General features: G+C 73.0%; 43 protein-coding genes (1 of these 43 only partly in view). 31 read left to right on the top strand and 12 right to left on the bottom strand.

Features of this window, described 5'->3' with window-relative positions:
* Positions 1 to 467: 467 nt before the first annotated feature.
* The 15 genes from ACP4J3_RS17265 (at position 468) to ACP4J3_RS17195 (ending at position 12,018) form a co-directional block, all read left to right on the top strand.
* Complete coding sequence (locus ACP4J3_RS17265; protein WP_426535201.1) at positions 468 to 1,940, top strand: condensation protein; 1,473 nt, start codon at positions 468 to 470, stop codon at positions 1,938 to 1,940.
* Positions 1,937 to 2,677 (top strand): methyltransferase domain-containing protein, encoded by a 741-nt coding sequence (locus ACP4J3_RS17260; RefSeq protein WP_426535199.1) that lies wholly within the window; start codon positions 1,937 to 1,939, stop codon positions 2,675 to 2,677. Before ACP4J3_RS17265 ends, ACP4J3_RS17260 begins: the two co-directional genes overlap by 4 nt.
* A 14-nt stretch (positions 2,678 to 2,691) precedes the next feature.
* A complete protein-coding gene (locus tag ACP4J3_RS17255; RefSeq protein WP_426535221.1) occupies positions 2,692 to 3,618 on the top strand; it encodes a hypothetical protein in 927 nt (308 codons plus the stop codon).
* Positions 3,615 to 3,824 carry a Trm112 family protein gene (locus ACP4J3_RS17250; RefSeq protein ID WP_426535197.1) on the top strand — a complete coding sequence of 70 codons (210 nt, stop codon included), beginning with the start codon at positions 3,615 to 3,617 and terminating at the stop codon, positions 3,822 to 3,824. Before ACP4J3_RS17255 ends, ACP4J3_RS17250 begins: the two co-directional genes overlap by 4 nt.
* Entirely contained in the window at positions 3,821 to 4,624 is an 804-nt protein-coding gene (locus ACP4J3_RS17245) for an FkbM family methyltransferase (RefSeq protein ID WP_426535195.1), read from the top strand. The genes ACP4J3_RS17250 and ACP4J3_RS17245 overlap by 4 nt, the downstream gene beginning before the upstream one ends.
* Entirely contained in the window at positions 4,590 to 5,195 is a 606-nt protein-coding gene (locus ACP4J3_RS17240; RefSeq protein WP_426535193.1) for a hypothetical protein, read from the top strand. The genes ACP4J3_RS17245 and ACP4J3_RS17240 overlap by 35 nt, the downstream gene beginning before the upstream one ends.
* Positions 5,196 to 5,299: 104 nt before the next feature.
* Positions 5,300 to 5,674: a hypothetical protein gene (locus tag ACP4J3_RS17235; RefSeq protein WP_426535191.1), complete on the top strand. Its 375-nt coding sequence runs from the start codon at positions 5,300 to 5,302 to the stop codon at positions 5,672 to 5,674.
* A 155-nt stretch (positions 5,675 to 5,829) separates the two neighbouring features.
* A complete protein-coding gene (locus ACP4J3_RS17230) occupies positions 5,830 to 6,570 on the top strand; it encodes a tRNA-dependent cyclodipeptide synthase (protein ID WP_426535189.1) in 741 nt (246 codons plus the stop codon).
* A gap of 98 nt (positions 6,571 to 6,668) precedes the next feature.
* Positions 6,669 to 7,058 carry a BlaI/MecI/CopY family transcriptional regulator gene (locus tag ACP4J3_RS17225; protein ID WP_426535187.1) on the top strand — a complete coding sequence of 130 codons (390 nt, stop codon included), beginning with the start codon at positions 6,669 to 6,671 and terminating at the stop codon, positions 7,056 to 7,058.
* A complete protein-coding gene (locus ACP4J3_RS17220) occupies positions 7,055 to 8,059 on the top strand; it encodes a M56 family metallopeptidase (protein WP_426535185.1) in 1,005 nt (334 codons plus the stop codon). Before ACP4J3_RS17225 ends, ACP4J3_RS17220 begins: the two co-directional genes overlap by 4 nt.
* A gap of 582 nt (positions 8,060 to 8,641) precedes the next feature.
* Positions 8,642 to 9,313 carry a DUF3105 domain-containing protein gene (locus tag ACP4J3_RS17215; RefSeq protein ID WP_426535183.1) on the top strand — a complete coding sequence of 224 codons (672 nt, stop codon included), beginning with the start codon at positions 8,642 to 8,644 and terminating at the stop codon, positions 9,311 to 9,313.
* 86 nt (positions 9,314 to 9,399) lie between these two features.
* Positions 9,400 to 9,948 (top strand): DUF305 domain-containing protein, encoded by a 549-nt coding sequence (locus tag ACP4J3_RS17210; RefSeq protein ID WP_426535217.1) that lies wholly within the window; start codon positions 9,400 to 9,402, stop codon positions 9,946 to 9,948.
* Between the two features lie 217 nt (positions 9,949 to 10,165).
* Positions 10,166 to 10,840 (top strand): SCO family protein, encoded by a 675-nt coding sequence (locus tag ACP4J3_RS17205; protein ID WP_426535181.1) that lies wholly within the window; start codon positions 10,166 to 10,168, stop codon positions 10,838 to 10,840.
* Entirely contained in the window at positions 10,837 to 11,010 is a 174-nt protein-coding gene (locus tag ACP4J3_RS17200) for a hypothetical protein (RefSeq protein ID WP_426535179.1), read from the top strand. Before ACP4J3_RS17205 ends, ACP4J3_RS17200 begins: the two co-directional genes overlap by 4 nt.
* Before the next feature lie 126 nt (positions 11,011 to 11,136).
* Positions 11,137 to 12,018, top strand: a complete 882-nt coding sequence (locus ACP4J3_RS17195) for a F510_1955 family glycosylhydrolase (protein WP_426535177.1) — start codon at positions 11,137 to 11,139, stop codon at positions 12,016 to 12,018.
* Positions 12,019 to 12,037: 19 nt separating this feature from the next.
* Here ACP4J3_RS17195 and ACP4J3_RS17190 read toward each other — a convergent pair whose 3' ends face one another.
* Complete coding sequence (locus tag ACP4J3_RS17190) at positions 12,038 to 12,913, bottom strand: ATP-grasp domain-containing protein (RefSeq protein WP_426535175.1); 876 nt, start codon at positions 12,911 to 12,913, stop codon at positions 12,038 to 12,040.
* 141 nt (positions 12,914 to 13,054) lie between these two features.
* Here ACP4J3_RS17190 and ACP4J3_RS17185 point away from each other — a divergent pair, with 141 nt between their 5' ends.
* Positions 13,055 to 14,125 (top strand): MerR family transcriptional regulator, encoded by a 1,071-nt coding sequence (locus ACP4J3_RS17185; protein ID WP_426535173.1) that lies wholly within the window; start codon positions 13,055 to 13,057, stop codon positions 14,123 to 14,125.
* A 24-nt stretch (positions 14,126 to 14,149) separates the two neighbouring features.
* Here the strand turns inward: ACP4J3_RS17185 and ACP4J3_RS17180 are convergent, their stop codons facing one another.
* The 6 genes from ACP4J3_RS17180 to ACP4J3_RS17155 all read right to left on the bottom strand — a co-directional run bounded on the left by ACP4J3_RS17180 (position 14,150) and on the right by ACP4J3_RS17155 (position 20,219).
* Positions 14,150 to 15,337, bottom strand: coding sequence for an acyltransferase family protein (locus ACP4J3_RS17180; protein ID WP_426535171.1), 1,188 nt, complete (start codon positions 15,335 to 15,337; stop codon positions 14,150 to 14,152).
* Entirely contained in the window at positions 15,334 to 17,700 is a 2,367-nt protein-coding gene (locus ACP4J3_RS17175) for a glycosyltransferase (protein ID WP_426535169.1), read from the bottom strand. The genes ACP4J3_RS17180 and ACP4J3_RS17175 overlap by 4 nt, the downstream gene beginning before the upstream one ends.
* Positions 17,701 to 17,922: 222 nt before the next feature.
* Positions 17,923 to 18,306, bottom strand: a complete 384-nt coding sequence (locus ACP4J3_RS17170; protein ID WP_426535167.1) for a VOC family protein — start codon at positions 18,304 to 18,306, stop codon at positions 17,923 to 17,925.
* Between the two features lie 56 nt (positions 18,307 to 18,362).
* A complete protein-coding gene (locus tag ACP4J3_RS17165) occupies positions 18,363 to 18,821 on the bottom strand; it encodes a MarR family winged helix-turn-helix transcriptional regulator (RefSeq protein ID WP_426535165.1) in 459 nt (152 codons plus the stop codon).
* Between the two features lie 118 nt (positions 18,822 to 18,939).
* A complete protein-coding gene (locus ACP4J3_RS17160) occupies positions 18,940 to 19,479 on the bottom strand; it encodes a hypothetical protein (RefSeq protein ID WP_426535215.1) in 540 nt (179 codons plus the stop codon).
* Positions 19,480 to 19,511: 32 nt separating this feature from the next.
* Positions 19,512 to 20,219: a FadR/GntR family transcriptional regulator gene (locus ACP4J3_RS17155; RefSeq protein ID WP_426535163.1), complete on the bottom strand. Its 708-nt coding sequence runs from the start codon at positions 20,217 to 20,219 to the stop codon at positions 19,512 to 19,514.
* Positions 20,220 to 20,438: 219 nt separating this feature from the next.
* Here ACP4J3_RS17155 and ACP4J3_RS17150 point away from each other — a divergent pair, with 219 nt between their 5' ends.
* The 7 genes from ACP4J3_RS17150 to ACP4J3_RS17120 all read left to right on the top strand — a co-directional run bounded on the left by ACP4J3_RS17150 (position 20,439) and on the right by ACP4J3_RS17120 (position 34,272).
* Positions 20,439 to 21,800 carry an SLC13 family permease gene (locus ACP4J3_RS17150; RefSeq protein WP_426535161.1) on the top strand — a complete coding sequence of 454 codons (1,362 nt, stop codon included), beginning with the start codon at positions 20,439 to 20,441 and terminating at the stop codon, positions 21,798 to 21,800.
* 79 nt (positions 21,801 to 21,879) lie between these two features.
* On the top strand, positions 21,880 to 23,352 hold the full coding sequence (locus ACP4J3_RS17145; RefSeq protein WP_426535159.1) for an acyl-CoA synthetase: 1,473 nt from the start codon (positions 21,880 to 21,882) through the stop codon (positions 23,350 to 23,352).
* A complete protein-coding gene (locus ACP4J3_RS17140; RefSeq protein ID WP_426535157.1) occupies positions 23,349 to 24,767 on the top strand; it encodes a carboxyl transferase domain-containing protein in 1,419 nt (472 codons plus the stop codon). Before ACP4J3_RS17145 ends, ACP4J3_RS17140 begins: the two co-directional genes overlap by 4 nt.
* Before the next feature lie 93 nt (positions 24,768 to 24,860).
* Positions 24,861 to 26,975: a trypsin-like peptidase domain-containing protein gene (locus ACP4J3_RS17135; RefSeq protein ID WP_426535155.1), complete on the top strand. Its 2,115-nt coding sequence runs from the start codon at positions 24,861 to 24,863 to the stop codon at positions 26,973 to 26,975.
* 28 nt (positions 26,976 to 27,003) lie between these two features.
* Positions 27,004 to 28,020: an AAA family ATPase gene (locus ACP4J3_RS17130; protein WP_426535153.1), complete on the top strand. Its 1,017-nt coding sequence runs from the start codon at positions 27,004 to 27,006 to the stop codon at positions 28,018 to 28,020.
* A 13-nt stretch (positions 28,021 to 28,033) separates the two neighbouring features.
* Positions 28,034 to 33,016: an SAV_2336 N-terminal domain-related protein gene (locus ACP4J3_RS17125; RefSeq protein WP_426535151.1), complete on the top strand. Its 4,983-nt coding sequence runs from the start codon at positions 28,034 to 28,036 to the stop codon at positions 33,014 to 33,016.
* A 221-nt stretch (positions 33,017 to 33,237) separates the two neighbouring features.
* Positions 33,238 to 34,272 (top strand): rod shape-determining protein, encoded by a 1,035-nt coding sequence (locus ACP4J3_RS17120; RefSeq protein ID WP_426535149.1) that lies wholly within the window; start codon positions 33,238 to 33,240, stop codon positions 34,270 to 34,272.
* A 25-nt stretch (positions 34,273 to 34,297) separates the two neighbouring features.
* Here ACP4J3_RS17120 and ACP4J3_RS17115 read toward each other — a convergent pair whose 3' ends face one another.
* The 3 genes from ACP4J3_RS17115 to ACP4J3_RS17105 form a co-directional block, all read right to left on the bottom strand.
* Positions 34,298 to 35,656 (bottom strand): hypothetical protein, encoded by a 1,359-nt coding sequence (locus ACP4J3_RS17115; protein WP_426535147.1) that lies wholly within the window; start codon positions 35,654 to 35,656, stop codon positions 34,298 to 34,300.
* Between the two features lie 130 nt (positions 35,657 to 35,786).
* Positions 35,787 to 37,031: a sensor histidine kinase gene (locus ACP4J3_RS17110; RefSeq protein WP_426535145.1), complete on the bottom strand. Its 1,245-nt coding sequence runs from the start codon at positions 37,029 to 37,031 to the stop codon at positions 35,787 to 35,789.
* A 12-nt stretch (positions 37,032 to 37,043) separates the two neighbouring features.
* The gene (locus ACP4J3_RS17105) at positions 37,044 to 37,721 is read right to left on the bottom strand and encodes a response regulator transcription factor (protein ID WP_426535143.1); all 678 of its coding nucleotides are present in this window, start codon (positions 37,719 to 37,721) and stop codon (positions 37,044 to 37,046) included.
* A gap of 370 nt (positions 37,722 to 38,091) precedes the next feature.
* Here ACP4J3_RS17105 and ACP4J3_RS17100 point away from each other — a divergent pair, with 370 nt between their 5' ends.
* The gene (locus ACP4J3_RS17100) at positions 38,092 to 38,361 is read left to right on the top strand and encodes a DUF1876 domain-containing protein (protein ID WP_426535141.1); all 270 of its coding nucleotides are present in this window, start codon (positions 38,092 to 38,094) and stop codon (positions 38,359 to 38,361) included.
* A gap of 19 nt (positions 38,362 to 38,380) precedes the next feature.
* Here ACP4J3_RS17100 and ACP4J3_RS17095 read toward each other — a convergent pair whose 3' ends face one another.
* Both ACP4J3_RS17095 and ACP4J3_RS17090 read right to left on the bottom strand, forming a co-directional pair.
* Complete coding sequence (locus ACP4J3_RS17095; RefSeq protein ID WP_426535139.1) at positions 38,381 to 39,061, bottom strand: response regulator; 681 nt, start codon at positions 39,059 to 39,061, stop codon at positions 38,381 to 38,383.
* Positions 39,058 to 40,986: an ATP-binding protein gene (locus tag ACP4J3_RS17090; protein ID WP_426535137.1), complete on the bottom strand. Its 1,929-nt coding sequence runs from the start codon at positions 40,984 to 40,986 to the stop codon at positions 39,058 to 39,060. Before ACP4J3_RS17090 ends, ACP4J3_RS17095 begins: the two co-directional genes overlap by 4 nt.
* Before the next feature lie 97 nt (positions 40,987 to 41,083).
* On the opposite strand from ACP4J3_RS17090, the gene ACP4J3_RS17085 reads away from it, so the two are divergent.
* From ACP4J3_RS17085 to ACP4J3_RS17055, 7 genes are all read left to right on the top strand, one after another.
* On the top strand, positions 41,084 to 42,094 hold the full coding sequence (locus ACP4J3_RS17085; protein ID WP_426535135.1) for a Bug family tripartite tricarboxylate transporter substrate binding protein: 1,011 nt from the start codon (positions 41,084 to 41,086) through the stop codon (positions 42,092 to 42,094).
* Positions 42,091 to 42,636 (top strand): tripartite tricarboxylate transporter TctB family protein, encoded by a 546-nt coding sequence (locus ACP4J3_RS17080; protein ID WP_426535134.1) that lies wholly within the window; start codon positions 42,091 to 42,093, stop codon positions 42,634 to 42,636. Before ACP4J3_RS17085 ends, ACP4J3_RS17080 begins: the two co-directional genes overlap by 4 nt.
* A 10-nt stretch (positions 42,637 to 42,646) precedes the next feature.
* Positions 42,647 to 44,152, top strand: a complete 1,506-nt coding sequence (locus ACP4J3_RS17075) for a tripartite tricarboxylate transporter permease (protein ID WP_426535133.1) — start codon at positions 42,647 to 42,649, stop codon at positions 44,150 to 44,152.
* Positions 44,153 to 44,169: 17 nt separating this feature from the next.
* Positions 44,170 to 44,565 (top strand): universal stress protein, encoded by a 396-nt coding sequence (locus tag ACP4J3_RS17070; RefSeq protein WP_426535131.1) that lies wholly within the window; start codon positions 44,170 to 44,172, stop codon positions 44,563 to 44,565.
* A gap of 2 nt (positions 44,566 to 44,567) precedes the next feature.
* Positions 44,568 to 45,716, top strand: coding sequence for a DUF475 domain-containing protein (locus ACP4J3_RS17065; RefSeq protein WP_426535129.1), 1,149 nt, complete (start codon positions 44,568 to 44,570; stop codon positions 45,714 to 45,716).
* A gap of 129 nt (positions 45,717 to 45,845) precedes the next feature.
* Complete coding sequence (locus ACP4J3_RS17060; protein WP_426535127.1) at positions 45,846 to 47,582, top strand: VanW family protein; 1,737 nt, start codon at positions 45,846 to 45,848, stop codon at positions 47,580 to 47,582.
* A gap of 46 nt (positions 47,583 to 47,628) precedes the next feature.
* Positions 47,629 to 48,862: the 5' portion of an aconitate hydratase gene (locus tag ACP4J3_RS17055; RefSeq protein WP_426535125.1), read on the top strand. 746 nt of this gene lie beyond the right edge of the window; 1,234 of the gene's 1,980 nt are visible here — the first part of the coding sequence; the start codon lies at positions 47,629 to 47,631; its stop codon lies off the right edge, out of view.

The raw sequence follows: 48,862 nt of genomic DNA, 5'->3' as shown, positions 1-48,862 counted from the left end.
GGATCCGCAGACGGACCAGGAGGGCCGGGCGGGTCCACGGCTGGACCAGCAGGGCCTGGTGGACAACCGGCCGGCTCACGATCATCTGGCGACTCTCCTGTCGGCTCGGGAGCGCCCGGTCGAACCGCAGACGGACCAGGAGGGCCGGGCGGGTTCGCGGGATCCTCTGAAGCGGCGGGTGGGTTCGCGAGTGGGCCGAGGGCGGCCGGGCTGCCGTCGGGTGCCGGGGGCGGTGTTCCGGGTTCCGGGGCGGCCTCGTCGGAGGCGCCCGCGCCGCCCTTGCCGCAGCGGGAGCGGGGGCGTGGTCCGCTGGCCGGTGCCTCCGGGCCGACCGTCTCCGCGCGCGGGCCCGGCGGGCCTGACCCCGATCCGCCGACGGCGCACGTCTCGCCGCGCAAACCGCGGTTCCGGGCGACCCCTGCCGAGGACGCGCCCGAGTCCGACGACACCGGGAAGGGCGAGGCCACATGACCGCACTCCAGCAGCCCGCACGCGCCGAGGGCCCGCTGCGGCCACCGGCCCGTATCCCCTTCCCCGTCGTGGACGAGGTCGCCCGGCACTGCCTCCAGGAGGAGGAACCGGAGACGGTCCACATCGAGGTCCACCTCCCGGGGCGGCTGGACGAGGAACGGCTGCGTACCGCCTTCTCGGAGGCGTTGCGCCGGCATCCCCGGATCCTGATGCGGGAGGCGACTGGGCGGTGGTACCGGCGCCGGTACGAGTGGGAGCTGACGGCGGAGCCCGACCTGGACGTGGTGAGCTTTCCGGCGCCGGGGCGGGACGCGTTGCGGGATGCGCGGACCCGGGCGCTCACGGAGGCGCCGCCCTTGTCCCTTTCCCCGCCGATCAGATTGGAAGTGGTTCAGGGGGCGGGGCCTGTTGAAGGGAGCGAGGCCTCGGATGCGGTGGATTCGCCGCGTCCGGCCGGTGGGGGTTCGCGTGGGGGTGAGTCGCTTGCCCGCGCTCGCGGGGTGCCGCCTGCGCCCACCCGTGCCGCCCCAAGCGGCACGACTGCCCGCAGGCTGGGTGGGTCACAGGGCACCGTCCTCTTCCTCACCATCAACCACACCGCCCTCGACGGCCCCGCCTGCCTCCGAGTCCTCGCCACCGCCGCCGAACTCTACGGCGGCCAGGACAACTCCCCCGCCCGGGTGACCCCCGTCCGGACGACGCAAGCCCCACCGCAGGCCGACCGGACCCCGTCCAACTGGTCACCCCCCGCCCGGGTCGCCCCCGGCACCCCGGAACCCTCCCCCGGCAACGGAATGCTCGTCACCGAACTCCCCCTCCCGCACCGCCCCAAGGGCTCCCCCTACACCGTCAACGACCAGCTCATGGTCACCACCGCCCTGACCATCGCCCACTGGAACAGGGAACACGGCGCCCGCCCCCGCCCCCTGCGCATCACCATGCCCGTGGACGACCGCCCCCGAGACGCCACCATGCCCATCGGCAACGGCACCCGGCTGGTCGAAGTCCCCTTCAGTCCCGAGGAGTTGGCGGCCCACACCCCCGCCGAGATGCCGGCCCTGCTGCACCGCACCGCCACCCGCACCCGCGCGCTCAAGTCCCTCCCGCGCCCCCAGCTCGGCCACGGCGCCTCCCTCCTCACCACCCCATGGGCCCCCGTCGCCGTCCGCGCCGCCCTCACCCGCGGCCTGCGCAGAGCCGCCGCGCCCTGGACCTCCACGACCCTGCTCAGCAACATCGGCCGTATCCCCTACGCCCTGGACTTCGGCGAGGAGGCCGGCCGCGCGCACGCCGTGTGGTTCTCGGCGCCCGCCCGGGTGCCGCGCGGCCTGACCGTCACCACCGCCTCCACCGCCGGCCGCCTCCACCTCGCCCTGCGCTGGTCGCGGGCCCTGCTCAGCCACGGCGACGGCGCGCATCTGCGGGACCTCTTCGAGCACTATCTGCACTCCACGGAGGTGAGCCCGTGACGACGACCGCCACCCCGCCGCCCCCGAAGGACCTCCGCGCTTTCTACGAGAACCCCGCCGTCCCCGTCGCCTCCGGCACCCCCCGCAGCCGCCGCCAGGCCCGCATGCTCGCCGCGGCCCTGGGGCCGGCCGGCGACCGGCCCCGCACGATCCTCGACATCGGCTGCGGCGACGGCACCGCCGCGGCCACCGCCGCCCCCTTGCTGCCCGGCCACCGCATCATCGGCGTCGACTGGTCCCAGGACGCCCTGCGCAGGGCCCGCACCCGGATCCCGTACGCCGTGCGCGGTGAACTCACCGACGGCGGGCTCCCGCTGCGGGCCGGATCCGCCGACGCCGTGCTGTTCAGCGAGGTCGTCGAGCATCTCGTCGACCCGGACGCCGCCCTGGACGAGATCCGCCGCGTGCTGCGCCCCGGCGGCCACCTCATGCTCTCCACCCCGAACCTGGCCGCCTGGTACAACCGCGCCCTGCTGCTGGCCGGGGTGCAGCCGGTGTTCTCGGAGGTCAGCCTGCGAGGCATACACGGACGGCCGGGGAAGGAGGTCGTAGGGCATCTGCGGCTCTACACCGCCCGTGCGCTGCGGGAGTTCGTGGCGGCGTCCGGCTTTGAGGTCGTACGCCTCGCCGGGGCCCCCTTCCACGGCGTACCGCGTCCCCTGCGGCCGATCGACAAGCTGGCCTGTGCCCGGCCATCCCTCGCGTCGATCCTGCTGCTGCATGCCCGGAGGACGTAGCCATGTGGTGGGGAGTGGCCGCGGCCCTGATGGCGAACACCCTGTACAGCCTCGGTTTCGTCCTGGAGAAACGGGCGCTGACCGCACTTCCGCAGGTGAGCATCCGGCAGCCCGCGCGGCTGCTGCGGCTGGTGCTCGGCAGCCCGCTGTGGATCGGCGGCTCCCTCTCCCTCGCCGCCGGCTTCGGGGCGCAGCTCGTGGTCTACCGCACCCTGCCGATCGCCGCCGCGCAGGGCATCTTCGTCTCCGGGCTCGTCCTGCTGGTGCTGCTCTCCGCGCGGCTGCTGGGCGAGGAGACCAGCGGCCGGGAGCGGTACGCGCTCGGCGCGATCCTCGCCGCCCTGCTGATGGTCGTGCTGTCGCTGCGGGAAGGGCCCAATGGAGGGGAGACGGTCGGCCGGGCCGCGCCGTACCCGCTGATCCTGCTGGTGTGCGTGCCGTCGCTGGCGGCGGGCGTGTGGCTGTACAACTCCGCCGAGCGCAGGGCCCGGCACCGGCACCGGCTGCCGACGACCGGCGTCGAGTACGGGGTGGCGGTGGGGCTGCTGTACGGGGTCAGCTCGCTGGCCATCAAGGGCGTGTCCAGCTATCTGACGACGAGCGGGCTGGGGGGCGCCGTACTGGACCTGCTCCGCTCCCCGTACCCGTATCTCCTCCTCTTCACCGGCGCGTTCGGGCTGGTCATGTCGCAGGCGGCGCTGCAACGCTGCCGGGCCTCGCTGATCGTGCCGGTGTGCACGACGGTGACCTGTCTGTACACGGCCGTGCTCGGCACCCTGTCGTTCGGCGAGGCGCTGCCCGAGGATCCGCTGCGGCTGGCGCTGCGGGTCGCGGGTACGGCGCTCGCCCTGACCGTGCTGATGTCGATGCCGCGGCACGACCACCGCCCCGAGCCATCTCCGCAACCCTCCATCGGTGCCAAGGAGTTGACACCACCATGAAACCCGACGACCCGCTGCTGCAGATCCTGGCGTGTCCCCTCGACAAGGGGCCGCTGCACCTCGTCGTGCCGGACGACGCCCTGTACAACCCGCGCCTGCACCGCCGCTACCCGATCGTCGACGGCATCCCGCAGTTGCTGCCGGCCTCCGGGGAGCAGGTCTCCGACGACGAGCACGAGGAACTCCTCAAGCGGATGACCTCATGACGCTGGCCACGAGGATCGCCCCGCTGCTGCCCACCCGGCTGGTCGCCGCCGTCGCCCGGGCCGTCTACCCGCGCTTCGAGCCAGAGCTGGCGCGGCTGGCCGAGCTGTGCCCGGCCGGGTGCGGGACGGCCGTGGACGTCGGCGGCTGGTACGGCCCCTGGACGCGCCGGCTGGCCGGACGGGCCCGCCGGGTGGTGACCGTGGAGCCGGTCCCCCACCTGGCGCGGCTCCTGGCGGCGACGGCCCCGCCCAACGTCCGGGTCGTGCAGGCCGCCGCGGCCGAGCGCCCCGGTACGGCCCGGCTCTGGCTGCCGCCGCACGACGCGGGCGACCGCGGGGTGTCGTCGCTCGTCCGCCGCGACATCCACGGACAGGCGCTGCGCGTCGGCTGCGTCACCCTCGACGAACTCGGCCTCAAGGACGTCGGGTTCGTCAAGGTCGACGTGGACGGCAGCGAACTCGCGGTGCTGCGCGGCGCGACCGGCATCCTGGCCCGCGACCGGCCCGCCCTGTTCATCGAGCTGGAGTCCCGTATCCAGCCGATCGGCCCGGTGGTGACGTATCTGTCGATGCTCGGCTACGACGGCTGGGTGCTGCCCGGCGGCGACTGGGTGCCCCTGAACCGCTTCCCCCTGGAGGACCACCAGGCGGAGACCTCGTACGTGGCCGCCCAGGGCCTGCTGCGCCGGGTGCTGCCCTTCCCGGGCCCGCGGTACGTCAATTCCGTCCTCTTCCTTCCCGACGGCCGCCGCCCGATCGGCGACGATGGAGCACATGCCCTCAGGAAAGCCCCCCGCTAGCACCGGTGCCTTCACGCCGCTCCACTTCCAGCTGGTGCTGCTGCGCCGCATGGCCGACCACAATCCGGACCTGGTGGAGGACGCCCGCAGGGAGCTGGGCGCCTCCCTGGCCGAGATGCGCGAGGCGAACAAGCGCTGGCAGGCGATGGTCCGCTCACCGCGGGCACGCGGATCGGCGGCCCGGTACCGCTCGGTCCTGGGCCCGCCCGAGTCCTCCGTCCGCCGCAGGATCGGCGACCTGGACTGCGAGGCCCGGCTGTGGCCGGTCCCGCTCTGGCCCGACCTGCGCTTCGAGGTGCTGCTCGCCCCGAACGGCGCGGTCTGGAACGAATGGCTCGTCCGCGCCCCGGGAGCGCGGCCGCCGACCCTGCGCACCCTCACCGACCTCACCCCCTGGTCCTGCACGGTCGACGAGGCGGCCCGCGCCTTCGCCCCGGCCCGCCCACTGGAGGGCACGGCGCCCACCCGGTGGGGTCTGGCCTTCACGGCGCCGGACGGGGAGGGGGTGCGGCGGGAGGTGGTCGCCGAGTTCACGTGGGGGTTGCTGCAGCGGGTGGCGGTCACCGGCTGACAGGCTCCCGCCGACCCTCGCTCTTCGGCAGGGCTCGGCCGTCCAGGTGACAGTGACTGCGTTGCGGGGGCGTGCCCTGAGAACGCTGTTTACGGTCGGGAGCCATGGATCTGCCCAGCGGCACGGCCGCGCGCCACCGGGTTCTCGGTGTGCTGCTGCTGGCTCTGACGCTGCTGGGCTGCGCTTCCGGGGTGCCGGCGTCCCCCGGACCCTCGGATCGTGCGGTGGTGGCCTTCGTCGCGGTGTCCGGGTCCGGCGACGCGTCCGGCGACGGTTCCCACGGTGCGGGGCACGCCTGTGCGTCGCAGGACGAGCGGTGTCCGGCCGGCCGGTCCGAGCCGACCGCGCGTGCCGGTGACGTCGCCGGGGCGACCGGTGCGGCGCTGACCCCCGTCTGCTCAGGCGCTCGTCGGCCGTTCGTCCCGCAGCGCCGGGCGGCAGGTCCGGGCCGGTTCGCCCTGGGCGTCATCCGGACGTAGGACTCCCCCGGCGCCCGGCCACGCCCGGTCCCTGTCGGCCTGATCACTCGGGCTCGGCGGGCTCAGGGCGGGCCGAGGCTGCCGTTCCGCCGTTTCCCGCCCCCCGCCTCATGCCCTGTTCGCGAGGGGGTCCACCGTTCTTGAGGGAGTCCGCCATGCCTCAGCCGCCCCTGCCCGCACCGTCGACCGGTCCTGCCGGATCCGGTGGCCCGGGCCCGCTGCACGCCGTTCCGTTGACGCTTCGCTGCCGGGAGGCGTTCGCGGCACGCGCCCATGCCTGCGTGGGCATCAGCCCGTTCAACAGCCACTTCTCCGCCCCGCGCATCAGCCGTCTGGCGCGCTGGGCGCTCGGCGCCTTCAGCCGGGTGCACTTCTTCGTGCCGGACACCGCCGCCGCGTACACGCTCCAGGCGCTCGGATACGCCCCGGAGCGGGCGGCGTGGAAAGCGCGCCGCCAGGGCCAGTACGTACGCAACAAGATCGTGCGGGCGCTGACCGACGCCGGGGTGGCCGAGCCGCAGGCACATGTCCTGGACGGGCAGGCGCTGTCGGCGAACAGCGCCTACCTGGAGCTGCTGGGCGCCGTCGAGGACCGATACGGGCGGGACGCGGCCTTCGGCGAGGCGTGTCTGGCCGCGTCGGCGTGGACGTTGCAGCGGCGGCTGCCCGCCGGTCAGGCGGCCACCGCGGAGCAGTCGCGTACGGCGGTGCGGTACTTCCTGGCCGAGCTGCCGCTGTTCCTCGACACACCGCGCATCGTCGGCGCGCCCGCCTCGGTGTTCTGCTACCACCAGGTCCCGGCCTTCCTCGACGACCTGTTCCGGCACCGGCTGCCGCTCACGCCCGCCGCCGGGCAGGGCTATGTGCACCTGCGGGAGGAAGAGGAAGCGAAGTGACCGTGCCGGCACCGGATGGGATGCCGGAGCCGTGGGACCGCACCGGTACGCACTACGTACTATGTGGCTTGGGTTTTGGCGGAGGGAGGCAGCCCGGGATGCGGGGCTTCGGCGAGCTCGAGCAGGCGATCATGGATGTGGTGTGGGCCGAGAGCACGCCGCTGACCGTGCGCGAGGTGCTCGGGCGGCTCAACGGCGACCGGCCGCGGCCACTGGCGTACAACACCGTGCAGACGGTGATGGACATCCTGCGCCGCAAGGGCTGGCTCGACCGGACCAAGGACGGCCGCGCCTTCCGCTACCGGGCCACCAAGTCCCGTGAGGAGTACGCCGCCTCGCTGATCGACCAGGTGTGGGCCACCGGCGCCGACCGCACCGCGACCCTGGTACGGCTCTTCGACGCCATGGACGAGGCCGAGGTCGCCGAGCTGCGCGCCGCCCTCGCCGCCCGCCGGGCGGGAGACGGGGCGCCGGGGGCCGGCGTATGAGAACCGCGCTGCTGCTCCTCGGGTACGCCGCTGTGCTGGGGGCACTCGTCCCGGCCCGGCTGGCCCGGGCCGACTGGACCCGCCGGGCGCCCCGGCTGGCCATCTTGGCTTGGCAGGCGCTGACCGCCACGGTCCTCGTCTCGGTGGTGCTCGGCGGGCTGGCCCTGGCGGTGCCCACGCTGCCGGTCAGCGGCAACCTCGCCGACATGCTGCACGCGTGTGTGCTCGCGCTGCGCGCCCAGTACGCCGCTCCGGGCGGCGCCGCGGTCGCCGCGGCGGGTACGACGGTGGCCCTGCTCCTGGTGGGCCGGACCGGCTGCTGCCTGGCCGGGGCGCTGTGGCGGGCGCGGCGGGAGCGGACCCGGCACGCGCGGGCCCTGGCGCTGGTCGGCAGTGCGCGCCCGGATCTGGGGGTGACGGTGCTGGAGGACGAGCGCCCGGCGGCGTACTGCCTGCCGGGGCACGGCCACCGGATCGTGCTCACCTCGGCGGCGCTGGCCGCGCTCGCCCCGCACGAGCTGCGGGCGGTGATCGCGCACGAACGGGCGCACATCCGCCAGCGGCACCACCTGGTCCTCGCCTGGGCCGAGGCCCTGGAGCGGGCCTTCGGGCGCCTGGCGCCGTTCCGTACGGCGGCGGAGCAGACGCGGCACCTGGTGGAGCTGGCCGCCGACGACGCGGCGACCACGCGCTGCGATCCGCTGACGCTGGCCGGCGCGCTGGTCGGGCTGGCCGGCGCCAGGGCGGCGGGTGCGCCCACGGCGTCGCTGGCCGCGTCGGGCGGGCACGCGGCCGCCCGGGTACGGCGGCTGCTCGGTCCGCACCGGCCGCTGCGGAGGGGCGTGGCCTGGGCCGGTGCGCTGGCGGCGGGAGCCGTCCTCGCGCTGCCGTTCGCGCTGGCCGTCCAGCCCGCGGTGGCGACGGCGGGGATGGCCACCTGCCCGCTGCACGAGGCTCCGGTCTCCGCACCCGCCCCGTCACCCGTGGAACTCAGGGACTGAAGGGGTGGTGGTGGACATGGCCGACGCGGCTTCCGCTGCCGCCCGCCCTTGCCGTCCGCGCGCATCCCGTGCGCGGACGTTGCCGGTCCTGCTGGCAGGGGTCCTGTCGGTGCTGGTCGCGCTGACCCTGATGTGTTCCACGGCCCTTGCCACCGAACGGACCTCTGCCCATTCCTTGGGCTCGATGTCCGGCCACGGGCCCGTCTCCGTCTCCGTCCCGGCCAAGGACAGCCCGAGGCACACCGTCACGGCGACGGACCGGGAGGGAACCGCCTGCGACCGGTGCGCGAAGGAGGGCGGTCACCGGTGTGCCCCTCCGATCGACGGCTCGATCCTGCCCGGCTCGCATCAGTCCTGGCCGTGCGGCCAGGCGGAGCCGGGGACCGTCACGGGGCCGGACGCCCTACCGCAGTCCCGGACCGCCACGGCGCGCGGCCTTCCGTCACCCCGGGCACCTGATCTTCATCTTCTGCAACTGCTGCGGGTGTAGGCCCGCCGCCGGAGCCGGGGTCCGTCCACCGGCTCCGTTTCCGGCATGCCCATATGCACCCACCACAGCAGCAGAAGAAGAAGGACAACTCCATGAGCTCCAGGACGAAGGCCCAAAAGGGCTCCCAGAAGGCTTCCAGGACGAAGGCGGGCCAGAAGGCGGACCGCCGCGCGCGGATCGAGGAGATGCGCCGCGCCGAGCAGGCCCGCGAGAAGCGCAACCGGATCATCGCGATCACCGCCTCCGCCGTGATCCTCGCCGGCGTCGTCGGCGGCGGCTGGTACCTCCTCGACGCGGCTGACGAGAAGGAGAAGGCCAAGGCCGCCCCGGTGAAGGGCGAGAAGACCTGGTCCGACCTGGGCCGGGACCACGTGGACAAGGACGTGGACTACCCGATGAGCCCGGCCGCGGGCGGCGACCACAACCAGGTCTGGCTCAACTGCGACGCCCAGGTCTACACCGAAGAGGTCACCGAGGAGAACGCCGTGCACTCCCTGGAGCACGGCGCGGTCTGGATCACCTACAACGACAAGGCCACCGAGGCCGACGTCAAGGCGCTCACCGAGACCGTGAAGAAGACGTCGTACACCTTCCTCAGCCCCTACAAGGCCCAGTCCTCCCCGATAACGCTGACCGCCTGGGGCCACCAGCTCGGCGTGGACAAGGAGTCGGACCCGCGGGTCGCCGAGTTCCTGGACAAGTACGTCCAGGGTGCCCAGACGCCCGAGCCGGGCGCCGCCTGCAGCGGCGGGAGCATGCGGTGACCGGCACCTCCCGCACCCCCGCACGGTGGCTGCCCTACGCCGGGGCCGGCCTCGCCCTGCTGCTGGCCGTCCTCGCCCTGGTGGCGATGACGGCCTCCCGCGCGGACGCCACGGCTCCGTCCGCGGACTCGGCGGACGCCGGGTTCGCCCGGGACATGGCCGTCCATCACCAGCAGGCGGTGGAGATGTCGTTCATCGTCCGCGACCGCACCGACGACGAGGAGGTGCGCCGGCTCGCGTACGACATCATCAACACCCAGGCCAACCAGCGCGGCATGCTGCTGGGCCGGCTCGACGCGTGGGGGCTGCCGAAGTCCTCGCAGGACGAGCCCATGGCGTGGATGGGCCACGCCGTGGACTACGAGCCGCACGACGGCTCCCTGATGGAGGGCATGGCCACCGATGCGGAGCTGGACAAGCTGCGCAAGGCCGAGGGCAGGGACGCCGAGACGCTCTACCTGCGGCTGATGACCGACCATCACCGCGGCGGCGTGGACATGGCGCGGGGTGCCGCCGACTTGGCGGAGGATCCGGTCGTGGCCCGACTGGCCGAGGGGATGGTCCGCGGCCAGCAGTCCGAGATGAAGCTGATGGCCGACATGCTCGCCGACCGGGGCGCCGCCCCGCGGGGATGAGACCGGCCGCGCCCGAGAACGGCGGCCCGGCATGCTCCCGGGCCGCCGTCGCGACCCGTTCCCCGAGGGGGCGGACGCGCAGTCGTGAGCTGCCTGCCCTAGACTCCCAGACTCCAGCAAACGCCTAAGCTACTTAGTTTTTCCTGCGAACGTGCTTCACCCGCTCTCCGCTCTCCGCTCTCCGCTCTCCGACCGTCACCCCCAGGGGCTGTTCACCATGCGCACACCCATTGCCCTGGCCGCCGCGCTGACCGCGACCGCGGCGCTCACCCTGACCGCCTGCGGCAGCGGCGACGCCTCCCGCGCCACGGCCGGGGACGAACCGGTCGTCATCACCGACGCCACGGCGAGGAACCGGGCGGCTGCCGTCGTGCTGGACACCCCGTTCGCCAAACCGGACCTGGTCCTCACCGACACCCGGGGCAGACGCTTCGACCTGCGCGAGAACACGAAGGACAAGCTCACGCTCGTGTACTTCGGCTACACCCACTGCCCGGACGCCTGTCCGCTGACCATGAGCAACCTCGCCCTGGCCTACAAGGACCTGTCCCAGTCCGACCGGGACCGGCTCAGGGTCGTGTTCGTCACCACCGACCCCGAGCGCGACACCCCCGCCGAACTCGGCAAGTGGCTGCCCAGCGCGGGCCATGCGGACTTCGTGGGGCTGAGCGGCGACTACCAGGCCGTCGAGGACGCCGCACGCACGGTCGGGGTGGGCATGGAGCCGGCGACGAAGAACAAGGAGGGCAAGGTCACCGCCACGCACGGCAAGACGGTCCTGGCCTTCTTCGCCAAGGACGACAAGGCGCACGTGCTCTACCACGGTGACGAGGCCACCGCCGAGGACTACGCCGAGGACCTGCCCAAGCTGCTGAAGGGGCAGACCCCGTGACCGCTCGCCGCACCCGCCCGGCGGCCGTCACCCTGGCCGCCACCGGGGTGCTGGCCACCGCCCTCGCACTGGCCGTGGCCACCGGGTTCACCGCCCGGCCGAAGGCGGACGCATCCCCGTGGTGCTCCACTTCGCCGTCTCCGACCCGGTCGAGCTGCCCCTCCCCGTGAAGGCGGCCACCTACACCCCCCGTGTCTGATCACGCCATCAGCGGCGAGGGCCCGGCGGCAGGGCGAGCGCCCTCGACGCCACCCGGGCCCCACCCCCGCCCCCACCACCCGCACAAGGATCCCGCGATGACCTTCCGCCACCGCCTGGCCGCCGCCACCGCCGCCGCCCTGCTCACCGCCGCACTGGCCGCCTGCACCAGCGACTCCGACACCCCCGCCGCCGAGGACCCGGCCTCCCCGTCGGCGGTCGCCGTGAGCCACATCCACGGCCTCGGCATCGACCCCGCCGACGGCCGCCTCTACGTCGCCACCCACGAGGGCGTCATCGCCGTCAAGGACGACGGCTCCGCCGCGCGCGTCGGCGACACCGCCGACTACATGGGCTTCACCGTCGCCGGCCCCGCCACCTTCCTGGGCAGCGGCCACCCCGCCGAACACAGCGAGGGCCACGCCAACCGCGGCCTGATCAAGAGCACCGACGCCGGCAGGACCTGGCAGACCGTCTCCCTCGGCGGCGAGGTCGACTTCCACGCCCTCGACTACGCGCACGACACCGTCTACGGCTACGACAGCACCCACGGGATGCTGCGCGTCAGCAAGGACGACGGCAAGACCTGGGACGAGCGCGCCGAACTCGCCGCCCTCGACATCGCCGTCAGCCCCGAGGACCCCGACGTCGTCCTGGCCACCACCGAGAACGGCGTCGCCCGCAGCACCGACGGCGGCAAGACCTTCGCCGCGGGCACCGCACCCGTGCTGGCCTACCTCTCCTGGGCCACGCCCGACGCCCTGTACGGCGTCGACCCGGCAGGCGGACTCCACCGCAGCACCGATTCCGGCACCACCTGGAAGAAGGCCGGCACCGTCCCCGGCGGCCGGCCCCAGGCCCTGACCGCCCTCGACACCGACCGGATCCTCGCCGCCACCCAGGAGGGCGTCTACGAGTCCCGCAACGGCGGCGCCTCCTTCACCGAACGCCTGCCGGTGACTCCGGCCACAGGCCACTGAGCAGTCACAGCCGCCCCGGTCAACCGGAAGCGGCGGCGCCCAGGATCGCCTCCACCACACGCGGCACCGACGCCGTGTGCAGCGACAGGAACAGATTCGGCTCGACCAGCTCCAGCTCCATGACCCGTGGCTGCCCGTCCTCCCCGTCGACGAGGTCCACGCGCGCGTACAGCAGCTCGCCGGCCTCCGGTACGGCGGCCAACGCACGCTCGGCGACGGCGAGTTCGGCCGGGGTCGGGGTCCAGGGCTCCAGGCCGGGGTGGGCGACCTTGCGCTCGTCGTAGGGCGTGCCCGGGGAGAGGACGGCGCCCTTGCGGCTGGCGTGCAGGAGGCGGCCGCCGTAGAACTGCAGGGCCCGTTCCCCGCTGACGTCGATGCTCTTGACGTACGGCTGCAGCATCGCGGTGAACCCCTCGGCGTGCATCCGCGCGAGCTGCCGTACGGCCGTGTCGTGCTCGTCGGGCGCGTAGCGGGCGGCGAACCGCGCGCCGGCGCCGGAGGTGGGCTTGACGACGTACTCGTGGTCCGGCGGCAGGTCGGGGGTCTCGCCAGGCGCGAAGTAGCGAGTGGGCACGACGGGCACCCCGGCCTCGGCGAGGTCGCCGAGGTAGCGCTTGTCGGCGTTCCACCGCACGACGTGGGCCGGGTTCGCGAGCCGCGTGGCCTTGGCGCACCGCTCGGCCCACGCCAGGAACTCGGCCGCGCGCCAGCTGTAGTCCCAGGTGGAACGGATCACGGCGAGGTCGTGGCCGCCCCAGTCGACACTCTCGTCGTCCCAGTACACGGCGTCGGCCTCGGCCCCCGCCTCCCGCAGCGCGCGCACCAGCACGGGGAGGTCGCGGTCGACGCTGACCTCGGGGCCGGGACGGCAGGTGACAAGGGCTATACGGGGCACGCGGGCTCCTCCGGCTCGGACGGTTGTGCGATGCGCAGGCTAACAAGCCCGCCCCTCCGGAACCGGGACAGGCCGCTTGACCTTCCCCTTCGGTGAAGCCACAGCATCGGTGCGAGGAACCGGAGAGGTACGGGGGTGCACATGGCGGGCGGGCACATGCTGACGATCGGGGCCTTCGCCAAGGCCTGCCGGCTGTCGCCGAAGGCACTGCGGCTGTACGACGAGCTGGACCTGCTCAAGCCCAGCCGGGTGGATCCGGACACCGGGTACCGGTACTACGCCGTCGAGCAGTTGGACAAGGCCCGGCTGGTGGCGTGGCTGCGGCGGCTGGGGATGCCGCTGGCCCGGATCCGCCAGGTGTGCGCGATGTGCCCGGCCGACGCCGCACGCGAGATCCGCGCCTACTGGGCGCGGGTGGAGTCGGACACGGCCGCGCGGCGCGACCTCGCCGAGTTCCTCATCCGGCACATGTCGGCGACACCGAGGAAGGACACCACCATGCTGGAACTCCGCTACTCCGCCCACTCCGACCGCGGCCGGGTCCGCCCCGCCAACCAGGACACCGCCTACGCGGGCACGCGACTGCTCGCGGTGGCCGACGGCTGCGGACCGGCAGGCGCGCCCGCGAGCAGCGCGGCGGTGGCGGCGCTGCGCTTCCTGGAGACGGCGGAGCTCGGCGCGGACAACGTGCTGAACCTGCTGGAGGACGCGGTACAGGGCGCGACGCAGGCGGTCCGGGACGCGGCCGACGGCGACGCGGAGGTGGGCACGACCCTGACGGCCCTGCTCTGGACGGGCTCCCGGCTGGCCCTGGTCCACATCGGCGACTCGCGCGCGTATCTGCTGCGCGACGGCGCCCTGTTCCGTATCACCGACGACCACACGGTGGTCCAGTCCCTGATCGACGAGGGCCGTCTCACGCCGGAGGAGGCGACGACCCACCCGCAGCGCGCCCTGCTCCTGAAGTGCCTGCCCCCGGCCGCCCCGGCGACGGTGGACCTCCGCCTGCGCGACGCCGAGCCCGGCGACCGCTACCTCCTGTGCTCGGACGGCCTCTGCGCAGTAGTCCCCGACGCCCGCATCCGCCACCTCCTCACCACCGCCCCGACCCCGGACACGGCCGTCCACACCCTGATCACCGCGGCGAACGAGGCGGGCGGGCCCGACAACGTGAGTTGTGTGGTGGCGGATGTGGTGGAGGGCGCCGTCTGACGTCGGGGCGTCGAAGGGCCGGGGTCACCGCACCGCGGGCTCAGGCTCCGGATAGAAGTCCCGTTGCCGGCCCTTCTTGTCCCGCAGTGCCGACAGCAGGCTTCCGGGGTACTCCACGGCCCAGTAGCTCACCGTCGCGACCAGCACCCCGGCGGCGACCACGCACAGTGCCGCCAGCGGGAAGCCCGCCTGGGAGCGGGGCAGCGCGCCGGAGTCGTACAGGGCCAGCATCAGCGGTTCGTGCCAGATGTAGAGGCTGTAGCTGACCAGGCCGACGCCCGTCAGCCAACGCGAGCGCAGCAGGGCGTGCCAGCGGGGGCGGGCGGTGGTGTGGACGTGGAGGGTGGCGTAGAGCAGGGCGAACCAGAGGAGTGCGGCCAAGGGGTGGTAGTAGGTGTGCCAGGGGTTCTCCGGGGCGGAGTGGTAGGACAGGGCGTACAGGCCGGCCCCGGCGGTCAGCGCCGTCGCCGTCGCCCACCGTGCACCGATCCGGCCCCGTTCGCCCAGCGCCACCAGCAGCACCGCCAGCGCCATGCCGGCCGCGAAGCCGCCGAGACGGGCCTGCGGGCCGAAGTAGACGGGCCAGTTGGTGTGCGGGACGGCGAGGGCGTGGTGGGCTACGGCGATCCAGGCCACCGGTATCAAGTACAGCGCCGCGCAGCCCGACGCGCACAGCAGCACGCGGGCTCGGCGGGTGCGCAGGCGGCGGCAGGTGCGGATCGCCAGGGGGCCGACGGCGATCAGGGTGAGGTAGAACGCGATCTCCAGCGACAGCGACCACGTCGGGCCCAGCGTGTAGAAGATGCGCTTCTGGTCGAAGACGTGCGTGAACGTGAGGTGTTCCAGCAGGTCGCGCCAGTCGCCGGGCAGGGACGGGTTGCGCAGGGACCAGACCAGGAGCACCGCCAGGAAGTAGAGCGGCAGGATCCTCGTCGCGCGGCGGAAGAGGAAGTCCCTGCGCGGGCGGGTGCGGTCGTCGCCGTCGATCGCGGCCCGGGCGTAGGAGAGTGTCAGCAGGTAGGCCGACATGACGAAGAACAGGTCGATGACCTCCAGGGAGATCAGCGCCCCGAGGTAGGGGTTGTCGACCGGCGGGTGGGCGCCCTGGGCGTCGTAGACGTAGTACTGCTGCCAGACGTGGAAGACGACCGTGCTGAGGGCGGCCAGGCCCCGGTAGCCCTGGAGTTCGAGCCGGCGGGTGCTGGTGCTCATTCCTGGCCCACCGCCTTCGCCGCCGCCGTGCGGGGTGTGACCCGCCAACGCCGGTCGCCCAGCAGTTCCTTGAGGTGCGACTGCCTGGCCACGATGTTCTTGAAGTGGGTGTAGAAGACGGTCGAGATCAGTGCGTGCCGCCAGAACCAGCCGCGCCTGCGGCGCAGTTCGGGCACGGCGAGGCGGCCCGCGAACGCCGTCTGCACCAGGCCCGCCGAGAGCGTGAACGCGAAGGCGAGCAGACAGGCGGGGGTGGCCCAGTCGATGCGGTCCGCGCCGCCTGCGCGCACGGCCGAGTGGAGGAGGACCGGGAGGATCTGGAGGGAGAGCCACGGCTGGATCTCGCGCCAGCCCAACAGGACCGCCAGTCCGGCCTTCTGACGGGGCGTGAAGGCGGGGCTGCGCAGGGACTGGCGGAGGTGACGCAGGGACACCTGGAGCCAGCCCTGGGCCCAGCGGGAGCGCTGGTTCCACAGCGGCTTGAGGCGGGTGGGCGCCAGCTCCCGGGAGATCAGGGTCCGGTCGGTGGCGATGCGGGCGCCCTCCGTCAACGCGCGTAGCGTCGAGTCGATGTCCTCCGTCAGCATCGAGCCGTGCATCCGGGTGCGGGCCAGCAGGTCGGTGCGCCAGAAGCCGTTGGAGCCGCCGAAGATGCCGAAGCCGTACAGGCGGGTACGGCCGGGGTGGCTGACGGCGTAGATCGCCTCGAACTCGGCGGCCACCTGCCGGGCCACCCAGGAGCTCTCGCCGTTGCGGATGACGCAGTGGCCCTGGACGACGTCGTAGCCGCCCGACAGCCAGTCCCAGGCGTGCCGGAAGGCGTCCGGCGCCGGGTGGTGGTCGGCGTCGAAGATGCCGACGAACTCGCCGCGCACGCGGCTGACGGCGGCGTTGACGTTCTGCGCCTTGGAGGTGCTGCCGGCCACCGGGAGCAGCGCCAGGCGCGGGTCGCGGCGGGCGATGTCGCGCAGGGTGTCCTCGACCGGCAGGGCGTGCGGTGTGTTGTAGGCGAGGACGATCTCCAGGTCGTTGGGGTAGTCGAGGCGCAGGAAGGACTCGACGGTGTCGACGATCGTCGCCGCCTCGTTCGGCAGGTACGCGGCGATGACCGCGCTCGCGGGCGGGTACGGCTGCGCGGGCGCCGCGGGCCGGGTGGGCGCGTCGAGCGAGAAGAGGCATTCGAGGAGGATCAGGGAGGCGGAGAGGACCAGCCCCGCCACCACCACCCAGTAGACCGCCGAGGCGACGTCCCAGCCCAGCAGCGCGTACGCCTGCTCGTACAGCGCGAACGGCACGCCCACGCCGATGAGCAGCGCGAGCAGGGGTGAGAGGGACAGCAGCAGGGGGCGTACGAACTGCCGGGGGCGGCGGCGTGGTGCGGTGGCCCGCATCCACGGTTCGTAGCGGACGGGGCGCAGGTCGCGGTGGCGCAGGGCCTCGGCGACGGCATCACCCGCCTTGTCCACGGCACGGTCGTCGGCTTCCGCGAGGGGGAGCCAGCCGACGGCCGGGGTCAGCCGTACGTTCTCGTCGGCGACCACGAACCGGGTGCCGGCCACGGCGGTGGCGAACTCCTGGAGCGCGCGCCGGGCGGTCTCCTCGTCCACGCCGGGCAGGAGGACGAGGAGGCGCCCCTCCTCGTCCCGGCCGAGCCGGTTGCTGCCGTTGCCGAGGCGTTCGGCGACACCGGCGAGGCGTTCGGCGACCTCGCGGCGCACCCGCGCGCCGAACCGTTCCTCCAGCGCGTCCGCCTCGGCCGCGGCGACCACCGCGAGGACACCGGCGTGGCGTCCGGAACGGCTTCCCGGACGGTTTCCCGGACGGTTTCCGGGGCGGCGCAGTTCGCGGTCGAGTTCGGCGCGGAAGTGGGGTGCGGAGTACAGGCCGGTGCGTGGGTCGAGGGCCAGCCGGTCGACGGGGACCGGGACGCGGTGCAGCTTGGCGGCGATCCGGGCCGACAGTTCGACGGGGTCGGCGGCCTCGGACAGACAGTCGTCGGCGCCGCCGTGCAACAGGCGGGCGACGCCGGCGGGTTCACGGTCGGCGGTGACCATGACGAGGGGCAGGACCTGGCCATGGGGTGCGGTGCGTATCTCCCGTACGACCGCCAGGGCCTGTTCGACGCCGCCGTGGCCGTCCAGGGCGACGATCGCGTCGGGCGGGGTCCGCTGGACGCTGGGGCCCACTTCGCCCGGGGCCGCGAGCGAGACGTCGTAGCCCGTGGATTCGAGGGTGCGGGTGAGCCTTTCGCGTCGGGGGCCGGGGGTGCCGACCGCGAGGACCCGGCCTTGTGGCGACCCGTCGGCCGGCGGGCAGGCCGGAGCGTTCCGGGGCGCGGGTGCGCGCCTCAGTTCGGTGGTCATGTATGTGGGTCCAATCCTGTTCGGATGTGGGGGGAGGACCTTTTGTCGGTACGTGCCAGTAGCCTCACCGAGCGCCGTGAACACCACACCTGCGTCGGTGTAACACCTTGATTGCCTTTACGTGCCCATGCCAAGGAGGTGGGGGGAATCGCGTGACCGAGTGTGAGAGCACCGGGCATGGCGGAACCGACGGGCGGCGTTTTCCGTCCCAGGGGGCCGTGTCTAGGAAGACATCGCCGCGCGGTCGGACTCGCTGCGCAGGACGCAGAATTCATTGCCTTCGGGGTCGGCGAGGACGGCCCAGCCCGCGCCGTCGGGCTCGCGGCGGTCGGCGACCAGGGTGGCTCCGAGATTCAGCAACCGCTCGACCTCCTCCTCGCGCGAGGTCGTCGGTCGCAGGCACAGGTGGATCCGGTTCTTGATCGTCTTCGGTTCCGGCACCTGGTTGAAGTACAGCGCCGGGCCCTCCGGGAGCGTCACCTGGGTCTCCGGATCCCCCGGTCTGACGGACGGGTGCAGCGGACAACCGATCACCTCACTCCAAAACCCGGCCAGTTCATAGGCATCCGAACAGTCGATCGCCACGTTCTGCACCACCGAAACCATGCGGTTGAGCATGGTTGAGCACGGCTCGGTCCGCTACCGAATTGCGTCCCGGGTCCCTAGTGGTGCCAGGCCTGTCCACCCGTGTTGTGGATGAACCGCTGCAACACCTTGAGGGTGGTCAGGTACTCCTCGTCGGAGACGTCCGCGTGCCGCTCCGCCCAGAGCTCCTCCTGAAGGGCCGCGGCCTTGTCGTAGAACGCCCTTCCCTCCGCCGTGATGCCCAGGCGTCCCTCGGCGTCCTCGGTGATCCAGCCCCGGGCGATGGTCGTGTCGATCTCCGACTCCATGGCTTCCGGACCGGTGTCGAGGTAGTTCCGGAGGAGGCGGGACACCTCGTCGCGGGTCTTGGCGGTGTTGGCACGTGCGACCTGCGCGAGGACCCACCACTGCGGTTGGGTGGTGCCGATCTCGGCGAGCGCGGCCCGGGTGCGGGCGATGACGGCCTTGTAGGCGGCCCAACTCCAGTAGCCGATGGGCTGCTTGATCAGATCGCCGTCACTGTGCGAGTACTCCATGGCCGCCGGCCCCTCCGTCGCTGTCCGAGCTGCTTCGACGAGACCGACCGTAGAAACTCAACCCGACTTGAGGTCAAGGCCCGACGACGGCGTGCGACGGCCGCCGACTGGTCGCGGGTCAGCGCAGGGCGGTCGCCCATGCCGCGAGTGCGGAGAAGTCGTCGTCGGCGAGGCCGCGTCGGGGATCGACCCGGTGCAGCAGGGCGGGGCCGCCGTGACGCTCCTCCACCCAGGCGCGATCCGCTTCGGTGATCTCGTCATCGATCCAGGCGAACGCCCGGCCCTTCGCCCACGCGACGATCTCCGGTGTCTTCCAGAACACACCGTTCCCGGGCTCGGCCCGCGTCGACGGCCAGGCGATGAAGGGCAGTTCGGGCAATCCGAGGACCGGGGCGATGAAAGCGTTGGCCTCTTCCTCCCACGTCGTCGCCCACACCAGGTCGAAGGGGAGCGCGTCCAATGCCGGGCCGTGAGTCGGGTTGAGCCACACCCGCAGTGGTTTCACCGACTTGTCCGGCAGCCCCCACTCAGCCAGCCGGCGCCGCTCGGCGGCCTCCCAGCGGGGCGTCAGGAGGCGGTGGGTCCGATAGCCCTCGGGGCGTCGATGTGGCTTCGCGGCATACGGGTTCAGCGGTCCGTCCACATCCACCAGCAGCAATGGGCGCACCGACCGGCCCCTCCCCTCTCGCCCTAGCGCTCCCCGTCCGGCTCCCAGTCCAGCAACCGCACCTTCGCCACCGTACGGACATGGCGCCGCATCGCTGCCGCCGCCTGGCCGGGGCGTTGGTCGGTGATCGCGTCGAGGATGGCCTGGTGCTGGGCGAGGGAGCGGGCGGGGCGGTGGGGCTGGCGCAGGGATTCGGTGCGGCTCTCGGCGATCTGGTCGGCGATGGAGCGCATGAACTCGGCGAGGATGCTGCTGTGGGCGGCGGCGGTGACGGCGGCGTGGAAGCGGCGGTCGCCCTCCACTCCGTGGCCGTCGTCCTCGATCTCCTTCGCCATGTGTGCGAGGGCGGAGCGCATGGCCGCGAGGTCCTCCTCCGTGCGGCGCTCGGCGGCCAGTTCGGCGAGCTTGGTCTCCAGGGCCTCGCGCGCCTCCAGCACGTCGGGCAGGCGCCGGCGGCGCTCGACCATGCGGTCCACCGGTTCGATGTCGAGGTTGTCCCGGACCAGGTAGGTGCCGCCGCCGTGCCGCACCTCCACCAGTCCCTGTACCTCAAGGACCACGATCGCCTGCTTCACCGAGGCCCTGCTGACGCCGAGCCGCTGGGCCAGGTCGCGCTCGGTCGGGAGCCGGTCCCCGGCGCCGAGGCCGCCCTCGGCGACGTAGCTGCGCAGGCGGTCGAGCACCTGCTCGTAGAGGCGCTGTTTGGTCATGGGGCGCAGGGCGTCGGTCACGGGGTCCCCCTCTCGTCGGGAGCGTAGCACCGGGGGAGGGCAGTGGATGGGTGGTCCGGCGGTCTGGTGGTCCGGTGGCTGAGCCAATTTTGCGTGCACCCTTGACGTGCCCCCGTCGCGCGCTCACGCTATCCAGCCAGCAGGCCGAATTGGCTCAGCCACTTGGCCACTGCCGCCCGTACCCACAACACGCCCCGGGACCCAGAGACGGGAGCCCGTATGTCCCCCGAACTCATCTCGATCCTCGTCCTCGTCGTGGTGTTCGTCATCGCGACCACCCGCTCCATCAACATGGGCGCGCTCGCCTTCGCCGCCGCCTTCGGAGTCGGCACCCTCGTCGCCGGCCTCGACGCGGACGGTATCTTCGCCGGCTTCCCCGGCGATCTGTTCGTCGTCCTCGTCGGCGTCACGTACCTCTTCGCCATCGCCCGCGCCAACGGCACCACCGACTGGCTGGTGCACGCCTCCATCCGGCTCGTCCGGGGCCGGGTGGCGCTCATCCCGTGGGTGATGTTCGCCCTCACCGGCGCGCTCACCGCGATCGGTGCCGTGAGCCCGGCCGCGGTGGCGATCGTCGCGCCGATCGCGCTGAGCTTCGCCGCGCGGTACCACATCAGCCCGCTGCTGATGGGCGCCATGGTCGTGCACGGCGCGCAGGGCGGCGGCTTCTCGCCGATCAGCATCTACGGCTCGATCGTCAACGGCATCGTCGAGCGCGAGAAGCTGCCGGGTGACGAAGTCGCCCTGTTCCTGGCCTCCCTGATCGTCAACCTCGTCATCGCGGGGGTTGTGTTCGTGCTGTTCGGCGGGCTGAAGCTGTGGGCGCAGGGGGCGGTGGAGACGACGGGGAGCGGGTCCCAGGGGGGCGGTGGCAGTTCCGGAGGCGAGGCCGTCCCCGCAACAGGCACCGGCACCGGCCCTCGCGAGCCCGGCACCACCGTCACCCGCCCCGCCCCGACCGCCACCACGCCGGCCACCACCCACCTCACCCCGGCCCGTATCGCCACCCTCGTCTCCCTGGTCGCCCTCGTCGTCGCCGTCCTCGGCTTCGATCTGGACGCCGGTCTGACCGCGATCACCCTCGCCGTCGTCCTGAGCACCGCCTGGCCGGACGACAGCCGCAAGGCGGTCGGCGAGATCGCCTGGCCGACCGTGCTGCTGATCTGCGGTGTGCTGACGTACGTCGGCGTACTGGACGAGATGGGCACCATCACCTGGGCCGGCGAGGGCGTCGGCGGCATCGGCGTACCGCTGCTGGCGGCCGTACTGCTCTGCTACATCGGCGCGATCGTCTCGGCGTTCGCCTCGTCCGTCGGCATCATGGGCGCGCTGATCCCGCTCGCCGTTCCGTTCCTGGCGCAGGGGGAGATCGGCGCGGTCGGCATGGTGGCGGCGCTCGCGGTGTCGGCGACCGTGGTGGACGTGAGCCCCTTCTCGACGAACGGCGCGCTGGTGCTGGCCGCGGCACCGGACGTGGACCGTGAGCGTTTCTTCCGGCAGCTCATGGTGTACGGAGGGATCGTGGTGGCGGCGGTGCCCGCGGTGGTGTGGCTGGTGATGGTCGTGCCGGGCTGGGGGTAGGCAGGCCGAGGGATGACCACAACCGCCAGTACCCGACGAACGGCCAAGAACAGTCGAGAACAGTTAAGGAGTACGACGCGTGTCCTCTCTCTTCCCGGCCCTCACGGGTGCTCCGGCCGACCGGCCCGCGCTGCGGTTCGGCGACCGCTCCCTGACGTACGGCGAGCTCGGCGCCGCCGCCGGTGCCCTAGGGGGTGTTCTGAGAGCCCAGCACCCCCTCGCGGCGCGGATCGGCGGGGCCGGCAGAGTGGCCGTCTGGGCGACCCCGGCGCTGGAGACCGCCGTGGCGGTGGTGGCGGCGCTGGAGGCCGGTGTCGCGGCCGTGCCGCTGAACCCGAGGTCCGGGGAGAAGGAGCTCGGGCACATCCTGTCCGACAGTGCGCCGTCGGCGGTGCTGGCCGCTCCGGGCGACGAACTGCCCGCCGCCCTGGGCGCCTTGGCGCGCATCGACGTCGACGTGCACGGCGCGGGGCCGCTCCCCGACCCGCACGCCTCGGACGAGGACCCCGCGCTGGTCGTCTACACCTCCGGCACCACCGGCCCGCCCAAGGGCGCCGTGATCCCGCGCCGGGCCGTCGCCCACACCCTGGACGCGCTCGCCGACGCCTGGCGGTGGACCGGCGACGACGTACTGGTCCACGGCCTGCCCCTGTTCCATGTACACGGCCTGGTCCTCGGCATCCTCGGCCCGCTGCGCCGCGGCGGAGCGGTGCGTCATCTCGGCAGGTTCGGCACGGACGGCGTCGCGCGCGAGCTGAACGAGGGCGCGACGATGATGTTCGGCGTGCCGACGATGTACCACCGGGTCGCCCAGGCCCTCCCCGAGGACCCGGGCCTGGCGCAGGCCCTCGGCAAGGCCCGCCTGCTCGTCTCGGGTTCGGCGGCGCTCCCGGTGCACGACCACGAGCGGATCACGGCCGCGACCGGGCAGCGCGTCATCGAGCGGTACGGCATGACGGAGACGCTGATGAACACCAGCGTCCGCGCGGACGGCGAGGCGCGGGCGGGGACGGTCGGGGTGCCGCTGCCCGGCGTGGAGCTGCGGCTGGTGGAGGAGGACGGGGCGCCGATCACGTCGTACGACGGTGAGACGGTGGGCGAGATCCAGGTGCGCGGCCCGAACCTGTTCACCGAGTACCTCAACCGCCCCGACGCCACGGCGGCGGCGTTCACGCCGGAGGGCTGGTTCCGCACGGGCGACATGGCGGTGCGGGAGGCCGACGGGTACGTCCGTATCGTCGGGCGCAAGGCCACCGACCTGATCAAGAGCGGGGGTTACAAGATCGGGGCGGGCGAGATCGAGAACGCGCTCCTGGAACATCCCGGGGTGCGCGAGGCGGCGGTCACCGGGGAGCCGGACGCCGACCTGGGCGAGCGGATCGTGGCGTGGGTGGTCCCCGCCGATCCCCAATCGCCGCCCGCGGCCGAGGAGTTGGCCGACCACGTCGCCACTCGTCTGGCCCCGCACAAGCGCCCTCGCACGGTGCACTACCTGGACGCGCTCCCCCGCAACGACATGGGGAAGATCATGAAGCGGGCGCTGAGCTCATGACGGAACGGCTCGCGGCCCGGCAGGTCATCGCCCTGGTGACCGACGGCTCCACCTTCACCGAACTCCCCCACCCGGAAGGGCACTCCGGGCCCGACGGCCCCCTCGCCTGGCAGGGCTACGACGCCTCCCGCGCCCGCGCCGCCGAACGCACCGGCGAGGAGGAGTCGGTGGTCTGCGGCACCGGCGCCGTCGAGGGCACGCGCGCGGTCCTGATCGCCTTCGAGTTCGGCTTCCTCGGCGGCTCGCTGGGCCGGCGCACCGGGGACCGCCTGGAGGCGGCGTACGCCTACGCCCGCACCCACCGCCTGCCCGTCGTGCCGCTGGTGGCGACGGGCGGCAGCCGTATGCAGGAGGGCATGCTCGCACTCACCCAGCTGCAGCGCGTGGCACACCAGTCCGCGCTCACCCGCGAGGCGGGCCTGCCCCAGATCGCCGTGCTCCGGGACCCGACGACGGGCGGCGGCTGGGCCACCCTCGGCGCGGGCGCCGACGTCATCCTCGCCCTCCCCGACGCCCAGGTCGGCTTCGCGGGCTCCCGGGTCCGCCCCCCGGACGCGGACCCGGCGGCCTACCGGGCGGAGGCGCAGATGGCGGCGGGGGCGGTGGACGCGGTGGTGCGGCCGGTGGAACTGCGGAAGGTACTGGGCAGGTGGCTGCGGCTGCTGGCCGGGGCGGGGGCCGGTGTGGGGGCGGGGGCCGGGGCGGGCACCCGGGGGAGGGCCGGTGCGGGGGCGGGCGCGGGGGCGAGGCCCGCGTCGGCCGGCACCGCCTCGGCGCCGGTGCCTCGCGCCCTCGGTCTTCAGGATCTCCCCGCCACCGGCTGGGACGCGGTCAAGCGCGCGCGATCGCCCGGGCGGCCGCGCGCCGAGCGCTACCTGGACGCCTACTTCACGCACCGTGTCGCGATCAGCGGCGACCGCTGCGGCGGCACCGACCCGGACGGCATGCTGAGCGGGTTCGGCGAGCACGAGGGCCGTACGGTCGCCTACGCCGCGCAGACCGGAACCGCCACCCGGCCGGCCGGCTACCGCACCGCCGCCCGGCTGATCCGTCTCGCGGACCGGCTCGGCATCCCGGTGCTGACGCTGGTGGACACACCGGGTGCCGCCAATGACGCGGAGGCGGAGCGGCAGGGCGTCGGCGCGGCCATCGCGGACCTGTTCGGGGCGGTGGCGTCCGCGCACACGCCGATCACGACGCTGCTGATCGGCGAGGGCGGCTCGGGCGGCGCCCTGGCGCTCGCGGCGCCCGGCAGCACCTGGGCCACGCCGGACAGCTACTTCTCGGTGATCGCGCCCGAGTTGGCGGCGGCAATCCTGAAGCGGGGGCCGGGGGAGGTGGAGGCCACGGCGGATCAGCTGCGCATCAGGCCGCAGGACTTGGTGGAGCTGGGGGTGGTCCGGGGGGTGGTTTGAAGGTACGGAAAGGGACCGTGGGGAAACCGGGACAACTCCAACGGCCGTCCTCCACCATGGACATGCACGAAGGACGACGGTTACGGGGGCGTCATGACAGGCCTGAGAGGTGCCGAGTGGCACGCCCGGATCGACTGCGGCGGCGTGGTGTCCGGCGCGGGCTTCCTGGTGGCCCCCGGCAGGGTGCTGACCTGCGCGCATGTCGTCGAGAACGCCCCGCTGGACCCGGTGACGGTGACCTTCCCGCAGCGCCCCGGGGAGGCTCCCGTCGCCGCGCGCGTCGTGGCTCACGGCGGCTGGGACGGCCGTACGTCCGAGCTGGGCGACCTCGCCGTACTGGACCTGGACCGCGAGCCGGCGATCGCCCCCGCGCCGCTCGCTCCGGCCGACGTCGCGCATGCCGACCGCAAGCTCATGGCCTACGGCTTCCCGGCCGGGTACGACGCCGACGGCACGATCGCCGAGTTCCGTACCGTGACCGAGCTGCTGATCGGCGGGGAGTGGATCCAGTTGGAGGCCTGGAGCGGGCACGGCCAGCCGCTGGCGGTCGGCTTCAGCGGCGCCGCGGTCGCCCTGGTCGACACCGGCCAGGTCATCGGCATGGTCACGGCGACGGCCGGCACCCGCGAAGTACGCACCGGCCGCATGATGCCCACGCATGTACTGGCCCGCTACTGGCCCGGCCTCAGTGCTCTGGTGCCGGACGGCGGGTGGGTGCGGGGGACTACGGCGGGTGCGGGTGACCCGTACGCCGACGGGGCACCGGCACGGCACCGCACGCACCGGCGCGGCGGGCCCGTGCCGGGTCCGGCGGCCGATCCCTTCATGGGCGTTCAAGGGCCGACGGCTGACCACTTCACGGGCGTTCAAGGGCCAGCGGCCGACCACTTCACGGCCGTCCCGGACCCGGCAGCCGACCACCGTGACGTCGCCCCGGACCCGGCAGCCGAACACTTCACCACCACCCCGAACCCGGCGGCCGACCACCTCACCACCACCCCAAGCCCAGCGGCCGACCGCTACACCACCACCCCGGACCCGGCAACCGACCACCTCACCACCACCCCAGGCCACCCGGCACACCACCACTGCGCCCCCACGCCCACCCCCACCCTCACGCCCACTCCGGCCCCCTCCCCCTCCCCCTCACCCGGCCATCCCGACGCCCCCCGGCTGCGCGCGCTGGTCGAGAAGGCCGGGCGGGTCCGGCTCGACTGTGATCCCGTCCAGCTCTACGCCGCCGCGGCGGGGCCGTTCGACCCGGAGCCGCCGCTCGAGGGCTTCGGGTCGTTGTGGGCCGCGGCGTGGTTCGTGCTGTGCGACGTGGACGACCCGGCCACCGTGACCCGGTTCGCCGACGAGCTCGACGTCCTGCTCACCGCCCCGCCCACGGCCGAGACCGGCGCCATCCTCGTCGAGCTGGGGCACAGCGGCGCCGGTGACGACCTGGTGCGGGTCGAGGTGTCGGCGTACAGCGGGGGGCGCCGGCGTCCGGTCGCGGCGGAGACGATCCCCAGGGCACGGCTGAAGACGTATGTGCAGGACCGCATCGAGGACGCCTTCTGCCGTCTGACGCCCGGCGCCGACGAGTTGATCGCCTTCGTGCTGCCCCGGGACTGGCTGGACTGGCCGGTCGACCGCTGGGAGAAGGGTCCCGACGACGACACTCCCCTCGGCTGCGTCCACCCGGTGGTGGTCACCGACCACGCCCGCCGCAGAACCAGCACTCAGCACATCCTCACCAGGGCCTGGCAACGCCTGGACTCGCGTACCGGCGCCCGCGTGCACCGCGTCGCCTGCGGCGGCGTCCAGGATCCCAGGAAGCTCCGGCTGGCGCTGGTGCAGTCCGAGGCCGGCCTGGCGGGCTTCGCCGCGACGCCCCGCTCGGCCCGCACCCGCCCGCACTTCGAGACCTCGCTGACCGCGCCGGCCCCGGTGCTGGTGTGGTCCCGTCGGGGCTGCGACCCGGACCGGGCCGACTGCCCGGGCACCGCAGACTGTCCCGGTACGGCGTTCCTGGACGCCCTCGACGGTCTCGTCTCCGGCGTGCCGCCCGCCCGGCTCCCGCGCCAGGTCCTCGGTCTGCGCCAGCTCGCCGAAGCGGAGGACGACCACTGGGCGCGCGACATCCAGCTCCTGTGGGACGACCCCCGCCGCTTCACCGACCCGCACGCCACGGCCGTACACACCCGGTCACCCGTCACCTGACCCGCCCCGCCGCCCCGTTGGGAGCACCATGCCGCACTGGTCCGTCTACACCGGCACCAACGAGCCGCACGACGGCATCGCCGGGCTGCCCGCGCCGCCGCCCTGGCGCGCGTTCGACGGCGGCCCCGCGCTGTCGCCGCCCGGCGAGGGCGACGACGCGGCGGCGGTCTCCCCGGACCGTGTGCACCGGGCGAGGACGTATGTGCCGACCCCGGAGAGCGTCCAGTTGGTCAACGCCGCGCTGTGTCTGCGCCGCCCGCTGCTGGTCACCGGCCCGCCCGGCACGGGGAAATCGTCCCTCGCCTACGCCGTGGCCCGTGAGCTGCGCCTGGGCCCGGTGCTGCGCTGGAACATCACCAGCCGCAGCGCCCTCGCCGACGGCCTGTACCAGTACGACCCGCTGTCCCGTCTGTACGCGGCGCGCAGGGACGACGGCCACGGCTCCGCCCACGACGGCGTCGAGGACCATCTGCGCCTGGGACCGCTGGGCACGGCCCTCCTGCCGTACCGGCATCCGCGTGCCCTCCTGGTCGACGAGATCGACAAGAGCGATCTGGACCTGCCCAACGACCTGCTGAACATCCTGGAGGAGGGCCAGTACGAGATCCCCGAGCTGGTCCGCGCGGCCCGCCACTCCCCCGACGGCACGGCCCAGGTGCTGGCCGACGGGACGGACGTCCCGGTGACGATCTCCCGCGGCCGGGTCCGTTGCCGCGCCTTCCCATTCGTCGTCCTGACCAGCAACGGCGAACGCGAGTTCCCGCCGGCCTTCCTGCGCCGCTGCGTCCGCCTGCGCCTGCGCCGCCCCGACCACACCCAGCTCACCGACATCGTCCGCGCCCACCTGGGCGAACCCGACGCCCGGGCGCAGTCCCTGATCACCGAGTTCCTGTCCCGCGCCGGCACCGGCGAACTGGCCACCGACCAGCTCCTCAACGCCATCTACCTCACCGGCATAGCCGGCCTCGAAGCCGACTCCCGCGAGAAGCTGGCCGAACAGCTCATGCCGTATCTGAGCACGACGGCCGACGGCGATGGATTCTGAGGGACGGGGGCGGATGGAGGGATCCGCCGAGGGCGGGGGATCCGCCAGGGGCGGGGATTCCGCCGAGATCAGGGGTTCTGCCGGACGCGGGGATTCCACCGACGCCGAGGGCACCGCCGAGGCCGGGGGCACCGCCGAGGCCGGGGGCACCGCCGGGCGCGAGGATTCCGCCGAGATCGCCGGGCGCGAGGATTCCGCCGAGATCGAAAGCTCCGCCGGGCGCGAGGGCTCCACCAAGGCCAAGGGCTCCACCAAGGCCAAGGGCTCCACCGAAGCCGGGGGCTCCACCGAGGCCGAGGGCACCGCCGACGCCGAGGGCACCACCGAGGCGGAGGACCCCACCGACGCCAAGGCCCCCGCCAAAGCCGAAGGCTCCGCCGTCGGCCGACTGGCCGCAGTGCTGGCTGCGGTGACGGGTGGCGGTACGGTCGCGGAGGGCGGGCCTACGTCTCGGGAGGTTGCCGAACTCCTGTGGTTTGCGGGGCAGTTGGGTGACGTTGGAGGAGAAGGAGGCCCCGGTCGCGGAGGGTCGCCCGCATGCCAGGTCCGCCACCCCAGCCCCGCCACGGACACACCCACCGCCGCACCCCCGCACCCCACTCCCCCGGCCCCGCACCCGGCCTCCCAGCAGTCCCCCACCCCACTCCCCGACGACCGCGTCCCCCTCCACCTCCCCCAGCCCTCGCACCCCGACGCGCACACCCCGCCCCGCACGCCCCCGCTGCTCGCCCCCGCGCCCCCGATGCTCCCCCACCCGCTCGCCCTCCAGCGCGCCCTGCGCCCCCTCAAGCGCAAGGTCCCCTCGCCCCGCGCCCGGCTCCTCGACGAGCGTGCCACCGCCGACCGGATCGCCCGGCTCGGCGGCGGTCCCGATGTCTGGTTGCCGGTGCTGCGCCCGGCGCCGGACCGGTGGCTGCGGCTGAACCTGGTGTACGACGCGGGCCCGACGATGCCCGTGTGGCGCCCCCTGGTGCGCGAACTGCACACCGTGCTCGCCCAGTCGGGCGTCTTCCGCACGGTCACCGCGCACCGCGCCACCCCCGACGGCCACGCCCACCACGTCCCCGCCCTCGCCGACGGCCGTACCGTCACCCTCGTCGTCAGCGACTGCATGGGCCCGCAGTGGCGCCCCGGCCCGGCGGGCGACCGCTGGTACCGCACCCTGCGCCGCTGGGCGTCCCGGATGCCCGTGGCCGTCGTACAGCCGCTGCCCGAACACCTCTGGCACACCACGGCCCTGCCCGCCGCCCCGGGCCTGCTCACGGCGCCGACGGCGGCGGCACCGTCGGCCGCGCTCACCTTCGTGCCGTACGGGGACACGGAGCGGGAACCGCACGCCGGTGCCGTCCCGCTCCCCGTCCTGGAGCCGGCCCCGGCCTGGCTCGCCAACTGGGCCGCCCTGGTCGCCGCGCCGGGCGGCGGACACGCGCCGGGTGCCCTGGCCTGGCTGCCGCCCACACCGGTCCCGCCCGTCGAACCCGCCCCCGACATCGCCGAGTTGGCGGTGGAGGACCTGGTGCTGCGCTTCCGGGCGACCGCGTCCCCGCAGGCCTTCCGCATCGCCGGCCACCTCGCCCTGGCCACCCCCTCGTTGCCGGTGATGCGCCTCGTCCAACGCGCCCTGGACCGCAGCCCGCGCCCCCAGCACCTGGCCGAGATCATCCTCAGCGGCCTGCTGACCGCGATCCCGGGGCCGCCGGGGTCGTACGAGTTCCGGCCGGGCGTACGGGAGTTGCTGCTGCGGTCGCTGCCGCGCACCGCGCGGACGCGGACCCGGGAGTTCCTGGCCAAGGTGGGCGGGCTGATCGACGAGCGGGCGGGGCTCGCGGCGGGCGAGTTCCGGGCGGAGGCGCGCCGCGACGCGGGACGGGCGTTCGCCACGGTCCGCGCGGAGACGGTGCGGCGGTTGGGCGGTGCGGCGCAGGAGGAGGGGCTGGTCGGGGGGCGGTACCGGCTGCTGGGGCGGCGGGGGCCGAGTCAGCGGATGTGGGCGGCCGTCGACGTGCGGACCGACCGGCCCGTGGTCGTCCACCGCTATCCGCCCCAGGACGCCCCGCAGGAGCGGTTCGCGCGCGAGGCGCTCGCGCTGGCCGGGCTGCGGCATCGCAACGTCGTGCCGGTGCTGGACTACGGGGTGGAGGGCGAACGGCCGTATCTGGTGGCCGAGTTCGTGGACGGCGTCACCCTGGCCGAACTTCAGCTCGGCAGCGGGCCGGGGGTCTCCTTCCGGGTGTTCGCCCGGTTGGTGGCGGATGTCGTGCCCGCGCTGGAGGCGCTGCACGCGCGCGGTCTGGTGCGCGGGCAGGAGGGCTGGGACGGTCTGCTGCTGCGGCCGGACGGCTCGGTGGTGCTCAGCAGGTTCGCGCTCGGGGAGCAGTCGGAAGGGCTCGACGCGAGGTCGGACTTCCTCCTGTTCAGGTCGCTGCTGCGGGAACTGGCCTCGCACAGCCCGGCCAGCCTGCGGTTCCAGCGGATCCTGGCGGAACTGGCGCGCGGCGAGGACCCGGTCGAGGCCGTACGGCGGCTGCCGCACTCGGCCGCCCTCGACTGGTCGCTGGGCGGGGCGGAGGCCGACCGGCTGCACATCACCCTGCTCGGTCCGCCGAGCATCAGGCGCGGCGGCCGCGCCCTCGCCCTGCCGTCCCCGGACGCCCAGGCCCTGCTCTGTGTGCTCCTGCTCAGACAGGGCCGCCGCGTCACCCACACCGAGCTGGCCGAGAGCCTGTGGGAGCAGCCTCCGTCGGACCTCCAGACCATGCGCCGACTGCACCAACTGGCGACGGAGCTACGGCAGTGCCTCGGCCCCGGCACCCTCGCCGAGCTCTCCGACGGCTACGCCCTCCATCTGCCGGGCGACTACCTCGACATCCACCACTGCGAGGAACTGGTCGCCGAGCGCACCGACGACCTGACCCCGAACGCCCGGCGCTCCCTGATCCAGGACACCTTGAGCCTGTATTACGGCGATCCCCTGGACGGCGTCCCGGGCCCCGCCGCGAAGGCGACCCGCACCCGGCTGCGTGCCCTGCGTCTCACCCTGTGCGTGACACACGCCGAACTCGACCTGGAAATGGGCGACTTCGAGCGTGCCGCGACCGACCTCACCGCCCTGGTCCGGGAGCATCCGGACCGCGAGGACCTCCGCAGGCTGCACATCCTGGCGCTGAAGGGGACGGGGCGGATCGCCGAGGCGATGGAGGCGTACGAGTCCTACGCCGAGGCCCGCCAGCGCCGGCACGGCGACCCGATCGACCCCGCCCTGCACGAGCTGTACCTCGAACTGCGCTCGGCACCCGAGCGGGAGCGGCCGACGATCGTCTTCGAGGCGACCGGCCTCGACGAACGGCCCGACGCCCAGGACGCCCTGGGCCTGGCGGTGACCCAACTGCTGTCCCGCGGGGATCTGGCCTCGCACCAGTACGAGGTGCTGGCCCGCGACAACGGCTACGTCGTACTGACCGAGCCGGATGCCTTCGTCCTTCCCGTGCTGGTCTCGCTGCTGCGCGGGCTGCCGGAGGCTCTCGCGGAGATCGAGGACCGGCCACGGCTGCGGGTGACGTTCTGGCACGGGCCGTACGCCGAGCATACCCGGCCGGGTATGCGTGCCCTCCTCGACACCGCCGACGCGGATGTGCTGGTCGTCGTCTCCCCCACGTTGTACGAGCAGTTCGCAGACGGCAGCGCCACCTATCTCGGCACCTCCCGCTTCGAACCGTTGCGCACGGGCGAAGGGCCCGGCGCGCCCCTCGCCTGGTACAGCACCCTCAACCTGCCGGACCGGGAGGCGGACGAGCGGGCCCGAAACATCGTGCGGGGCCCGTTCACCACGCCGGACGTGGGCCGACTCGTCGCCCCGGACCCCGGCCGCACAGCCGTCGTCCTCGCGCCGGGCGACGGCCCGATGACCGTCCTGCACCCGGCCCACCCGCCGGCCGGACGTCCGCCGCAGCGCATGACGTACTACGAAGTCGACCTCACGGTGCACCTGTCCGGCATGCCCCTCTCCCTCCCCGGTTCCGGCGGTACCTTCGCCGCCACGATCGAACTGTCCTGGCATGTGGACGACCCGGTCGCCTTCATCGCCTGCGGGATCACGGGCGTCGACGCCATCCTCCTCAAACACGTCGCCGGGGAGGCGAGCCGCGTCACCCGCCGCTATCCGCTGAGCCGGGCGGGCGCGGCCCAGCAGGCCGTGCGGGCCAGGCTGCAGAGCTGGCCGGTGCCGGGGGTGTCGGTGACGTGCTCGGTCCATCTGGAGGCAGAGGCGCGGTCCAGCCCCGCGCCCCGGGTCCCGCCCGCCACGACCCCGGCCGACCTCCTGCGCGCCGCCGATGTCGTCCTGCTCGGCTTCGAGGGCCCCCTGACCAGGCCGTTCTCCGCGAAGGCCGCCCGCAGTGCCGCCCTCGACCTGCTCTCCCTGGTCGTCGACCACCGCGACCCGGAGGACGCGCTGGCGGGGCGTCCCCTCGCGGGTGACGGCGGTGGCCCGGCCCGGCACCTGGAGGAACTCGTCCACCCTCTGGACGTACTGCGAGTCTTCGCCGGCAGCGACGTCGCCCCGATCCTGCGCGAACGCCTGGACGGGCTGGAACTGCGGGCCGCGGCCCGGTCCGCACACACCCCGCACTCGGGCGAGCTCGCCCGTGCCCTGCACGCCTCCGGCCGCCGCCTCGCCGTCGTCACGGACTTCTGCGAGCAGGCCGTCCACCGTCACCTGGCTTCCCGGGAACTCCCCGTGTCGGCGGTCTTCGGCCGCGGCATTCCGCTGATGCCCGATCCGGAGCGCCTGCGCCTCGCCCTGAACCACTTCGGCCGCACCGCCGAGTTCCTGCTGATCTCCGCCACAGCCGCCGAGGTCACCGCCGCCCGGCACCGGGGCATCCCCGTCATCGGCCACGCCGACTCCCCCGCCGCCGAACGGCGTCTCCGCAAGGCCGGCTGCGACCTGATCGTCGACTCCCTGGAGCCCCTACTCGACGCCGCCCGCTCCCTGTGACCGCGACACACCCCCTGACACCCCATCACTTCCAGAACCCCCCATTCAGCCGCACCCCGCCCGGCCCCCTCCAGAAGGCGACGCCCTCCCGCCCGCCCGCACGATGGCCAAGGAGAGGCCGCCACGACGCGCCGGCCCGCACCCACGACCCCACACACCCAATGCGAGGCCCGCCACCCACCCGGCGGACCCATGGTCTGCGCTTTCGGGAGGACCCCCACATGCCCGCCACTCTGGAGCAGCTTCGCCGCTGCCACTTCGCCGTCGACCTGGGGGCGGCCAGGACCCGTGTCTATGTGAAGGGCTCGGGGCTCGTCGTCGACCAGCCCTCCGTCGCCGCCATGAACACCCGCACCGGCGCCCTGATCGCGGTCGGCGAGTTCGCGGAGAAGATGACCGGTCGCACCCCGGACTACATCCGTGTCGTACGGCCCGTCTCCGGCGGCACCGTCGTGGACATCGAGATGGCGCAGCGCATGCTGCGGCATCTGCTCGGCGACAAGATGCGCCGCGCCCTGCGCCGCAAGCCGTTCCTGAGGGGGGCCGTCTGCACCCCGCACAACGCCGACCCGCTCGCCCAGCGCGCGGCCATCGAGACGCTGGTGGGTCTGGGGTCCCGCCGGGTCGAGCTCGTGGACACCCTCATCGCCGCCGCCGTGGGGTGCGGGCTGCCCGTGGAGCAGCCCGAGGCCAGCATGATCATGGTGTGCGGGGCCGCCGCGACCGAGGTCGCGGTGCTGTCGCTCGGCAACATCGTCGCCGCCGAACGCGTCCGGGTCGGCGGCGAGGCCGTGGACCACGCGATCGTGCAGCATCTGCGGCACGAGCACGAGCTGATGCTGCCCAGCCAGAACGTACGGCCGCTGCAGCTCGCCCTGTCCGGCAACGGGCTCACCGCGCACGGCCCGGCCGCCACCGAGATCCACGGCCGCGACGTCTGCACCGGCCTCGCCCGTTCCGTCCTCGTCGACACCGCCGCCGTACGGGTCGCCATCCAGACCCCGCTGACCGCCGTCCTCGACAGCATCGGCAAGGTGCTCCGCGACTGCCCGCCCGACCTGGTGGCCGACCTCGCCGACCGGGGCATCATGATGGTCGGCGGCAGCGCCCTGCTCCCCGGCTTCGACGACATGCTGCGGCAGGCGACCAGCATGCCGGTGCACATCGCCGAGCGCCCCGACGTCTGCGCCGTCCAGGGGCTCGGCACCATGCTGGAGGGCAGGATCGAGCCGCTGGAGCTGGATCCGGTGACCTGAGCTCCGTCGGCCTACGACCGGGGCGTCAGGGCGTGACCTTCGCGATGTTCTCCCGCAGGCCCGGCGCCAACCGCTCCGCCCGCTCCATGTCCTTCCGGTCGGCCGCCTCCCGTGCCTCGCGCAGGCCGGCCGTGACCTCCGCGGACGCCGCCGAGCCGTCCCGCAGCCGCTCCCAGACGAGTTCGAGGGCGGTGACGTCGCCTGCGACGGCCCCCTCGGCGCCGGCTGCCGCGTCGATCCCCAACTGCCGTGCCCACATGTCGAACCGGTCCAGGTCCACCACGGGCAGCGGCTCGTGACGCAGCCGTAGATCCGAGGTGTTCTGCGCGACCCGCAGCGCGGCGCCGAGCGTCTCCTCCTCGCCCGTCGCGGCCACCGCCTCGTCGAGCGTGTCGAGGTCGCGTGTCATCTGCCGGTCCAGCAGGTCCGGTACGACGTCGGAGTCGCGGTACGCCGTCCACGCATCCCGCACCGCGCCCAGGTCGGCGTCGGTGACCTCGCCGTCCTGCACGGCCTGTGCCGCCCGGTCGAGCGCGGCCAACTTCCCTGGCAGCGGCCCCTGTTCGAGGTCCGTGGGCACCGCGATCGACACCGCCTCCAGATCGCCGTCCTCGGTCCCCGTGGCGAACTCGCCGTAGCCCGGGGCGAAGGTCTTCTCCTCGGTCGAGCCGTCCATGTGCAGCTCGCGCACGGTGATCGCGCCCTGGACCTTGCCGTACGGCCCGTCGACGGTCCGGTCGGTCTCCTTGACCGTGACCTCCTCGAAGACGACGCCGGGGAGGTTCTCCGGCCGGTAGACGTCACCCTTCTCCGGCCGCGCAGGCATGATCATCGCGGCGGGCGCCTTGTCGCGGCCCGCCTGCCAGGTGCCCTCCGTGTCCGCGACCACGCCGTCCTCGTAGTTGAAGACGTCCTCGCCGAGGTACCAGACGGAACCGTCGTCGGCCTGGGCGTACCAGTCGAGGGCGAGTTCCTTGATCCGGCCGTCGGCGTAGGCGACGTACTGCTGGGTCAGGGCCTGGACGGTCCTGCCGTCGAAGGTGATGGTCTTGCTGCCGGGCAGCGTGCTGACCTCGGTGCGGAAGACCTCGTCCTCCTCCTGGCCGCCCATGACGACCTGGTCGATCTCGCCGGTGGGGTGCAGGGAGTTGGTGATCCGGGTCGAGTGGGAGAACGTCGGCTCGGCGAGGTCGACGCGGTCGCTCTCGGGGGCGAGCGGCAGGCAGTCCTTGCCCGTCCGGCCGGTTTCCTCGTCGACGACGCGCACGCAGTCGTCGGAGGGCGCGCCCTGAGACCCGTTCGCGCTCCCGGAGCAGGCGCCGGCCATCAGCACGACCGCGCCCACGACGGCCCCCGGCCACAGGATCCTTCGGTGCGTGCTCATGGCGGCCCTCCTCGATGCCGATCGGCTGGTCCGAGAGTCCCTCACAGTCGCTGAACAGCCCCTGAACGAGCCTGAACGCGGCGTCAGAAAGCGGCGTCAGAAAGCGGCGGGGGGCGGTTCAGTACGGCGCTCACTCCTGCGCCGACGGCACCCGCACCGTGAACCGCGCCCCGCCCAGCCCCTCGCTCACCCCCGCCTCCACTCGCCCCCGATGCGCCCCCGCCACCTCCGCGACGATCGCGAGGCCCAGCCCGGCGCCGCCCTCCCCCCGCGCACGCGACTCGTCCAGCCGTATGAAACGCTCGAAGACCCGGGCCCGTTCGGCGGCCGGAACGCCGGGACCGTCGTCCTCCACCTCCAGCCGCACCCATCCGTCCCCGGCGTCCGTCAGCGCGAACGCCACCCGGGTGCGGGCGTGCCGCGCCGCGTTCTCGCCCAGGTTGCGCACCAGGCGCCGCAGCGCCTCCGCGTCGCCGCTCACCCGGGCCGCGCCCACCGCCGTGCCGTCGACGCGCAGGCCGGGCGCGGTCGAGCGCAGCCGCCGTACCTCCGCCAGGACCAGGTCGTCGAGGTCGACGGGGCGCGGTCCGCCCCGCAGCAGGGCGCTCTCGTCGGCGCGCGCGAGCAGCAGGAGGTCGTCGACCAGACGCTGCATGCGGACGGCCTCGTCGAGCACGGTGCCGGCCAGGGAACCGGTGTCGGTCCGCTCCGGGTGGGCGAGGGCGACCTCGGCGTGCTGGCGGACGGTGGCGACGGGTGAGCGCAGTTCGTGGGAGGCGTCGGAGACGAACCGGCGCTGGGCGGCCTCGGCGCGGGCCACGCGGCGCAGGGCGCGGCCGACGGCCGTCCAGGTCGCGGCGGCCGCGATGACGAGCAGGACGGGCAGGCCGACGAGCAGCAGCCAGGTGACCGTGCCGGTGGCCTCGGCGACCCCGGAGGCGTCCCGGCCGTCGAGGACGACCAGTTCGCGGTCCCCGGCCCGGGCGCCGACCGCGACCACCAGGAAGGGGTCGTCGTCGAACGGGGTGTCGACGGTGGCGCTCTCGCCAGGGCCAAGCCGGGCCAGCGCGGGCTCCCCCTCGACGTTCTCGCTGGCCGTGACGACCGTGCCGTCGGCGGCGACGACCTGGAGGAACTCCTCGTCGGGCGCGACCACGCTCGGCGCGGGCACCCCGCGGCCCGCCTCGATGACCCGGGCCACGTCCGTGGCCCGCGCCCGGGCGGCGTCCCGCACGTCGTTGCTCAGCTCCGTGCGCAGCCCGACGACGAGTGCGACGCCGGCGGCGACCAGGGCGAGAGCGATGGCGAGCACGGCGACGACCGTGGCCCGAACCCGCACGGCCCGCAGCCGGCGCTCGTCCCGCTCACTCGTCATGCGCCCCACGCCTCACCGGTCATCGGGCACCAGCCGATACCCGTGCCCCCGCAAGGTCAGCAGCGACTGCCGTCCGAAGGGCCGGTCTACCTTGTTGCGCAGTCGGCGTACGTACACCTCGACGATGTTGGGATCGCCCTCGAAGTCGTCGCCCCAGACGTGGTCGAGGATGGTCCGCTTGGACACCACCTCCCCGGCCCGCCGCAGCAGGAACTGCAACAGCGCGAACTCCCGCGCGGTGATCTCGATGTCCCGCCCGGCCCGGCTGACCGTCCGCGCCGCCGGATCGAGCCGCAGATCACCCGCGGCGAGCACGACGGGCCGCACCCGCGCCTCGCGCCGCAGCAGCGCCCGGAGCCGGGCGAGGAGTACGGCGTAGGACACGGGTTTGGTCAGGTAGTCGTCGGCGCCGGTGTCGAGGCCCTCGATCTCGTCCCACTCGCCCTCCTTGGCGGTGAGCATGAGGATCGGCGTCCAGTCGCGCTCGGCGCGCAGGGCCCGGCAGACGCGGTAGCCGTTGAGTCCCGGCAGCATGACGTCGAGGACGATCGCGTCGTAGCTGTTCTCGCGGGCCAGCCACAGCCCGTCCACGCCGTCGAGCGCCACGTCGACGGCGAAGCCCTCGGCCTCCAGCCCGTCCCGGAGCCCCGCCGCGAACCGCTCCTCGTCCTCGACGACCAGCACCCGCATGCCCTCACGCTACGTCGGCTAGGGCCCGGTGTCGGCGTGGTCAGTACGGCAGGATCCGCCCTGAGGGAGTGCGCCGGTCGATCTCGCCCCTGGTGTCGCGGGGAGCGGCGGGCCGGCGAGTGACACGCACACGAACGTGGGCCTGGCGGTTCATGGCGCCCTCCTCCTGTGACGGCTCGGTCCGTTGCGACCAGCCTTATCTCCGCAACCTTTCGGCACATCGTGCCCACGGAGGCTCTTGTCATGCCTCCGCGGCAGGAACGGACGGAAGCGGGGCTCGCGCTGGACCCCGCCCGCGAACAGGCGCACGCTCATCAGTAGGGCTCCCTCCCGGCCCCGTACGGAAGTGATCTCGACGGAAGTGATCTCGATGGAAGACAAGCAGTGGACCGTCCGGATCCACATCACCGAGGACGGCGACGACACCCGCGCCGAGGCCGTGCTGACCACCGAGGACCCGCCCGAGGACCTGATGGCCGTCACCGGCCGGGGCGTCGCCCACCGCAACCCGATCGACCGGCCCATCCCCGAGATCGGTGACGAACTCGCCGCCAGCCGCGCCCTGGAGGACCTGGCCATCCGGCTGCACGACATGGCGTCCGACGACATCGTGCAGCTCGCCGGGCCCGTCGAGACCTGACGGAACGGGCCCGGAGCGCTCAGTCGGCGACCCAGCTGTAGCGCCGCTCCGGCCGGCCGGCCTGCCCGTAGCGCAGCGACACCTCCGCCTGGCCCGTGACGCTGAAGTGCTCCAGGTAGCGGCGGGCGCTGACCCGCGAGACCCCGAGCCGGGCCGCGCACTCGGCCGAGGAGAGGCTGCCGTCGGCCGCGCGCAGCTCGCGTTCGATCAGCTCGGCGGTCTCCACGCTCATGCCCTTGGGCAGGGAGGCCGCCGTGGCGGCGGGGGCCGCGCCGCGTGCCAGTGCCCGGTCCACGTCGGACTGGCCGCTGACGACCGCCGCGTAGAGGTTGCTGCGCCGGGCCGCGTACTGCTCCAGGCGTGCCCTGAGGTCCTCCGCGTCGAAGGGCTTGAGCAGGTAGTCGACGACGCCCTGGCGCACGGCGCCCCGGACCGCCTCCGACTCGCGTGCCGCGCTGATCACCATGACGTCGCAGTCGTGCCCGGCGGTGCGCAGCCGGGGGATGATCTCCAGGCCGAACATGTCGGGGAGGTAGAGGTCGAGCAGGACCAGGTCCGGTTGCAGTTCGGCGACCGCGGTGAGCGCCTGCTCGCCGCAGTTCGCCGTGCCGATCACCCGGAACCCGGCGACGTCGTTGACGAATCCGCGGTGGATCCGCGCCACCATGAAGTCGTCCTCCACGATCAGCACATCGATCATCGGACTGTCTCCGTCGCTCGGTCGGCCGGTCGGCCGACGGACATCCGGGCGGTGAACATGGCGCCCTCCTGTGTATTGGTCACCGACACCTCACCGCCCCGGCGTTTGCACACCAGCCGGGTCAGCGCCAGGCCGATCCCCCGGTCGCCGCCCTGCGCCGCCTTGGTGGTGAACCCGTGCAGGAACACCTCCTGTGCCAGCTCGGGGGCCACGCCCGGCCCCGAGTCGCGTACGACGATCTCCACGCTGGAGGCGTCCTGGCGCAGCTCCACCTCCACCCACGCGTCGTGGCCGGCCTCGCCCGCCGCGGCCGCGTCGACCGCGTTGTCCACGAGGTTGCCGAGCACGGTCGCCACGTCCGCGGAGTCGGTCGGATCGAGCTGCTCCAGGGCGGTCCGCTCGGAGATCTTCAGCCGCACCTTGCGTTCCGAGGCGAGCGCCGACTTGGCCATGAGCAGCGCGGCGATCGCCCGGTCGCGGACCCGGCTGGTGAGGGTCAGGTCGAGCGACTCGCGGTGTCTGCGCAGGGCGCGGACGTACTTCACGACCTCGTCGTGCTCGCCGATCTGGATGAGCCCGGAGATGGTGTGGAGCTGGTTGGAGAACTCGTGAGCCTGGGCGCGCAGCAGCTCGGTGGTGCTGCGGAAGGATCCCAACTCCCGTTCCAGTTGGGCGAGTTCGGTGCGGTCGCGCAGGGTGGTCACCGAGCCGAGGCGGCGGCCGTCCTTGGTGACGTCCATCCGGTTCATCACCAGGACGCGGCCCCGCCGTACGACGACCTCGTCGCGCCGTGGCAGAGCCTGTGTCACAGCCCCGGCCGGATCAGCGCGCGGCGTCTGGTGCGTGCGATCGCAAGGCGCCGGAGCCGTCCTCGATGGGGGTGCCCCCGCGCGAGTCGAGCGAAGCTCGGTTCGAGCGTGGGGGAGGAGCCACGTGGGCGGTTCGGCAACGCGGCATGGGGGTCCCCCCGCGTGAGCGCATTCGAGCGTGGGGGAGTGCGTGCCAGACGCCGCGCGCCCGGCCGGGGCTGTGACACAGGATCTGCGGTCGCCGGGCTCGTCCTCGGGCGCCGTGCCGGCCAGGACGTCGTACAGCCGCCCCTCGATCCCCAGATCGGCCAGGCTCATCCCGACGCAATTCTCGGGCAGGTCAAGCAACTGGCGGCCGACCTCGTTGACCAGCGTCAGCCGCTGCTGCGGGTCGAGGGCCACCACGCCCTCGGCGATCCCGAACAGCATCGCCTCCCGGTGTTCGGCGAGTCCGGCGATCTCGCGCGGCTCCATGCCGAAGGTCTGCCGCTTGATCCGCCGGGCCAGCAGCCAGGAGCCGGCCACCCCGAGGACGCTGGCGACGCCGAGGTAGACCAGCAGATAGGAGGAGGCGCCCACCAGCCGCTGCCACACCGACGGCGAGGCCCGCCCGATCATCACCGTGCCGAGGTGTTCCCCGGCGTTGCCGTCCTCCGCGCTGAGCACCGGCGCCTGGGTCACCAACTCGGTGACGCCGTTCACCGGCAGCTCCCCGGACCAGCCGCGGCCCCCGGCGGCGTCCTTGCCGGAGACCGGCAGCCGCGTCCCGAGGACGGTGGGGTTGGTGGAGGCCACGATGGTGCCGTCGGGCCGGGCGACCGTGGCGGAGGTGACCCCGGATCTGTTCAGCGTGGACTGGAGCAGCGGGGCGAGCATCTCGGCGGGGGCGGGCCGCATGAGCTGGGTGCGCACCAGCGGGTTGCTCGCCGTCTCCTCGGCGAGGGCGGTGACCCGGCGCCCCTCGACGCGGTCGAAGGTCGCCTTGGACTGCGCGAGCGAGACCGCGGCGACGGCGGCCAGCACGATCACGACAATGGCGAGCTGCCATCTCAGCAGCTCACCGGCGAGCGTATGGCGTCGCTGTCTTCGGGACGGTGACCGTGACGTTATGACCACTATGAACTCAACCTTCAATGGTCACACAACCGAGACGGGGTGTCTCAGGAACCGCACAATCATGGCGCCGGATCGGCCCAAGCGAAAGAGATGAGCCATGAGAACTCGACGAGCCGCACTTGTCGGAGCTCTTGCAGCCGCGTCCATGCTCGCGGTCAGCGCCTGTGGTGCCACCGCCGACAAGGAGGAGTCCGGGAGCGGAAGCGGGGGCGGCAAGCCCGTGACCGGCCTGCGACTCATGGTCCCCAACACCCCGGGCAGCGGCTACGACCTCACCGCCCGCACCGTCTCCCAGGTCATGCAGGACACCAAGGTCGCCTCCGGCGTCCAGGTCTTCAACCTGCCCGGCGCCAGCGGCACCGTCGGCCTGCAGCGCCTGGTGAACGAAAAGGGCAACGGCAAGATGGCCATGCAGATGGGCCTGGGTGTCGTCGGAGCCTCGTACACGCAGAAGTCCAAGGCGACGCTGACCGACACCACGCCGCTCGCCAAGCTGATCGAGGAGGCCGGCGCGATCGTCGTGCCGAAGGACTCCCCGTACAAGTCGATGGACGACCTGGTCACCGCCTGGAAGAAGAACCCGAAGAAGTTCGCGGTGGGCGGCGGCTCGTCGCCGGGCGGCCCCGACCACCTGCTGCCGATGCAGCTGGCGAAGGCGGTCGGCATCAAGCCGACGGACGTCAACTACGTCTCCTACGACGGCGGCGGCGAGCTGCTCCCGGCCATCCTCGGCAACAAGATCGCCTTCGGCGCCAGCGGCTTCGGTGAGTTCCTCGACCAGGTCGAGGCCGGCCAGGTGCGCGTCCTCGCGGTCAGCAGCGAGAAGCCGATCGAGGCGCTGAAGGAGGTGCCCACCCTCAAGGACGAGGGCATCGACCTGGTCTTCACCAACTGGCGCGGCATCGTCGCCCCGCCCGGCATCACCGACGAGCAGAAGCAGACCTGGGTCGACGCGCTGACCAAGATGCACGACTCCGACGACTGGAAGGCGCAGCTCGAGAAGAACGGCTGGGTCGACGCCTTCCAGACCGGTGACGACTTCGGCACCTACCTGACCGAGCAGGACAAGGCGGTCGCCGACCTGCTGGCCGAGCTCGGGCTGGCATGAGCTCGCAGGTGAACGAGGTGAAGGACCGGACCGTGGAGGACTCCCCTCCGCCCCGTCAGGGCGGGGACCGCGCACAGTACGGCGTGTGCGCGTTCCTCGCCCTGCTGGGCACCGCCGTGATCGTGGACGCATTCGGCATCCCGCACGTCACCAGCGGCACCGACCCGGTCGGACCGCGTGCGGTGCCGCTGATCCTGGGCGCACTGCTGCTGGTGCTCGCGGTGTTCTACGCCGTGGACGTGGCCCGGGGCGGCCGCGGTGAGCCGGAGGCCGGCGAGGACGTCGACCTGTCGGGCGGCACCGACTGGCGCACGGTGACGCTGCTCATCGCGGTGTTCCTGGCGAACGCGCTGCTCATCGAGCGCCTCGGCTGGGTGATCAGCGGCGCCCTGCTCTTCTGGGGCACCGCGTTCGCGCTCGGCAACCGCCACTACATCCGCAACCTCCTGATCGCGGTGACGCTGTCCCTGACGACGTTCTACGCGTTCGCGATCGGCCTCGGCGTGAACCTTCCCGCCGGCGTCCTGCAAGGAATCCTGTGAGGCCTGGGCGATGGACAACCTGAACAACCTCATGCAGGGCTTCGCGGACGTCATGGACCCGATGAACCTGCTGCTCGCCCTGATCGGCGTCGTCGTCGGCACCGCGGTGGGCGTCCTGCCGGGCATCGGCCCGGCGATGACGGTGGCCCTGCTGCTGCCGATCACCTACGGCATGGAGCCGGTGCAGGCGTTCATCATGTTCGCCGGCATCTTCTACGGCGGCATGTACGGCGGCTCGACGACGTCGATCCTGCTGAACACCCCAGGCGAGTCCTCGTCCGTGGTGACCGCCATCGAGGGCAACAAGATGGCGAAGGCGGGCCGCGCGGCCCAGGCCCTGGCCACGGCCGCCATCGGCTCCTTCGTGGCGGGCACGATCGGCACGCTGCTGCTGGTCCTGGTCACGCCGTTCGTGGTGGACTTCGCGGTCAGCCTGGGCGCGCCCGACTACTTCGCGCTGATGCTGCTGGCGTTCATCGCGGTGACGTCGGTGCTGGGCTCGTCCCGCATCCGGGGCTTCGTGTCCCTGCTCCTGGGCCTGACCATCGGCCTGGTCGGCATCGACTCGGTGTCGGGCCAGCAGCGGCTCACCCTGGGCATACCTCAGCTGGCCGACGGCATCGACGTCGTCGTGGTCGCGGTCGGCATCTTCGCCGTCGGCGAGGCGCTGTGGGTGGCCGCGCATCTGCGCCGCAAGCCGGCCGAGGTGATCCCGGTGGGCCGCCCGTGGATGGGCCGCAGCGACTGGAAGCGGTCCTGGATGCCGTGGCTGCGCGGAACGGCGTACGGATTCCCGTTCGGCGCGCTGCCGGCCGGTGGCGCGGAGATCCCGACGTTCCTGTCGTACGCCACGGAGAAGCGGCTTTCCAAGCACTCCGAGGAGTTCGGCAAGGGCGCCATCGAGGGCGTCGCGGGACCGGAGGCCGCGAACAACGCGTCGGCGGCCGGCACCCTGGTGCCGATGCTGGCGATCGGCCTGCCCACCAACGCCACGGCGGCCGTGATGCTGGCGGCCTTCCAGTCGTACGGCATCCAGCCCGGCCCGCTGCTCTTCGAGCGCGAGGCGAGCCTGGTCTGGGTCCTGATCGCCAGCCTGTTCATCGGCAACCTGCTGCTGTTGCTGCTGAACCTGCCGCTGGCCCCGGCGTGGGCGAAGCTGCTGCAGATCCCGCGGCCGTATCTGTACGCGGGGATCCTGTTCTTCGCGTCGATGGGCGCCTACGCCGTCAACGCCCAGCCCCTGGACCTGTTCCTGCTGCTCAGCCTGGGCCTGCTCGGCTTCGCCATGCGCCGCTTCGGGCTGCCGGTCCTGCCGCTGATCGTCGGCGTGATCCTGGGCCCGCGTGCGGAGCTCCAGGGCCGGCGCTCCCTGCAGTTGTCCGGCGGTGAGCTGTCGGGGCTGCTGGGCGGCCCGGTGTCGTACACGGTCTACACGGTGGTCGCGCTGGTCCTGGTGTGGCCGCTGATCCGTCGCTTCGTCGTCAGCCCGCTGCGCGCGCGCAACGCCGCCGCCTGAGACATCTGGAGTCCGAGATGACCATCCTGGTCGGCTACGTCCCCTCACCGGAGGGGGAGGCGGCCCTGCGCGCGGCGATCGGCGAGGCCCGCCGCCGTGACGAGAAGCTGCTGGTGGTGAACACCACCCGGGGCGACGCGTATGTGGACCCGCGCTTCGCCCAGGAACCCGACCTGACCCATGTCCGCGAGGATCTCGCGGCCCTGGGCGTCGACTTCGACATCCGCCAGGTCCTCGGCGCCCGCGACGCCGGCGAGGAGATCATCGACCTGGCGGAGCAACTGGACGCCTCCCTGGTGGTGATCGGCCTCCGCCGGCGCAGCGCGGTCGGCAAGCTGATCATGGGCTCGGCGGCCCAGCAGATCCTGCTGGGCGTGAGCTGCCCGGTGCTCGCCGTGAAGGCGGAGGGCTGACGATGGTGCTGCGTACCTTCGGCTGGTCGTTCGCCGTCACGGCGGCCGGCCTGGCCTTCGCCGCGTGGCAGTGGGGCTGGGAGGCCTTCGGGATCGTCCTGATCCTCTCCATCCTGGAGATCTCCCTGTCCTTCGACAACGCGGTCGTCAACGCCGGGATCCTGAAGAAGATGAACGCCTTCTGGCAGCGCGTCTTCCTCACCCTGGGAATCCTGATCGCCGTGTTCGGCATGCGCCTGGTGTTCCCGGTCGTGATCGTCGCCATCAGCGCCAAGGTCGGGCCGATCGAAGCGGTCCAGCTCGCCCTCGACGAACCCGACCGCTACCAGGACCTGGTCACCGACGCCCACCCGGCGATCGCCGCCTTCGGCGGCATGTTCCTGCTGATGATCTTCCTGGACTTCATCCTGGAGGACCGCGACATCAAGTGGCTGACCTGGCTGGAACGCCCGCTCGCCAAGCTCGGCAAGATCGACATGCTGGCGGTCTGCCTGGCCCTCATCGCCCTGCTGGCCACCGCGCTGACCTTCGCCACGCACGCCCACGTCAGCACCGGCCACGCCGACAAGACCGCCACCGTCCTGCTCTCCGGAGTCGCCGGCCTGATCACCTACCTCGTGGTCGGCGGCCTCTCCGGCTACTTCGAGGACCGGCTGGAGGAAGAGGAGGAGCACGAACACGAGGAGGAGGAGAAGGCCAGGGCACAGGGCAAGCCGGTGTCCGCCCTCGCCCTCGCCGGGAAGGCCGCGTTCTTCCTCTTCCTCTACCTGGAGGTCCTGGACGCGTCCTTCTCCTTCGACGGCGTGATCGGCGCCTTCGCCATCACCAACCACATCTTCTGGATGGCGCTCGGCCTGGGCATCGGCGCGATGTACGTCCGCTCGCTCACCGTCTACCTGGTCCGCCAGGGCACCCTCGATGACTACGTCTACCTGGAACACGGCGCCCACTACGCCATCGGCGCCCTGGCCGCGATCCTGCTGATCACCATCCAGCACCAGATCAGCGAGATCATCACCGGCCTGATCGGCGTCGTCCTGATCGCCGCGTCCTTCCTGGCCTCGGTGCGGCGCAACAGGGCGCTGGAGGCGTCCGGGGCTTCCGGCGTCGAGGAGGTGAAACCCGAGGAGAAGGCTACGGCGCAGGCGTGATGTGAAACATACGTGGTGTGCGACATAGGTGTTTTCGCCCGGTTATGGCTAGCTGGATGTGCTTGCCTCGCGCACAGCGTCGCGTCATCCCACGCGCCGTCCACGTCGATCGCCCGCCCCGGGAGACCCATGCGCCTCCGCGTCCCCACCGCTCCAGCTCGCCGTATCACCGCACTCCCGCCCCTCGCTCTGGCCGGCGGCGCCCTCGCCGTCGGCTTCGGCGGTCTGTATCTCACCGGGCTGCTGGTCGCGGGCGGGGACATAGAGGACGGCACGACGGTGCGGGGCGTGGACATCGGGGGCCTGAGCCGCGCGGAGGCCGTCCGGAAGCTGCAGGACCGACTGGGACCGGTGAGCACCCGGGACCTCACGGTGACGGTCGGGGACCGCGAGGGCAAGGTCGATCCGCGGCAGGTCGGCATCACCTTCGACTACGACAAGACGGTGGACCGGGCCGGCCGCACCGACAGCGCCGACCCCTTCACCGCGATCGGCGGGCTCTTCAGCTCGGGCGGTCCGGTCGAGCCGGCCGTGCGGGTGGACGGGGACAAGGCCCGGGCGGGCCTGAAGAAGCTGGCCGGGTCACTGGACCGGAAGGCCCGCGAGGGAGCCGTCGACTTCGAGGACGGCCAGGTCCGCCCGATCACCCCGGTCAACGGCCACGCACTCGACACGGACGCCGCGCTCGCCCCCCTGAGCGCCGCCTTCCTCGAAGGCGACCGCGACGCCGTCACGGCCCTGCCCACCCGCGAGACCAAGCCGAAGGTCACCGAGCGTGAGCTGCGCCGGGCGGTGCGTGAGTTCGCGGAGCCGGCCATGTCGGCGCCGGTCACCCTCACCGCGGCCGACCGGCGCTTCACCATCGAGCAGCCCGTGCTGGGCGAGTACCTGACGATGCGCCCGGACGCCGCCGGCCGGCTCACCCCGAGGCTGGACGCCGAGGGCCTGCGCGCCGACCCCGAGGTGGCCCGCCCCCTGTCCGCCCTGCCCGCCAGGCCCCGCAACGCCGAGCTGCGCCTGGTCGGCAACCGGGTCGCGGTGGCCGAGGACGGCCGGGCCGGCCATGTGGTGACCGACAAGGCGCTGGGCAAGGCCGTACTGCCGCTGCTCACCCAGCGGGGCGCCGCACGCAGCGGCGAGATCGCCACGCTGGTGGCCGAGCCGCAGGTGTCCCGCGCGAACGTCCAGCGGCTGGGGCTGCGGGAGCAGATGTCGTCGTTCACCGTCAACTTCGAGCCGGCGCCCTACCGTTCGAGGAACATCGGCCGCGCGGTGGAGTTGATCAACGGTTCGGTCGTGATGCCGGGCAAGACGTGGAGCTTCAACCGGACCGTCGGCGAGCGCACCGCGGCCAACGGCTTCGTCGAGGGCGTGATCATCCTCAACGACGAGTTCACCAAGGCGCAGGGCGGCGGGGTCTCGGCCGTCGCCACCACCGTCTTCAACGCGATGTTCTTCGCCGGCGTCAAGCCCGTGGAGTACGGCGCCCACTCCTTCTACATCGAGCGCTACCCGGAGGGCCGCGAGGCGACGGTCGCCTGGGGCAGCCTGGACCTGAAGTTCAGAAACGACTCCGGCAACGCCATCTACATCCAGGCCCGGTCCACCGACTCCTCGGTCACCATCACGTTCCTCGGCACCCGCAAGTACGACGACATCGGCGCCCTCAAGGGCCCCCGTACCAACGTCAAGCAGCCGGAGCGGAAGGTGAACACGGACAAGCGGTGCGTTCCGCAGACTCCGCTGGAGGGCTTCGACGTGAGCGTGCAGCGGGTCTTCGTCAAGGACGGCGAGGTGGTGCGGCGGGAACCGTTCCGCACGCACTACGCGCCGCGGGACGAGATCGTGTGCGAGTCGCCCCGGTGACGGACCGGCTTGCCGTCCCCCGGGCCGAGCGCGCAGCCTGGGTGGTGTGACGGTCTCGCACGGCACGCTGGCGCACCGGCTCATCGCCGATCATCTGGTCGACGGTGCGATGGAGCCGGGCCGGGAGATCGGTCTGCGGATCGACCAGACCCTCACCCAGGACGCCACCGGCACGCTGGTGATGCAGGAGCTGGAGGCCCTCGGTCTGGACCGGGTCCGTACCGAGGTCAGCGTCCAGTACGTCGATCACAACCTGCTCCAGGCGGACGAGCGCAACGCCGAGGACCACGCCTTCCTGCGCTCCGCGTGCCGTCGCTTCGGCATCTGGTACTCCAAGCCCGGCAACGGCGTCTCCCACCCCACCCACATGCAGCGCTTCGGCATCCCCGGCAAGACGCTCGCCGGATCGGACTCGCACACCTGCGCCGCCGGCTCGCTCGGCATGCTCGCGCTCGGCACCGGCGGCCTGGAGGTCGCCCTCGCCATGGCCGGACGGCCCCTGCACGTGACGATGCCGGAGATCTGGGGGATCCGCCTGACCGGCCGGCTGCCGCAGTGGGTGAGCGCCAAGGACGTGATCCTCGAACTGCTGCGGCGGCACGGCGTCAAGGGCGCCGTCAACCGGATCCTGGAGTACCACGGCCCGGGCCTGGCGGGGCTGACGGCCATGGACCGGCACGTCATCGCCAACATGGGCGCCGAGCTGGGCGCCACCACCTCCGTCTTCCCCGCCGACGACGCCGTACGGCACTTCCTGCGCGCCGAGGAGCGCGAGGCCGACTTCCGTGAGCTGGCCGCCGAGCCGGACGCCGGCTACGACCTGACCGACGAGATCGACCTCTCCACCCTCGAACCCCTCATCGCCCGCCCCACCTCACCCGGCAACGTCGTCCCCGTGCGCGAGGTCGCCGGCGAACCCGTCGGGCAGGCCGTCATCGGCTCCTCCGCCAACCCCGGGCTGCGCGACTTCGCCGTCGCCGCCGGCATCGTCGCGGGCCGCCAGACCCACCCCGCCGTCAGCTTCGACATCAACCCCACCTCCCGCGAGATCCTCGCCGACCTGACGAAGACGGGCGCGACCTTCGACCTGATCGCCGCCGGGGCCCGGATCCACCAGGCCGGCTGCCTCGGCTGCATCGGCATGGGCCAGGCTCCGGCCGTGGGCCGCAACAGCCTGCGCACCTTCCCGCGCAACTTCCCCGGCCGCTCCGGCACCGAGGACGACGCGGTGTGGCTGTGCTCCCCGGAGACCGCCGCCGTCTCCGCCCTGACCGGTGCGA

This window comes from Streptomyces sp. UG1, from assembly GCF_049974585.1.
Lineage (GTDB): Bacteria > Actinomycetota > Actinomycetes > Streptomycetales > Streptomycetaceae > Streptomyces.
Note: the sequence above shows the minus strand (reverse complement) of the source record. Positions and strands in the feature narration are given on the sequence as shown.

What these genes read in the sequence shown, in the direction of transcription:
- ACP4J3_RS17265 (WP_426535201.1), top strand. Translation starts at nt 468, where the DNA reads ATGACCGCACTCCAGCAGCCCGCACGCGCCGAGGGCCCGCTGCGGCCA.
- ACP4J3_RS17250 (WP_426535197.1), top strand. Translation starts at nt 3,615, where the DNA reads ATGAAACCCGACGACCCGCTGCTGCAGATCCTGGCGTGTCCCCTCGAC.
- ACP4J3_RS17245 (WP_426535195.1), top strand. Translation starts at nt 3,821, where the DNA reads ATGACGCTGGCCACGAGGATCGCCCCGCTGCTGCCCACCCGGCTGGTC.
- ACP4J3_RS17240 (WP_426535193.1), top strand. Translation starts at nt 4,590, where the DNA reads ATGGAGCACATGCCCTCAGGAAAGCCCCCCGCTAGCACCGGTGCCTTC.
- ACP4J3_RS17235 (WP_426535191.1), top strand. Translation starts at nt 5,300, where the DNA reads ATGGATCTGCCCAGCGGCACGGCCGCGCGCCACCGGGTTCTCGGTGTG.
- ACP4J3_RS17230 (WP_426535189.1), top strand. Translation starts at nt 5,830, where the DNA reads ATGCCTCAGCCGCCCCTGCCCGCACCGTCGACCGGTCCTGCCGGATCC.
- ACP4J3_RS17225 (WP_426535187.1), top strand. Translation starts at nt 6,669, where the DNA reads ATGCGGGGCTTCGGCGAGCTCGAGCAGGCGATCATGGATGTGGTGTGG.
- ACP4J3_RS17220 (WP_426535185.1), top strand. Translation starts at nt 7,055, where the DNA reads ATGAGAACCGCGCTGCTGCTCCTCGGGTACGCCGCTGTGCTGGGGGCA.
- ACP4J3_RS17215 (WP_426535183.1), top strand. Translation starts at nt 8,642, where the DNA reads ATGAGCTCCAGGACGAAGGCCCAAAAGGGCTCCCAGAAGGCTTCCAGG.
- ACP4J3_RS17210 (WP_426535217.1), top strand. Translation starts at nt 9,400, where the DNA reads ATGACGGCCTCCCGCGCGGACGCCACGGCTCCGTCCGCGGACTCGGCG.
- ACP4J3_RS17205 (WP_426535181.1), top strand. Translation starts at nt 10,166, where the DNA reads ATGCGCACACCCATTGCCCTGGCCGCCGCGCTGACCGCGACCGCGGCG.
- ACP4J3_RS17195 (WP_426535177.1), top strand. Translation starts at nt 11,137, where the DNA reads ATGACCTTCCGCCACCGCCTGGCCGCCGCCACCGCCGCCGCCCTGCTC.
- ACP4J3_RS17185 (WP_426535173.1), top strand. Translation starts at nt 13,055, where the DNA reads ATGGCGGGCGGGCACATGCTGACGATCGGGGCCTTCGCCAAGGCCTGC.
- ACP4J3_RS17180 (WP_426535171.1), bottom strand. Translation starts at nt 15,337, where the DNA reads ATGAGCACCAGCACCCGCCGGCTCGAACTCCAGGGCTACCGGGGCCTG.
- ACP4J3_RS17175 (WP_426535169.1), bottom strand. Translation starts at nt 17,700, where the DNA reads ATGACCACCGAACTGAGGCGCGCACCCGCGCCCCGGAACGCTCCGGCC.
- ACP4J3_RS17170 (WP_426535167.1), bottom strand. Translation starts at nt 18,306, where the DNA reads ATGGTTTCGGTGGTGCAGAACGTGGCGATCGACTGTTCGGATGCCTAT.
- ACP4J3_RS17165 (WP_426535165.1), bottom strand. Translation starts at nt 18,821, where the DNA reads ATGGAGTACTCGCACAGTGACGGCGATCTGATCAAGCAGCCCATCGGC.
- ACP4J3_RS17150 (WP_426535161.1), top strand. Translation starts at nt 20,439, where the DNA reads ATGTCCCCCGAACTCATCTCGATCCTCGTCCTCGTCGTGGTGTTCGTC.
- ACP4J3_RS17140 (WP_426535157.1), top strand. Translation starts at nt 23,349, where the DNA reads ATGACGGAACGGCTCGCGGCCCGGCAGGTCATCGCCCTGGTGACCGAC.
- ACP4J3_RS17135 (WP_426535155.1), top strand. Translation starts at nt 24,861, where the DNA reads ATGACAGGCCTGAGAGGTGCCGAGTGGCACGCCCGGATCGACTGCGGC.
- ACP4J3_RS17130 (WP_426535153.1), top strand. Translation starts at nt 27,004, where the DNA reads ATGCCGCACTGGTCCGTCTACACCGGCACCAACGAGCCGCACGACGGC.
- ACP4J3_RS17125 (WP_426535151.1), top strand. Translation starts at nt 28,034, where the DNA reads ATGGAGGGATCCGCCGAGGGCGGGGGATCCGCCAGGGGCGGGGATTCC.
- ACP4J3_RS17120 (WP_426535149.1), top strand. Translation starts at nt 33,238, where the DNA reads ATGCCCGCCACTCTGGAGCAGCTTCGCCGCTGCCACTTCGCCGTCGAC.
- ACP4J3_RS17115 (WP_426535147.1), bottom strand. Translation starts at nt 35,656, where the DNA reads ATGAGCACGCACCGAAGGATCCTGTGGCCGGGGGCCGTCGTGGGCGCG.
- ACP4J3_RS17110 (WP_426535145.1), bottom strand. Translation starts at nt 37,031, where the DNA reads ATGACGAGTGAGCGGGACGAGCGCCGGCTGCGGGCCGTGCGGGTTCGG.
- ACP4J3_RS17105 (WP_426535143.1), bottom strand. Translation starts at nt 37,721, where the DNA reads ATGCGGGTGCTGGTCGTCGAGGACGAGGAGCGGTTCGCGGCGGGGCTC.
- ACP4J3_RS17100 (WP_426535141.1), top strand. Translation starts at nt 38,092, where the DNA reads ATGGAAGACAAGCAGTGGACCGTCCGGATCCACATCACCGAGGACGGC.
- ACP4J3_RS17095 (WP_426535139.1), bottom strand. Translation starts at nt 39,061, where the DNA reads ATGATCGATGTGCTGATCGTGGAGGACGACTTCATGGTGGCGCGGATC.
- ACP4J3_RS17085 (WP_426535135.1), top strand. Translation starts at nt 41,084, where the DNA reads ATGAGAACTCGACGAGCCGCACTTGTCGGAGCTCTTGCAGCCGCGTCC.
- ACP4J3_RS17080 (WP_426535134.1), top strand. Translation starts at nt 42,091, where the DNA reads ATGAGCTCGCAGGTGAACGAGGTGAAGGACCGGACCGTGGAGGACTCC.
- ACP4J3_RS17075 (WP_426535133.1), top strand. Translation starts at nt 42,647, where the DNA reads ATGGACAACCTGAACAACCTCATGCAGGGCTTCGCGGACGTCATGGAC.
- ACP4J3_RS17070 (WP_426535131.1), top strand. Translation starts at nt 44,170, where the DNA reads ATGACCATCCTGGTCGGCTACGTCCCCTCACCGGAGGGGGAGGCGGCC.
- ACP4J3_RS17065 (WP_426535129.1), top strand. Translation starts at nt 44,568, where the DNA reads ATGGTGCTGCGTACCTTCGGCTGGTCGTTCGCCGTCACGGCGGCCGGC.
- ACP4J3_RS17060 (WP_426535127.1), top strand. Translation starts at nt 45,846, where the DNA reads ATGCGCCTCCGCGTCCCCACCGCTCCAGCTCGCCGTATCACCGCACTC.